The organism is Methylomonas stagni (assembly GCF_050154735.1).
GTDB lineage: Bacteria > Pseudomonadota > Gammaproteobacteria > Methylococcales > Methylomonadaceae > Methylomonas > Methylomonas koyamae_A.
In genome coordinates this window covers 3148457-3203777 of the sequence record NZ_CP189557.1, presented here as the reverse complement: position 1 = coordinate 3203777, position 55321 = coordinate 3148457, and the positions used below count along the sequence as shown (strand labels likewise).

The 55321-nt window shown below is 56.7% G+C and carries 59 protein-coding genes and 1 pseudogene (2 of these 60 cut by a window edge); 44 read left to right on the top strand and 16 right to left on the bottom strand.

Translation table 11 applies throughout. The features are described from left to right. Nucleotides 1–547, top strand: the 3' portion of a protein-coding gene (gene cmoB, locus ACP4CD_RS14830) for a tRNA 5-methoxyuridine(34)/uridine 5-oxyacetic acid(34) synthase CmoB (protein WP_426994689.1). The gene continues 422 nt to the left of window position 1, outside the view; only the last 547 of its 969 coding nucleotides appear in the window; its start codon lies beyond the left edge, outside the window; it ends in the stop codon at nucleotides 545–547. A 130-nt stretch (nucleotides 548–677) separates the two neighbouring features. Further along, nucleotides 678–1034: a ComEA family DNA-binding protein gene (locus ACP4CD_RS14825; RefSeq protein WP_071156151.1), complete on the top strand. Its 357-nt coding sequence runs from the start codon at nucleotides 678–680 to the stop codon at nucleotides 1032–1034. A gap of 41 nt (nucleotides 1035–1075) precedes the next feature. On the opposite strand, the gene ACP4CD_RS14820 is transcribed toward ACP4CD_RS14825, so the two are convergent. Both ACP4CD_RS14820 and thpR read right to left on the bottom strand, forming a co-directional pair. After that, nucleotides 1076–1417 (bottom strand): phenylpyruvate tautomerase MIF-related protein, encoded by a 342-nt coding sequence (locus tag ACP4CD_RS14820; RefSeq protein ID WP_426991469.1) that lies wholly within the window; start codon nucleotides 1415–1417, stop codon nucleotides 1076–1078. A 37-nt stretch (nucleotides 1418–1454) separates the two neighbouring features. Then, the gene (thpR, locus tag ACP4CD_RS14815) at nucleotides 1455–1964 is read right to left on the bottom strand and encodes an RNA 2',3'-cyclic phosphodiesterase (protein WP_426991468.1); all 510 of its coding nucleotides are present in this window, start codon (nucleotides 1962–1964) and stop codon (nucleotides 1455–1457) included. 287 nt (nucleotides 1965–2251) lie between these two features. Here thpR and hxlA point away from each other — a divergent pair, with 287 nt between their 5' ends. The 30 genes and pseudogenes from hxlA to ACP4CD_RS14665 all read left to right on the top strand — a co-directional run bounded on the left by hxlA (nucleotide 2252) and on the right by ACP4CD_RS14665 (nucleotide 28440). Next, entirely contained in the window at nucleotides 2252–2899 is a 648-nt protein-coding gene (gene hxlA / locus ACP4CD_RS14810) for a 3-hexulose-6-phosphate synthase (RefSeq protein ID WP_064029921.1), read from the top strand. A gap of 3 nt (nucleotides 2900–2902) precedes the next feature. Next, entirely contained in the window at nucleotides 2903–3436 is a 534-nt protein-coding gene (hxlB, locus tag ACP4CD_RS14805; RefSeq protein WP_071156145.1) for a 6-phospho-3-hexuloisomerase, read from the top strand. Nucleotides 3437–3618: 182 nt separating this feature from the next. Next, nucleotides 3619–5646 carry a transketolase gene (tkt, locus tag ACP4CD_RS14800; protein ID WP_426994688.1) on the top strand — a complete coding sequence of 676 codons (2028 nt, stop codon included), beginning with the start codon at nucleotides 3619–3621 and terminating at the stop codon, nucleotides 5644–5646. Between the two features lie 83 nt (nucleotides 5647–5729). Next, entirely contained in the window at nucleotides 5730–6407 is a 678-nt protein-coding gene (locus ACP4CD_RS14795; protein WP_231883547.1) for a hypothetical protein, read from the top strand. Between the two features lie 254 nt (nucleotides 6408–6661). Beyond that, nucleotides 6662–7651, top strand: a complete 990-nt coding sequence (locus ACP4CD_RS14790) for a transaldolase (protein ID WP_064025095.1) — start codon at nucleotides 6662–6664, stop codon at nucleotides 7649–7651. Between the two features lie 107 nt (nucleotides 7652–7758). Further along, on the top strand, nucleotides 7759–8835 hold the full coding sequence (gene fbaA, locus ACP4CD_RS14785) for a class II fructose-bisphosphate aldolase (RefSeq protein ID WP_064025093.1): 1077 nt from the start codon (nucleotides 7759–7761) through the stop codon (nucleotides 8833–8835). A gap of 264 nt (nucleotides 8836–9099) precedes the next feature. Beyond that, nucleotides 9100–9624: a flagellar basal body-associated FliL family protein gene (locus ACP4CD_RS14780; protein WP_071154989.1), complete on the top strand. Its 525-nt coding sequence runs from the start codon at nucleotides 9100–9102 to the stop codon at nucleotides 9622–9624. Continuing rightward, nucleotides 9625–10607: pseudogene (gene fliM, locus ACP4CD_RS14775) on the top strand (flagellar motor switch protein FliM). It begins immediately after the preceding gene. A gap of 19 nt (nucleotides 10608–10626) precedes the next feature. After that, nucleotides 10627–11076, top strand: a complete 450-nt coding sequence (gene fliN, locus ACP4CD_RS14770) for a flagellar motor switch protein FliN (protein WP_064025086.1) — start codon at nucleotides 10627–10629, stop codon at nucleotides 11074–11076. A 160-nt stretch (nucleotides 11077–11236) separates the two neighbouring features. Next, nucleotides 11237–11512, top strand: a complete 276-nt coding sequence (gene fliO, locus ACP4CD_RS14765) for a flagellar biosynthetic protein FliO (RefSeq protein WP_426991464.1) — start codon at nucleotides 11237–11239, stop codon at nucleotides 11510–11512. 44 nt (nucleotides 11513–11556) lie between these two features. Next, the gene (gene fliP / locus ACP4CD_RS14760; RefSeq protein ID WP_426994687.1) at nucleotides 11557–12261 is read left to right on the top strand and encodes a flagellar type III secretion system pore protein FliP; all 705 of its coding nucleotides are present in this window, start codon (nucleotides 11557–11559) and stop codon (nucleotides 12259–12261) included. Between the two features lie 13 nt (nucleotides 12262–12274). Beyond that, nucleotides 12275–12544, top strand: coding sequence for a flagellar biosynthesis protein FliQ (gene fliQ, locus ACP4CD_RS14755; protein ID WP_064025080.1), 270 nt, complete (start codon nucleotides 12275–12277; stop codon nucleotides 12542–12544). Beyond that, nucleotides 12541–13317, top strand: a complete 777-nt coding sequence (gene fliR / locus ACP4CD_RS14750; protein ID WP_064025078.1) for a flagellar biosynthetic protein FliR — start codon at nucleotides 12541–12543, stop codon at nucleotides 13315–13317. Before fliQ ends, fliR begins: the two co-directional genes overlap by 4 nt. Then, nucleotides 13317–14444, top strand: a complete 1128-nt coding sequence (gene flhB, locus ACP4CD_RS14745) for a flagellar biosynthesis protein FlhB (RefSeq protein ID WP_281022104.1) — start codon at nucleotides 13317–13319, stop codon at nucleotides 14442–14444. Before fliR ends, flhB begins: the two co-directional genes overlap by 1 nt. Before the next feature lie 9 nt (nucleotides 14445–14453). Then, the gene (gene flhA, locus ACP4CD_RS14740; protein ID WP_064025074.1) at nucleotides 14454–16559 is read left to right on the top strand and encodes a flagellar biosynthesis protein FlhA; all 2106 of its coding nucleotides are present in this window, start codon (nucleotides 14454–14456) and stop codon (nucleotides 16557–16559) included. A gap of 14 nt (nucleotides 16560–16573) precedes the next feature. Continuing rightward, complete coding sequence (gene flhF / locus ACP4CD_RS14735) at nucleotides 16574–17998, top strand: flagellar biosynthesis protein FlhF (RefSeq protein ID WP_064025072.1); 1425 nt, start codon at nucleotides 16574–16576, stop codon at nucleotides 17996–17998. A 31-nt stretch (nucleotides 17999–18029) separates the two neighbouring features. Beyond that, nucleotides 18030–18863, top strand: coding sequence for a MinD/ParA family protein (locus ACP4CD_RS14730; RefSeq protein WP_064025070.1), 834 nt, complete (start codon nucleotides 18030–18032; stop codon nucleotides 18861–18863). Continuing rightward, entirely contained in the window at nucleotides 18860–19606 is a 747-nt protein-coding gene (locus ACP4CD_RS14725; protein ID WP_071154984.1) for an RNA polymerase sigma factor FliA, read from the top strand. Before ACP4CD_RS14730 ends, ACP4CD_RS14725 begins: the two co-directional genes overlap by 4 nt. A gap of 100 nt (nucleotides 19607–19706) precedes the next feature. Further along, the gene (locus ACP4CD_RS14720; RefSeq protein ID WP_064025066.1) at nucleotides 19707–20081 is read left to right on the top strand and encodes a chemotaxis response regulator CheY; all 375 of its coding nucleotides are present in this window, start codon (nucleotides 19707–19709) and stop codon (nucleotides 20079–20081) included. 18 nt (nucleotides 20082–20099) lie between these two features. Continuing rightward, nucleotides 20100–20828, top strand: a complete 729-nt coding sequence (locus ACP4CD_RS14715) for a protein phosphatase CheZ (RefSeq protein WP_064025064.1) — start codon at nucleotides 20100–20102, stop codon at nucleotides 20826–20828. A gap of 9 nt (nucleotides 20829–20837) precedes the next feature. After that, nucleotides 20838–23072 (top strand): chemotaxis protein CheA, encoded by a 2235-nt coding sequence (locus tag ACP4CD_RS14710; RefSeq protein ID WP_426991460.1) that lies wholly within the window; start codon nucleotides 20838–20840, stop codon nucleotides 23070–23072. Between the two features lie 8 nt (nucleotides 23073–23080). Next, nucleotides 23081–24172: a protein-glutamate methylesterase/protein-glutamine glutaminase gene (locus ACP4CD_RS14705; RefSeq protein ID WP_071154982.1), complete on the top strand. Its 1092-nt coding sequence runs from the start codon at nucleotides 23081–23083 to the stop codon at nucleotides 24170–24172. After that, a complete protein-coding gene (locus tag ACP4CD_RS14700) occupies nucleotides 24172–24393 on the top strand; it encodes a hypothetical protein (protein ID WP_426991458.1) in 222 nt (73 codons plus the stop codon). The genes ACP4CD_RS14705 and ACP4CD_RS14700 overlap by 1 nt, the downstream gene beginning before the upstream one ends. Beyond that, complete coding sequence (locus tag ACP4CD_RS14695; RefSeq protein ID WP_426991456.1) at nucleotides 24348–24917, top strand: flagellar motor protein; 570 nt, start codon at nucleotides 24348–24350, stop codon at nucleotides 24915–24917. The genes ACP4CD_RS14700 and ACP4CD_RS14695 overlap by 46 nt, the downstream gene beginning before the upstream one ends. 2 nt (nucleotides 24918–24919) lie before the next feature. Continuing rightward, nucleotides 24920–25783: a flagellar motor protein MotD gene (gene motD, locus ACP4CD_RS14690; RefSeq protein ID WP_064025055.1), complete on the top strand. Its 864-nt coding sequence runs from the start codon at nucleotides 24920–24922 to the stop codon at nucleotides 25781–25783. Nucleotides 25784–25794: 11 nt separating this feature from the next. Next, nucleotides 25795–26598: a ParA family protein gene (locus ACP4CD_RS14685; protein ID WP_064025053.1), complete on the top strand. Its 804-nt coding sequence runs from the start codon at nucleotides 25795–25797 to the stop codon at nucleotides 26596–26598. Beyond that, nucleotides 26595–27296, top strand: coding sequence for a chemotaxis protein CheW (locus ACP4CD_RS14680; protein ID WP_426991454.1), 702 nt, complete (start codon nucleotides 26595–26597; stop codon nucleotides 27294–27296). The genes ACP4CD_RS14685 and ACP4CD_RS14680 overlap by 4 nt, the downstream gene beginning before the upstream one ends. Nucleotides 27297–27315: 19 nt before the next feature. Then, complete coding sequence (locus ACP4CD_RS14675) at nucleotides 27316–27789, top strand: chemotaxis protein CheW (RefSeq protein WP_064025049.1); 474 nt, start codon at nucleotides 27316–27318, stop codon at nucleotides 27787–27789. Nucleotides 27790–27856: 67 nt separating this feature from the next. Next, nucleotides 27857–28018, top strand: coding sequence for a hypothetical protein (locus ACP4CD_RS14670; protein ID WP_168033604.1), 162 nt, complete (start codon nucleotides 27857–27859; stop codon nucleotides 28016–28018). Further along, nucleotides 28018–28440, top strand: a complete 423-nt coding sequence (locus ACP4CD_RS14665) for a DUF2802 domain-containing protein (RefSeq protein WP_071154979.1) — start codon at nucleotides 28018–28020, stop codon at nucleotides 28438–28440. The genes ACP4CD_RS14670 and ACP4CD_RS14665 overlap by 1 nt, the downstream gene beginning before the upstream one ends. On the opposite strand, the gene ACP4CD_RS14660 is transcribed toward ACP4CD_RS14665, so the two are convergent. From ACP4CD_RS14660 to ACP4CD_RS14635, 6 genes are all read right to left on the bottom strand, one after another. After that, the gene (locus tag ACP4CD_RS14660; protein WP_426991452.1) at nucleotides 28402–28719 is read right to left on the bottom strand and encodes a galactosyltransferase-related protein; all 318 of its coding nucleotides are present in this window, start codon (nucleotides 28717–28719) and stop codon (nucleotides 28402–28404) included. The two genes, ACP4CD_RS14665 and ACP4CD_RS14660, sit on opposite strands and share 39 nt — an antisense overlap. Further along, nucleotides 28716–29258, bottom strand: coding sequence for a glycosyltransferase (locus ACP4CD_RS14655; RefSeq protein ID WP_426991450.1), 543 nt, complete (start codon nucleotides 29256–29258; stop codon nucleotides 28716–28718). Before ACP4CD_RS14655 ends, ACP4CD_RS14660 begins: the two co-directional genes overlap by 4 nt. Before the next feature lie 73 nt (nucleotides 29259–29331). Continuing rightward, complete coding sequence (locus tag ACP4CD_RS14650; protein WP_426991448.1) at nucleotides 29332–29997, bottom strand: glycosyltransferase family 2 protein; 666 nt, start codon at nucleotides 29995–29997, stop codon at nucleotides 29332–29334. After that, the gene (locus ACP4CD_RS14645) at nucleotides 29990–31192 is read right to left on the bottom strand and encodes an O-antigen ligase family protein (protein ID WP_426991447.1); all 1203 of its coding nucleotides are present in this window, start codon (nucleotides 31190–31192) and stop codon (nucleotides 29990–29992) included. Before ACP4CD_RS14645 ends, ACP4CD_RS14650 begins: the two co-directional genes overlap by 8 nt. Nucleotides 31193–31196: 4 nt before the next feature. Next, on the bottom strand, nucleotides 31197–31919 hold the full coding sequence (locus tag ACP4CD_RS14640; RefSeq protein ID WP_426991445.1) for a glycosyltransferase family 25 protein: 723 nt from the start codon (nucleotides 31917–31919) through the stop codon (nucleotides 31197–31199). A gap of 48 nt (nucleotides 31920–31967) precedes the next feature. Beyond that, nucleotides 31968–33110 (bottom strand): glycosyltransferase family 9 protein, encoded by a 1143-nt coding sequence (locus ACP4CD_RS14635; RefSeq protein ID WP_426991444.1) that lies wholly within the window; start codon nucleotides 33108–33110, stop codon nucleotides 31968–31970. Nucleotides 33111–33187: 77 nt separating this feature from the next. Between ACP4CD_RS14635 and msbA the strand changes: the two genes are divergently transcribed. Next, nucleotides 33188–34930, top strand: a complete 1743-nt coding sequence (msbA, locus tag ACP4CD_RS14630; protein ID WP_426991443.1) for a lipid A export permease/ATP-binding protein MsbA — start codon at nucleotides 33188–33190, stop codon at nucleotides 34928–34930. Nucleotides 34931–35246: 316 nt separating this feature from the next. Further along, entirely contained in the window at nucleotides 35247–37460 is a 2214-nt protein-coding gene (locus ACP4CD_RS14625) for a hypothetical protein (protein WP_426991442.1), read from the top strand. A 58-nt stretch (nucleotides 37461–37518) separates the two neighbouring features. Here ACP4CD_RS14625 and ACP4CD_RS14620 read toward each other — a convergent pair whose 3' ends face one another. After that, nucleotides 37519–38358: a cupin domain-containing protein gene (locus tag ACP4CD_RS14620; RefSeq protein ID WP_426991441.1), complete on the bottom strand. Its 840-nt coding sequence runs from the start codon at nucleotides 38356–38358 to the stop codon at nucleotides 37519–37521. Further along, nucleotides 38355–39005, bottom strand: coding sequence for a sigma-70 family RNA polymerase sigma factor (locus ACP4CD_RS14615; RefSeq protein ID WP_426991440.1), 651 nt, complete (start codon nucleotides 39003–39005; stop codon nucleotides 38355–38357). The genes ACP4CD_RS14620 and ACP4CD_RS14615 overlap by 4 nt, the downstream gene beginning before the upstream one ends. Before the next feature lie 278 nt (nucleotides 39006–39283). Between ACP4CD_RS14615 and ACP4CD_RS14610 the strand changes: the two genes are divergently transcribed. The 4 genes from ACP4CD_RS14610 to ACP4CD_RS14595 all read left to right on the top strand — a co-directional run bounded on the left by ACP4CD_RS14610 (nucleotide 39284) and on the right by ACP4CD_RS14595 (nucleotide 44148). Continuing rightward, the gene (locus tag ACP4CD_RS14610) at nucleotides 39284–39952 is read left to right on the top strand and encodes a DVUA0089 family protein (RefSeq protein WP_426991439.1); all 669 of its coding nucleotides are present in this window, start codon (nucleotides 39284–39286) and stop codon (nucleotides 39950–39952) included. Nucleotides 39953–39970: 18 nt separating this feature from the next. Then, nucleotides 39971–41596 carry a DUF4331 domain-containing protein gene (locus ACP4CD_RS14605; RefSeq protein ID WP_426991438.1) on the top strand — a complete coding sequence of 542 codons (1626 nt, stop codon included), beginning with the start codon at nucleotides 39971–39973 and terminating at the stop codon, nucleotides 41594–41596. A 267-nt stretch (nucleotides 41597–41863) separates the two neighbouring features. Further along, on the top strand, nucleotides 41864–43024 hold the full coding sequence (locus tag ACP4CD_RS14600; RefSeq protein WP_426991437.1) for a hypothetical protein: 1161 nt from the start codon (nucleotides 41864–41866) through the stop codon (nucleotides 43022–43024). Beyond that, entirely contained in the window at nucleotides 43021–44148 is a 1128-nt protein-coding gene (locus ACP4CD_RS14595; protein ID WP_426991435.1) for a HupE/UreJ family protein, read from the top strand. Before ACP4CD_RS14600 ends, ACP4CD_RS14595 begins: the two co-directional genes overlap by 4 nt. 103 nt (nucleotides 44149–44251) lie before the next feature. Here ACP4CD_RS14595 and ACP4CD_RS14590 read toward each other — a convergent pair whose 3' ends face one another. Together ACP4CD_RS14590 and ACP4CD_RS14585 are read right to left on the bottom strand one after the other, a co-directional pair. After that, the gene (locus ACP4CD_RS14590; protein WP_254786656.1) at nucleotides 44252–45103 is read right to left on the bottom strand and encodes a transglycosylase SLT domain-containing protein; all 852 of its coding nucleotides are present in this window, start codon (nucleotides 45101–45103) and stop codon (nucleotides 44252–44254) included. A 569-nt stretch (nucleotides 45104–45672) separates the two neighbouring features. After that, on the bottom strand, nucleotides 45673–45870 hold the full coding sequence (locus ACP4CD_RS14585; protein WP_064023921.1) for a hypothetical protein: 198 nt from the start codon (nucleotides 45868–45870) through the stop codon (nucleotides 45673–45675). Between the two features lie 188 nt (nucleotides 45871–46058). Here ACP4CD_RS14585 and ACP4CD_RS14580 point away from each other — a divergent pair, with 188 nt between their 5' ends. Next, entirely contained in the window at nucleotides 46059–46433 is a 375-nt protein-coding gene (locus ACP4CD_RS14580) for a DUF167 domain-containing protein (protein ID WP_426991434.1), read from the top strand. 117 nt (nucleotides 46434–46550) lie between these two features. On the opposite strand, the gene gatB is transcribed toward ACP4CD_RS14580, so the two are convergent. The 4 genes from gatB to gatC are packed head-to-tail and all read right to left on the bottom strand — an operon-like array spanning nucleotide 46551 to nucleotide 50367. After that, a complete protein-coding gene (gene gatB / locus ACP4CD_RS14575) occupies nucleotides 46551–47987 on the bottom strand; it encodes an Asp-tRNA(Asn)/Glu-tRNA(Gln) amidotransferase subunit GatB (protein ID WP_426991433.1) in 1437 nt (478 codons plus the stop codon). Between the two features lie 17 nt (nucleotides 47988–48004). Beyond that, a complete protein-coding gene (locus ACP4CD_RS14570; RefSeq protein ID WP_064023923.1) occupies nucleotides 48005–48607 on the bottom strand; it encodes a Uma2 family endonuclease in 603 nt (200 codons plus the stop codon). A gap of 11 nt (nucleotides 48608–48618) precedes the next feature. Beyond that, a complete protein-coding gene (gene gatA / locus ACP4CD_RS14565; protein ID WP_426991432.1) occupies nucleotides 48619–50070 on the bottom strand; it encodes an Asp-tRNA(Asn)/Glu-tRNA(Gln) amidotransferase subunit GatA in 1452 nt (483 codons plus the stop codon). Nucleotides 50071–50079: 9 nt separating this feature from the next. Then, nucleotides 50080–50367, bottom strand: a complete 288-nt coding sequence (gene gatC / locus ACP4CD_RS14560; RefSeq protein WP_064023925.1) for an Asp-tRNA(Asn)/Glu-tRNA(Gln) amidotransferase subunit GatC — start codon at nucleotides 50365–50367, stop codon at nucleotides 50080–50082. 111 nt (nucleotides 50368–50478) lie between these two features. On the opposite strand from gatC, the gene ACP4CD_RS14555 reads away from it, so the two are divergent. The 5 genes from ACP4CD_RS14555 to rodA form a co-directional block, all read left to right on the top strand. Then, a complete protein-coding gene (locus tag ACP4CD_RS14555; protein ID WP_064023926.1) occupies nucleotides 50479–51522 on the top strand; it encodes a rod shape-determining protein in 1044 nt (347 codons plus the stop codon). Between the two features lie 173 nt (nucleotides 51523–51695). Beyond that, complete coding sequence (mreC, locus tag ACP4CD_RS14550; protein WP_426994686.1) at nucleotides 51696–52613, top strand: rod shape-determining protein MreC; 918 nt, start codon at nucleotides 51696–51698, stop codon at nucleotides 52611–52613. Beyond that, nucleotides 52600–53088 carry a rod shape-determining protein MreD gene (gene mreD, locus ACP4CD_RS14545; protein WP_064023927.1) on the top strand — a complete coding sequence of 163 codons (489 nt, stop codon included), beginning with the start codon at nucleotides 52600–52602 and terminating at the stop codon, nucleotides 53086–53088. The genes mreC and mreD overlap by 14 nt, the downstream gene beginning before the upstream one ends. A 6-nt stretch (nucleotides 53089–53094) precedes the next feature. After that, nucleotides 53095–54945 carry a penicillin-binding protein 2 gene (mrdA, locus tag ACP4CD_RS14540; RefSeq protein WP_071154966.1) on the top strand — a complete coding sequence of 617 codons (1851 nt, stop codon included), beginning with the start codon at nucleotides 53095–53097 and terminating at the stop codon, nucleotides 54943–54945. After that, on the top strand, nucleotides 54942–55321 hold the beginning of the coding sequence (gene rodA, locus ACP4CD_RS14535; RefSeq protein WP_064023929.1) for a rod shape-determining protein RodA. Its footprint extends 751 nt past the window's final position; 380 of the gene's 1131 nt are visible here — the first part of the coding sequence; its start codon is at nucleotides 54942–54944; its stop codon lies beyond the right edge, outside the window. The genes mrdA and rodA overlap by 4 nt, the downstream gene beginning before the upstream one ends.

The window sequence follows — 55321 nt, the reverse complement described above, 5'->3', positions numbered from 1 at the left end:
CGCCGGCGCCAGAATGGTGATCGGTATCGATCCGACTCTGTTGAGCGTGATGCAATTTCAGGCGGTTCGTCGTCTGCACGGCGGCGATGCGCCAGTCTTCGTTTTGCCGCTGGGTATAGAGGATGTGCCGGCGGACTTGGGAATTTTCGATACGGTATTTTCGATGGGGGTTTTATATCACCGGCGTTCGCCGATCGATCATTTGCTGGAATTGAAAGGTTGCCTGAGGTCGGGTGGCGAGTTGGTGTTGGAAACCTTGGTGATCGACGGCGGGCCGGACCGCGTACTGTTGCCGGAACGACGTTATGCCAGCATGCGCAATGTTTGGTTTTTGCCGAGTTGTGAAGCAATGTTGGTTTGGTTGCGTCGTTGCGGTTTTCGAGACGTGCGATTAACGAGCGTTGAAAAAACGCGTGTGGAAGAGCAGCGTTCGACAGATTGGATGCGCTTTCAGTCGCTGACGGACTTTTTGGATCCTAACGACTCGGATAAGACTATCGAAGGCCTGCCGGCTCCTGTCAGAGCTGTGTTTGTCGCCACGGCGTAGGGGTTAGTTATTTTCGGAATTTCGTATTGAAAAAATAGGTTTAGCTTCTACAATCGACTAGCTTTTCAAGTCATTCTTAACGGAATGAGCCGATTAAGCCTAATCTCTAACTAAATTACGAGGTCGAATTATGAAAAAGCTATTTCTGGTTCTATTGCTTTGTTCGTTTTGGGTGAATGCTGAACCCATCAATATCAATCAGGCAGACGCGGAAGCAATTTCCACTGCCTTAACCGGAGTCGGCCCGAAAAAAGCCGAGGCCATCGTGCAGTATCGCAAGGAGCATGGTGATTTTAAAAGTTTGAAGGATTTAGAGGCGGTCAAAGGCATTGGCGAAAAAACCGCTATGGCGAACGAGAAAAATATTTTGTTTGGCGATGGTGTGCCAGTTCCATCTGATACTAAAACGGAAAAAACGGAAAAAGCCGGTAAGGCAGCAAGCGCCGAGAAGCCGGACAAGGGTAAATCCGAAGTTAAGCCTAAATAACGCGACTGAACCGGCGCGCTTGCGCGCCGGATTTTGCGCTGTCAGCCGAACGTCGAGCTGTTCCAGCCCCAAAACTCAGCCGGACAATTACTGAACTCAATGTAAATTCGGTCGCCAGCGATGCCGAGTTCCTCGGACAATATTTGGCAGAGGGACGCTGAAAGCTTTGTGGCTTGGCTGGCGCTGAGCCCTATGCTTTTGCACTCCAAATAAGCTAAAGGAGAATCGCTGCCGGCAAACAGCATGAAGTGATTTCCGGAAATGTCGATCATGACATAGCGTTCCGGTTTTCCGGTCTCCTGGGCTAGCAAGCGCGAGAAGGCTTTCAGCAGGTTAGGAGATTGTTCGGCGGTAATAGGGATGTTAGTGCGCAGTTTCAGCATGGGCATGGTCGGTTCTCCTCAGATTTGTATCGGCTGCTTATGACAATGATGGCCACTCCTCAAGAACCCGATATTGGCGGCGTCCGGAGTTTGATACCGACTCGGCCAGGCAAAAGCCGGTGGCGCGCCAAGTTATCGGTTCGAATTCGGTATCGAGTGGGCGTTTGATTTTACGACATAGCGTGATGTGTGGAGTGAAGGGGCGGTTGTCGATTGGTATGTCCAGCCCCTTGCTGATTCTGGTCAATTGTTCGGAAAGTTCGCTCACGGCAGTTAATCCGTCGGTGGACGTCAGGCAAAGTATGCTGGGTTTTTGCCAAAAATCGAGCCGGTCGAACGTCAGTTCGGCGCCGTGAAATTTGAGGGTGTTGGCTCGTCTGCGCAGTTCCCGTTCTTGTTTGCGATTTACAGTGCCTAAAAACACCAACGTAACGTGCAAGTTGGAGATAGCCAGAGGAGTTATTGGGCGATCAAGGTGTTGAATTAGCTGCTGGAGTTTGGCTAGGGCGTCAAGTGGTGGCCAGAGCGCGAAAAATAAGCGTTTCATAGACAGTGCTAGGGTGAGCGAGTTGGTGTTTTAGAGTCAACTATCGTCCTGAAAAGGCGATTTCCCATCGGGAAATTTCGCGGTTTGCGATGTTGGGTTTTTCGGTCGATAAAATCTTGGTCCGAGTGCCCTGAAGCTTTGTATTTGGCGGCAGTCAAGCATTGACAGCCGTGCTATTTCTATCTTACAGTTACAGATGCATCACACGTACGTGACTAGCCTAGCGGGTTGTGGCAATTTGCGAGAATCAGCTATCAATAAAATTAAAACTTTTCGGAGCACATCACATGGCAAGACCATTAATTCAAATGGCGTTGGACTCACTGGATTTCAACCAAACCGTCGCGCTGGCCGACCAAGTAGCCCCTTACGTCGACATTTTCGAAATTGGCACCCCTTGCATCAAATACAACGGTGTCAATTTGGTCAAAGAACTGAGACAACGTTACCCCGATAAATTGTTGTTGGTTGACCTGAAAACCATGGATGCCGGCGAATACGAAGCTGGTGCTTTCTACGCTGCCGGCGCGGACATCTGCACCGTATTGGGCGTTTCCGGTCTGGCTACTATTGGCGGCGTGATCAAGGCGGCTAAAAAATATGCGGCCGAAGTGCAAGTCGACTTGATTAACGTGCCTAACAAAGGCGAGTGCGCTCGCGAATCCGCGAAGCTGGGCGCCCAAATCATGGGTGTACACACCGGTCTGGACGCACAAGCGGCCGGTCAAACGCCTTTCACCGACTTGGCCGAAGTCGCCAACCTGGGCTTGAACGTTCGCGTTTCCGTTGCCGGCGGTATCAAACCAGCCACTATCGATCAAACCGTTAAAGCTGGAGCCAACATTATCGTGGTCGGCGCGGCTATCTACGGCGCTCCGTCACCTGCCGAAGCGGCTCGTGAAATCCGTGAATTGGTCGACGTGGCGGCGGTGTAAGTCATGCATCAAGAGTTAGTCTTAAGCAAAATTTCCAGCATTCTGGAAGCGACACCCGATTCGCACGACAAAACTTTGGTCGACATGTTGGACCAGGCCAAGCGCGTGTTCATTTCTGGTGCTGGTCGCTCCAAATTGGTCGGTAATTTTTTCGCGATGCGGCTGATGCATGGTGGCTATGATGTCAGCGTTGTCGGTGAAATCGTCACGCCTAGTATTAAAGCCGGCGACTTGTTGATCATTATTTCCGGCTCCGGAGAAACTGAGCAGCTGGTGGCCTTCACCAAGAAAGCTAAAGAAGTGGGTGCGAAAATCGCGCTGATTTCGGCCAAAGACGATTCGACTATCGGCGATTTGGCCGACGTTACGTTGCAAATCGGTCGTGCCGAACAATACGGTAAAGTCAGAGGCATGCCTATGGGTACCGTATTTGAATTGTCTACTCTGCTTTTCCTCGAGGCTACGATTTCCCATGTCATTCATGAGAAGGGTATCCCGGAAGAAGAAATGAGATCGAGACACGCCAACTTGGAATAAGGACGGCGTCAAAGCCGCGGGCGTCACTTGTCGGTCGCGGCTTTGGACATTTACAAGGTATCAAGGTGATGCCAATTCCGGCAGTCTGTTAAACAGTAGCGTCGTGTTGGTTTTCCTTGCAATTACCAAGCCCCAGCCAGAGCGATGTTCTAGTTTACGGGCATCGTACCTAAAATAACAAAATAAAGGAGACCAACATGCCTTCGCGCCGAGACTTAGCGAACGCCATACGCGCACTCAGCATGGACGCCGTCCAAAAAGCCAACTCCGGCCACCCTGGTGCGCCGATGGGCATGGCCGACATCGCTGAAGTATTGTGGAACGATTTTCTGAGCCACAACCCCACCAACCCCAAATGGCCGAATCGCGACCGCTTTGTCCTGTCCAACGGTCACGGCTCCATGCTGATTTACTCGCTGTTGCACCTGAGCGGCTATAACCTGCCGATCGACCAGTTGAAACAGTTCCGGCAACTGCACTCCAAAACGCCAGGTCACCCGGAATACGGCTACACCGACGGCGTCGAAACCACCACCGGCCCGCTCGGCCAAGGCATCACCAATGCCGTCGGTTTCGCCATCGCCGAACGCGCACTGGCCGGTCAATTCAACCGTCCCGGTCACGACATCGTCGACCACCACACCTACGTGTTCCTGGGCGACGGCTGCTTGATGGAAGGCATTTCCCACGAAGCCTGCTCGCTGGCCGGCTCCATGGGCCTGGGTAAACTGATCGCCATCTACGACGACAACAACATCTCCATCGACGGCGAAGTGCGCGGCCACGGCGACGTCCACGGCTGGTTCCTGGACGATACCCCGAAACGCTTCGAAGCCTACGGCTGGCACGTCATCCCCAAAGTCGACGGCCACGACCCCGACGCCGTGAAAAAAGCCATCGAAGCGGCTAAAGCCGTCACCGACAAGCCATCGATCATCTGCTGCCAAACCATCATCGGTTTCGGCTCGCCGAACAAACAAGGCAAGGAAGAATGCCACGGTGCGGCTTTAGGTGAAGCCGAAGTCGCCGCCACCCGCGAACAACTCGGCTGGCCGCACGCCCCGTTCGAAATCCCCGCCGACATCTACGCCGGATGGGATGCGAAAGCCAAGGGCGCCGAACGCGAAGCCGCCTGGAATGCCCAATTCGCCGCCTACCAAGCCGCGCATCCGGCCCTGGCCGCCGAATTCGAACGCCGCGTCGTCAAAGGCCAACTGCCCGGCGACTGGAGCGAAAAAGCCAACGCCTTCATCGCCGACGTCAACGCCAAAGCCGAAACCATCGCCAGCCGCAAAGCCTCGCAAAACACCCTGAACGGCTTCGGCCCACTGTTGCCCGAACTCTTGGGCGGCTCCGCCGACCTGGCCGGTTCCAACCTGACCCTGTGGAAAGGCTGCAAAGACATCAACGCTGCGGGCCACGACGGCAACTACGCCTACTACGGCGTCCGCGAATTCGGCATGAGCGCCATCATGAACGGCATCGCCCTGCACGGCGGCTTCAAGCCCTACGGCGCCACCTTCCTGATGTTCAGCGAATACGCCCGCAACGCGTTGCGGATGGCCGCACTGATGAAAGCGCCGACCATCTTCGTCTACACCCACGACTCCATCGGTCTGGGCGAAGACGGCCCGACCCACCAACCGATCGAACAAACCGCCACGTTGCGCATGATCCCCAACATGCAAGTCTGGCGTCCGTGCGACGCGGTGGAATCGGCGGTCAGCTGGAAAGCCGCGATCGAACGCACCGACGGCCCGAGCACCCTGATCTTCTCCCGGCAAAACCTGCCGCACATGCCGCGCAGCCAAGCCCAGATCGACGCGATCGCCAAAGGCGGCTACATCCTGAGCGGCGAAGGCAATCCGGACGCCATCATCATCGCCACCGGCTCCGAAGTCGAACTGGCGGCGAAAGCGGCCGAGGCGCTGACAGCCAAAGGCAAAAACATCCGCGTGGTGTCCATGCCGTCGACCAACGTGTTCGAAGCGCAAGATCAGGCGTACAAAGACAGCGTACTGCCGCCGAGCGTGACCGCGCGCGTGGTAGTCGAAGCCGGCGTGACCGACAGCTGGTGGAAATACGCGGGCAGCCAAGGCCGAGTGGTTGGCCTGGACCGCTTCGGCGAATCGGCCCCGGCCGGCCAACTCTTCAAAGAGTTCGGCTTTACCGTGGATAATGTCGTCGCTAATGTGGAAGCCGTACTTTAATTTTTATAAACAGTAGCAGGGGTTTAAATTGTTGGTTCGTCAATGATTTAAACCCTGTGTTTCTAACAGCATAGGTGAAAGACGTGAAAACAAGTGAATTGACGAAAGGTGTGATGGCAGCCCTGCTGCTGAGCAGCTCCATGGTCGTGGCTCAGGATTATCCCGCCGCCGACTATCAGCCTAAGGTACTATACAGCAACCCGGACTACGCCAACAGTAGCTCGGCTAGCAATGTTGCCGCGCCGGCTGCTAAAGTGGTGGAAACTGTGGAGGCGGATCCTAATTATCCCGCTACCAATTTCCAGCCGAAAGTGTTGTATTCCGATTCGGCTTACAAGCATGACAAAACGGCTCCTTCGATAGGAGGAGCCGCGACAAGTGTTAGCAGTGCGAGTTCGGATGCTGTGGTCGAATCGGCCAGTGCCGAACCAGCCAAGGAATCGTCTAACAACGCCTTGTTGGGCTTGGTTGGGTTGGCTGCGGTTGGTTTTTTCTTGTACAGCAGGAAGTCAGGGTCCTCTTCGTCCGGAGCCGGTTCTTCATCCGATAGTTCGGCTACCTCCGGTGAGGCCACCGGTGTTGAAAAATACATCGATCGCCTGGGTATGAATAAAACCGGGGTTGCTAAATACTTGGAAAAACAAGGTTCCAACCAAACTACCGGTGTGGCCAGATACATGGCTAAGCAAATCGTGAAAGACCGGGAAGCGGCGGCAGCCAAAGCTACCGGCGTGGAAAAATATCTGCGCGACCGCGGCTAATATAATCTGCGATAGCCGATAGATGTTGGCGAGTTAGTTTTCGCGCCCGCGAAATCGATCGTCGGCTTTCTCCGAGTCGCCACTTCTCAAGGATGGACGCAAGCTATTTGCGTTGAACCTTGTGGAGTGGCGATTTGGTCTTTACCGGTCTTATTAATCAACCATCCTTTCGCGAGTTCGATGCGCCCGCTTTTCCGAGCTTGGGGCTTTCCGATAGCGAAAGACGAGTTTCATTTCAATCTGAGGATATTTTCATGGCAAAAAATTTATTGGAACAATTGCGCGAAATGACCGTCGTGGTCGCGGATACCGGCGACATTCAAGCGATCGAAACCTTCAAACCGCGCGACGCGACTACCAACCCGTCGTTGATTACCGCCGCCGCGCAAATGCCGCAATACCAAGGCATCGTTGACGATACGCTGAAGGGTGCTCGCGTAACCTTGGGTGCCGGCGCGTCTGCTGCTGAAGTAGCTTCACTGGCCTTCGATCGCTTGGCGGTTTCGTTCGGTTTGAAAATTCTGGAAATCATCGAGGGCCGCGTTTCAACCGAAGTGGACGCTCGCTTGTCCTACGATGTCGAAGGAACGATTGCCAAAGGCCGTGACATCATCGCTCAGTACAAAGCCGCCGGCATCGACACCGAAAAACGCATTTTGATCAAGATCGCCGCGACTTGGGAAGGTATTCAAGCTGCCGCCGTACTGGAAAAAGAAAACATTCATACCAATCTGACACTGTTGTTCGGCATCCACCAAGCAATTGCGTGCGCCGAAAATGGTATCCAACTGATCTCGCCATTCGTTGGCCGTATCCTGGATTGGTACAAAAAAGATACTGGCCGTGACTCGTACGCACCTTCCGAAGACCCTGGTGTATTGTCGGTCACCGAAATCTATAACTACTACAAAAAATTTGGTTATAAGACCGAAGTTATGGGCGCCAGCTTCCGTAACATTGGCGAAATCACCGAATTGGCGGGCTGCGATTTGTTGACGATTGCCCCTTCTCTGTTGGCCGAATTGCAATCAGTTGAAGGCGAATTACCACGTAAACTGGACGCAGCTAAAGCGGCGAGCGCGAATATCGAAAAGATTAGCGTGGACAAAGCGACTTTCGAACGTATGCATGAAGAAAACCGCATGGCGAACGATAAACTGAAGGAAGGTATTGACGGTTTTGCCAAGGCTCTGGAAGCTTTGGAGAAACTGCTGGCCGATCGTTTGGCCGTGCTGGAAGCTTAATTCCAGACATCGGATTTGCGCGTCGTAATTTGCGCGCGATCTTTTTCCGATACGAAAGGCCGCCGAATCGAGTAAGCGGCCTTTGTTCATTAATATAGGTAAGTTAAATGGCAAAAATTTTTGATGTAGTAAAACCCGGTGTCGTAACCGGAGAAGATGTGCAAAAAGTCTTCGCGATTTGCAAGGAAAACAAATTTGCGTTGCCAGCGGTCAATGTTATTAGTACGGATACCATCAACTCTGTGCTGGAAGCCGCCGCGAAAGCCAAGTCTCCGGTTATTGTGCAATTTTCTAATGGCGGAGCCGCGTTTGTTGCCGGTAAAGGCCTGAAGTTGGAAGGCCAAGGTTGCTCCATCGCCGGCGCTATTTCCGGTGCGCGCCACGTTCACGCGATGGCCGAGTTGTACGGCGTACCCGTCATCCTGCACACCGACCACGCGGCGAAAAAACTGCTGCCTTGGGTTGACGGCATGCTGGACGAGGGCGAGAAACATTTTGCGGCAACCGGTAAACCGTTGTTTAGCTCGCATATGCTGGATCTTTCAGAAGAGAGTTTGGCGGAAAACATCGAGATCTGCGGCAAATACTTGGAGCGGATGTCTAAAATGGGCATGACGCTGGAGATCGAACTGGGCTGCACCGGCGGCGAGGAAGACGGGGTTGACAATTCCGGAATGGACCACTCCGCGCTGTATACCCAACCGGAAGACGTGGCTTATGCTTACGAGCATTTGAGCAAAATCAGCCACCGTTTCACGATTGCCGCATCATTCGGGAACGTGCACGGCGTCTACTCGCCAGGTAACGTTAAACTGACCCCGAAAATTTTGGACAACTCGCAAAAATATGTGTCCGAAAAATTCGGTTTGCCGAACAACGCACTGACCTTCGTTTTCCACGGCGGATCGGGTTCTTCTCCGGAAGAAATTAAAGAATCCATCAGCTACGGCGTCGTCAAAATGAACATCGACACCGATACCCAATGGGCGTCTTGGGAAGGGGTGATGAATTATTACAAGAAAAACGAAGGCTATTTGCAAGGCCAAATCGGTAATCCGGAAGGCGCTGACAAACCGAACAAAAAATACTATGATCCGCGTGTGTGGCAACGTGCAGGCCAAGAAGGCATGGTGACCCGTTTGTTGCAAGCATTCCGCGAATTGAACGCGGTCGACTCGTTGTAATCCGTTCGTCCGGCTGCAAAGGTACTCGCGACCTTTGCAGTCTCGTCGCTTCACCTCCGTCAACTAATTGACGGCAAATCCCCGCAAAATCTATTTACGGCCATTCTTTAGGCTCGGCTGACGACATCCGCAGGCTATACTATCTTTTCGCGAACCCGGTGTTTCTTATATTATCCGGTGCCTCGACAGCGGTCCGGCGAGCTACGTTAGGACTTGAAGCAGTTCTTGGCACGACCGGTGCTTATTCAATTCAACAGGTGGAATATGGCAGAAGAGCAAGGTAAATCGGAAGGAAAAAAGTCGCCTTTAAAGTTGATTTTAATCATCGTGGTAGTGTTGTTGGCGATGGTGGCTGGCGCTGCCGGTGGCTATTTTTACATGGCGAAAAAAGCAGAATCCGAGCACGGTAAACCGGATAACGAAGTAAAGCACGAAGAGGAAAAACACGACGAGGAACACGCCGAAGCGGTTCCGGAGGTTTATTATGAATTACCCAGCCCCCTGTTGGTCAATTTCCCGGCGGGGGCTAGCGCTAAGGTCATCAAGATTTCCTTGACGATTTTGACCAAGGGCGAGGCTAGTATCGAAGCGATGAAAAAGCACGAGCCGATGATACGCAACAATTTGTTGATGGCGATCAGCACGATTGGCGCCGATAAGGCCAAAACCACCGAGGGTAAGCAGGAGTTGCGGGCGATGATGCTGGCGGAAATCGGCAAGGTATTGGAAAAAATGGCCGGCAAGAATACGGTCAAAGATGTCTATTTCACTGAATTTGTAATGCAATAAATGTCTACCGCCGATCTGTTATCGCAAGACGAAATCGATGCGCTGTTGCACGGCGTCGACGATGGCGACGTTGAAACCGGGCCCGATGACGACGACTTAAGCCGAGGTGCGGCCAGACCTTACGACTTTAACAGTCAGGAACGCATCGTTCGGGGGCGGATGCCGACCCTGGAAATGGTTAATGAGCGTTTCGCGCGGCATTTTAGGATTGCATTGTTTAATTTCTTACGGCGGGCTGCGGAAATTTCGGTATCGGGCATTCAAGTACAAAAGTTTTCGGAGTTTATCCAGGGCTTGTTCGTACCGACCAATCTGAATGTTATCCGCATGTCGCCATTGCGGGGCCGAGCCTTGATTGTCATGGAGCCGAGGTTGGTATTTACCGCGGTGGACAACTTCTTTGGGGGGGCGGGCAGTTTTACAACAAGGTTGAAGGCCGCGAGTTTACCCCGACCGAAATGCGGATTATTCGTCTGATCATCGATATGATCTTCAAGGATCTGGCTGAGGCCTGGAGACCGGTGATGGACATCGATTTCGAATACATCAATTCAGAGGTCAACCCGCAGTTCGCCAACATTGTCAGTCCTTCGGAAATCGTTGTGATTTCGACGATACACGTTGAACTGGAAGGCGGCGGAGGGGATATTAATATCGCGATGCCGTATTCGATGATAGAGCCTATCCGCGAATTGTTGGATGCGGTGACCAGTGATCGCGGCGAAGTGGACGGTCGTTGGCAAGAGTCTTTGCGTATCGAGGTGATGCGTAGCGAAGTGACCTTGAACAGCAATCTGATCGAAAAGGAAATGTTGATCAGCGATGTGATCGAATTAAAGAAGGGCGACGTGATACCGATCGATATGCCCGAAACCGTGGTCCTAGAAGTGGAGAGGGTGCCGGTTTTTCGCGGAAAGTTGGGTTTGTCCGATGGCAATTACGCGATCGAAATTACCGAAAAAATGAATTTAGACAACATTTAAACGATTGTAGGTTGTGGTCATGAGCGAAAACGACGAATTGGGCGACGACTGGGCGGCCGCGCTGAACGAGCAATCGGAAGCAGAGGCCGAAGCCGACTGGGGCGATGCGCTCAAGGAGCAAGCTGCCTCGGGGGCCGGAGGGTATACGGCTGCGGAGTTCCCGGAATTAGACGGAAAAGCCGGCCCGAAGGACGGCGCGCGCGGGGATGAAGTTAAACTGGATGTGATTCTGGATGTGCCGGTTACGGTTTCGTTGGAGATTGGCCGGACCAAGATCAACATCCGCAATTTGTTACAGCTTAACCAGGGGTCCGTGGTCGAACTGGACCGTTTCGCCGGCGAGCCGATGGACGTTTTGGTCAACGGAACCTTGGTCGCTCACGGCGAAGTAGTAGTGGTTAACGATAAGTTCGGTATACGTCTGACCGATATTATCAGTCCGTCCGAACGAGTTAGAAAGCTAGGCTGAGTGCCGTGCGGATTGCTTGCATGATCGGGTTGACGCTATCGGCGGGAGCGGCCGGCGCCGACGACGCCGCATCGCTGGCCCGAGCCGGCGGGCGCGTGGTTTCCCCGGCCGATGTCGGGCAGTGGTTGTTGGCATTATTGATTGTATTGGCGGTATTTTTTTGGCGGCTTGGCTGTTGCGCAAGACCGGCGGTTTCGGAATATCCGCGAAGGGGCCGTTGGCTGTAGTCGCCGGCTTGCCGCTAGGTGTGCGCGAAAAGTTGGTGTTGGTCAGGGTCGGCGAAAAACAACTATTGTTGGGCGTCAGTAACGGCCGCATCGACAAATTATTGGAACTGGAAGGCGATCAGCGCTTGTTTCTGGGGGGCGCCGATACGGCAGATACCTCGCCCTTCGCGAAGAAATTGCTGGAAGTGCTACAAGGTAGGGTGGGCTGATGCGGTGGCGGCTGTGGGTCGGGCTGGTTGGCGCTGCCTTGCTGATGCTGGGGCCGGTCGCCGCGGACGCGGCGGGTATCGACGCGGTGACGGTGACGACCAATCCCAAGGGCGGCGAAACCTATTCGGTGACGATCCAAATCCTGGCGCTGATGACGATGCTGACCGTGTTGCCGGCATTGTTGCTGTCGATGACGGCATTTACCCGGATCATGATCGTGCTCGGTCTGTTAAGGCAAGCCATCGGCGCCGCCCAGGCGCCGAGCAATCAAGTGTTGCTGGGGCTGTCATTGTTTCTGACGATATTCATCATGATGCCGGTGTTCGAAAAGGTTAACGAAACCGCGGTACAGCCCTACCTGGAAGAAAAAATCGATACGCTGACCGCGTTGCAAAAAGCCTCCGAACCGTTCAAGCAGTTCATGCTCAAGCAGACGCGCGAGGCCGATCTGGACACCTTCGTGCGGATTTCCGGCCGGCAACAGATCGATAAGCCCGAGGATGTGCCGTTTTCGTTGCTGGTGCCGGCTTACCTGACCAGCGAGTTGAAGACCGCATTTCAAATCGGTTTCCTGATCTTTCTACCGTTTCTGGTGATCGATTTGGTGGTTGCCAGCGTGCTAATGTCGATGGGGATGATGATGCTGTCGCCGATGATCGTGGCTTTGCCGTTCAAGATCATGTTGTTCGTGTTGGCGGACGGTTGGACGATGGTGTTGGAAATGCTGGCTGCCAGTTTTTACGTTTAATGCGGGGGCGGCAATGACTAACGAGACTATTTCAATCATTGCCCAGGAAACCGTCTGGGTTTCTTTAAAATTGATGGGGCCGGTGTTGCTGACGTCGTTGTGCGTCGGCTTGTTGATTTCGATGTTTCAGGCCGCGACGTCGATACAGGAGCAAACCCTGACTTTTATCCCTAAATTGGCCTCCATCATTGTTGTGTTGATGATCGCCGGCCCCGGCATGTTGCAGACCCTGATCGATTACTTTCAGGATTTGATGCGAGACATTCCAACGCTGATAGGATGAATGTTCGCGAAGACGAATTGCTGGCTTATTTGACGACCTTTATTTGGCCGTTTTTTCGGATCAGTTCGATGTTCGTGACGATACCGGTATTCAGCGTTCGCGCCTTGCCGGCCAGAATTCGTGTGCTGGCCAGCTTATTGATTACCTTCACTTTATTACCGGCGTTGCCGGCGATGCCCGATGTCGAACTGTTCGGGTACGATGGCTTGGTCGTCGCGGTGCAACAGGTGGCATTAGGTATGACGACCGGTTTCATTCTGCAAATGGTCTTCTCGGTGATGTTGTTTGCCGGGCAAACCATCGCCTACAGCATGGGCTTGGGCTTTGCGTCGATGGTTGACCCTGCCACCGGTGTGCAAGTACCGGTTATCGCGCAGCTGTTTGTCATTGCCGGCAGCTTCAGTTTTTTGGCGGTGGACGGGCATTTATTGTTGATCGAGATGCTGGCGCGTAGCTTCCATGCCCTGCCGGTTTCGACCGAGGGCTTACGTAAGGAAGATCTGTGGTTGATCGTGATGTGGAGCGGTCAAATCTTTGCCGAGGGCTTGTTGTTGGCACTGCCGGTGATGGCCGCGTTGCTGTTCGTCAATATTAGCTTCGGCGTTGCCTCCAAGGCGGCTCCGCAATTGCAAGTGTTCGGCGTGGGTTTTCCAATCACGATATTGTTGGGCATGATCCTGGTCTGGATCGGTTTGCCGGTGTTGCTGGAAGGCTTTGGCGAAAGTTTGCGGGACGGCTTTGCTCTGGTCGGGCAAATCTTGAGGCTGGGCTGATGGCTGAAGATTCCGGCCAAGACAAAACCGAAGACCCTACCGGCAAGCGGCTCTCCGAGTCGCGTAAAAAAGGCCAGCTACCGCGGTCCAAGGAGCTTAACACCTTTGTCACGTTAATCGTGGCATCGGCGCTGTTCGTTTACATCGGCCGACATATGGCGGAGGGCCTGTTGGCGATGATGAAGCAACAATTCCGACTTAGCCGCGATCAGGTGTTCGATCCGGCAACACCGGTCGCCCACCTTAAGCTGGCCTTGGTCGACGGCTTCACGGTCGTGGCTCCGTTTATGCTGATTCTTCTGGTCGCCGATTTTTTGGCATCGCTACTCCTCGGCGGCTGGAATTTCGCCAGCGAAGCCTATCACCCCAAGTTTTCCAAGTTGAATCCGCTCGCCGGCATGAAACGTTTGGTCGGCATTCAGGGCGTTGTCGAATTGATCAAAGCCGTCATTAAAACGCTGCTGGTGGCGATCGTGGCGTGGAATTTATTCAAACTGCATTTCGACGACTTCATGGGTATTAGCCGGATACCGGTCGATCAAGCCATCTACCGGGTCGGCGATATTATCGTGGTCGGCTTGTTGATCATGAGCTCGACGCTAGCCTTGGTGGTGATGCTGGACGTGCCTTACCAGCTGTGGAACAACCAGCGCCATTTGAAAATGACTAAGCAGGAAGTGCGCGAGGAAGCCAAGGATCAGGAGGGCAGTCCAGAGGTTAAGGGCAAGATCCGGCGCATGCAAATGGAAGCGGCGCGGCGGCGCATGATGGACGCGGTGCCTAGCGCCGACGTCATCGTCACCAATCCGACGCATTTCGCGGTGGCGCTGAAATACGATCCCAGCGGGGCCGGCGCGCCGATTTTGGTCGCAAAAGGGACGGACTTGATTGCCAGCCAAATCCGCGAATTGGCGCTGGCGGCCAAAGTGCCGCTGGTGGCAGCCCCCGCGCTCGCGCGCGCCTTGTACTACTCTACCGAACTGAACCAAGAGGTGCCGCGCGGCCTGTTTTTGGCGGTCGCGCAAGTGCTGGCCTACGTGTTTCAATTGCGGGCCTCCACTCAACAAGGCTGGGGACGGCCGACGCCGCCGACCGACGTATATGTCCCAGACGATTTCAAGCAATAACCGATTCCGATGGATTTCAGCAAAATTCTTGCTACGCTAAAGTCGCTGACCGGCCTGGGGCTGGGCGCGCCGCTATTGATTGTCATGTTGTTGGCGCTGCTGATATTGCCGCTGCCGCCGTTTTTGCTGGATCTGTTCTTTACCTTTAACATCGCCTTTTCGCTGATTATCCTGCTGGTTGTCATTTATACGCTGAAACCGCTGGAATTCGCGTCGTTTCCGACCGTGATTCTGATCGCCACTTTGTTACGGCTGGCCTTGAACGTCGCATCGACTCGTGTGGTGTTGATCCGCGGTCACGAGGGTGGCGATGCGGCGGGCAAGGTCATCGAAGCCTTCGGCTCGTTCGTGATCGGCGGCAATTTCGCGGTCGGTATCGTCGTGTTCGTGATTTTGGTCGTCATCAATTTTGTCGTCGTGACCAAGGGCGCCGGCCGGGTCGCCGAGGTGAGCGCCCGCTTTACGTTGGATGCGATGCCCGGCAAACAAATGGCGATCGACGCCGATTTGAATTCGGGTTTGATCAATCAGGACGAGGCTCGCGCTCGCCGTGAGGAAGTCGCCGCCGAGGCGGATTTTTACGGGTCGATGGACGGTGCCAGCAAGTTCGTACGCGGCGACGCGGTCGCGGGCATCATCATCTTGTTCGTCAACATGATCGGCGGTTTGGCGATCGGCGTCGGCCAGCACGACATGAGCTTCGCCAACGCGGCCAATGTTTACGTGTTGCTGACGATAGGCGACGGTTTGGTGGCGCAGATTCCGTCGTTGCTGTTGTCGGTGGCCTCGGCGATGGTAGTGACGCGGGTGCGCGGCTCCAAACAGGACATAGGCAAGCAGGTCACCTCGCAGTTGTTCGAGGACCCGCGTACCTTGCTGGTGACGGCGGCGGTGATGGGTTTGTTGGGCATTATCCCCGGCATGCCCAATCTGGTGTTCATACTGCTGGCCTTGTCCCTGGTGGGAGCCGCTTATTTGATCGATCGGCGCCGCAAGCTCGAGGAAGAAAAAGCGCTGGAAATGGAGCGGATGGTCTCGCCGCAGCAATTGGCCAAAACCGAAATCAAGGAGTTGGGTTGGGATGATGTGATGCCGGTCGATGCGATCGGCCTGGAAGTCGGTTATCGGTTGATTCCGTTGGTGGATCGCAACCAAGGCGGTCAATTGATGATGCGCATCAAGGGCGTGCGCAAGAAGCTGTCTCAGGAGCTGGGCTTTTTGATTCCGTCGGTGCATATTCGCGACAACTTGGATTTGTCGCCGACCGAATACCGGATTTCGTTGATGGGGGTGACGGTCGGCGAAGCCAGCATCATGCCGGAGAAAGAAATGGCGATCAATCCAGGGCGGGTGTTTGGCACGGTGCAAGGCACGGCCTGCAAGGACCCGGCGTTCGGTTTGGATGCTGTCTGGATCGACGCCGGCCAAAAGGATCAGGCGCAAACGCTGGGATACACTGTCGTCGATCCCAGCACCGTGGTCGCGACCCATTTAAGCCATATTCTGCAAAGCAACGCGCACGAACTGTTCGGGTACGAAGAAGCGCAGCAACTGCTCGACAATCTAAGCAAGTTGGCGCCGAAACTGGTCGAGGATTTGGTGCCTAAGACCCTGCCACTGGGAATCCTGGTTAAAGTGCTGCAAAACCTGCTGCAAGAGCGGGTGTCGATCCGGGATATGCGGACGATCGCCGAAACTTTGGCGGAGTACGGGGTCAAGAGTCAAGATCCGGACATCTTGACCTCCGCGGTTCGGGTGGCCTTGGGCCGATCTATTGTCCATGAAATCAATGGTGCGCAGGCCGAGATCCCGGTGATTACTCTCGATCCTGGCTTGGAACAGATATTGCATAAGTCATTGCAGACGGCGGGCGATGGCGGCGCGGGTTTGGAACCGGGCTTGGCCGAGCAGATGCACAGGTCGTTGGAGGAAAGTGCCCAGCACATGGAATTGGAAGGCCAAGTGCCGATATTGCTGGTGTCCTCCTTCATCAGGCCTTGGCTGGCGCGCTTCGTCCGTCATTCGATATCCGGCTTACATGTGCTGGCCTATAATGAAATTCCTCAAGATCGGCAGATCAGAGTGGTTTCCACGGTTGGGCAGCGTGCAAAATGAATTGAGGTTGCGCGATGAAAATTAAACGCTTTTTTGCGGCAGATATACGTCAGGCCATGCGTATGGTCAAAGAAGAGCTGGGAGCCGACGCGGTGATTATGTCGAACCGCTCAGTGGATGGTGGTGTCGAAATTGTGGCGGCCCGCGATTTTGATGAACAAGTCATTCATAAAAATCTGAAGCAGCGGGAACAAGAGAAACAGGCGGTCGCCGAACCCAAGAAGTTGGAGTTGCCGGATTTCGACGCTGAACAAAAGCCCGTCCACTTAGTCAGCAGCGCCAGAAAGCGCGGCGCCGAAAATTCGACACCAGTCAATCCGATCCGCCGCCATCTCGATCAATATATCGGCTACGCTGAAAAGCTGCAGGTTGCCAACGTTAATGCCCAAAAAATCGGCGAAAAACTGAAAGCCGCCGACAAACCAGCCGAGAAACCGGCTTGGGCGGGCGGTGACCCGAAAATCCGAACCGTCGCGGAAGCCAAGCCGGCCGCCCCCGCCAAACCAGCGGTCGCCGACCAGTTCATGGCCGAGATGCGGGGCGAGATGAAAGAGCTGAGGGCCATGCTGGATGCCAAATTGTCCGGTTTAGTCACGCAGTTGCCGCAATCGGCGGCGCCGGTTCGGCAAGCCTTGCAGGATCGGCTGATGGATAGCGGTTTTTCCCGGACGCTGGCCGGCAAGATCGCCAATCGATTGGGCAGTCACCAACAATTGGATACCGCCTTCGCTAAGTCGCGGGACATGTTGGCCGGCTTGCTGCCGATCGCCGACGACGATTTGCTGGAGCGCGGCGGTATCGCCGCCCTGGTCGGTTCCACCGGCGTCGGCAAGACCACGACGATCGCTAAACTGGCCGCCCAGTTTATTTTGAAACACGGTACCCGGCAGATCGCGCTGATTACCACCGACAACTTCCGAATCGGCGCCCACGAGCAGATCAACACCTATGGCCGTATTCTGGACGTGCCGGTGCGCGTCGCCAACGACGCCAACGAATTGCGGCGGCATATCGACAGTTTTTCAGACAAGCGTCTGATTTTGATCGATACCGCCGGCATGAGCCAGCGCGACATGCGCCTAGCCGAGCAACTGAAAACCCTCCAGCACGGCGATTTGCCGATACGCACGTATTTGGTGATGTCGGCGACAACCCAATACAAATCGATGTTGGAAATTATCGAGGCGTTCCGGATACTGGAACCGCAAGCGACTATACTTACCAAATTGGATGAGGCGGTCAGTAAGGCGACGGCGTTGTCGGCGATAATCGAGCGACGCATGCCGTTATCGTTCGTCACCGACGGTCAGCAAGTGCCGGAAGATATATTTCTGCCCGATGCCGGCGCTTTGATCCGGCAATGTCTGGCCGACGCCGAAGAGGCGCCGGCGTACGAGGGCGAGAACCAAGACGATTGGATGGCGGAAAGCCATGCATAAGCCACTCGATCAGGCAGCCGGAATTAGACAAATGAGACAGATGAAACCAGTACGAGTAATCGCCGTGACTAGCGGCAAGGGTGGCGTCGGCAAAACCAACTTGTCCGTCAACATTGGTGTGGCCCTGGCCAAAATGGGACGGCGGGTGGCCATACTCGACGCCGACATGGGCTTGGCGAACGTCGATATTTTGTTGGGGATGTTTCCCGAATACAACCTGTCGCATGTTCTAAACGGCGAAAAGACGTTGCGGGAAATCATGATGACCGGACCCGCCGGCCTGAAGATTATCCCGGCGTCGTCGGGCATCCAGCGCATGTCCGATCTGTCGAATGTCGAACAGGCTGGCGTGATTAGGGCTTTTAGCGACATCGACAAGGATCTCGATGTGCTGATCGTCGATACGGCGGCCGGTATTTCGTCGAGCGTGGTCAATTTCGCTCGTGCCTGCCAGGAAGTGATCGTAGTGGTCTGCGACGAACCGACTTCGTTGGCCGATGCGTATGCCTATATCAAGTTGTTGAACCGTGACTACGGCTTGAACAGTTTTCATATCGTCACGAATATGGTGCAGTCCGCCGAACACGGGCAGGCCCTATTTACCAAACTGAGCAAGGTTACCGATCGCTATCTGGACGTGGCGCTACAATTTGTCGGCGCGGTTCCGCAAGACGAATATCTGCGGAAATCGGTACAGAAACAGCAGCCAGTCGTCGAAGCCTTTCCGCAGAGCAAGGCGGCCTTGGCGATTAAAAATCTAGCGAGAAAAATCGACAGTTGGCCGATCAAGCCGAAGGCTGGCGGCTATTTGGAGTTCTTTGTCGAGCGGATGATTCAATATAGTGCCAAAGAGGATGTTGCATGAGTGGAGCGGCAATGTACGCTGCCGTGCAGGCCGGAAATCTGGATAACTTGGTTATCCAGCACGCGCCGCTCGTCAAACGCATTGCCTACCATTTAATGGGTCGTTTGCCAGACACTGTACAAATCGATGACATGATTCAGTCCGGCATGCTCGGACTGTTGGAAGCGCTAAAGCATTACGACGCTGCTCAGGGTGCCAGTTTCGAAACCTACGCCGGCATCCGAATCCGCGGGGCGATGCTTGACGAATTACGCCGCTCCGATTGGACGCCGCGCTCGGTCCATAAAAAAGCCAGGGCGGCGGCCGAAGCGATTCGCGATGTGGAGAGCCGCCTGGGTCGAGATGCCAAGGATAGCGAAGTCGCCCGGCAGATGGGCATCAGCCTGGAGGAATACGGACGGATTTTGCAGGACGCGATGTCTTGCAAAACCTTTAGCGTCGAAGAATTGGTGCAGGGCGAAGACGGCGTCATAGATGCGGTACACGATGGATTTCAGCCGGAAGAAGCGTTAATCCGGCAAAGTTTTCAACAAGCGCTGGCCAAGGCGATTGCCGAGTTGCCGGAGCGTGAACGGTTGGTTATATCGTTGTATTACGACGACGAACTGAATTTGCGCGAGATTGGCAAGGTATTGGATGTCAGCGAATCCCGGGTCAGTCAAATATGCAGTCAAGCCCTGCTGCGGCTCAGGGCTAGGCTTGCAGATTGGCTGGAAGGAACAGATAATGAAAAGTCGGGTTAATTTGTGGTTATTGCCGAACGTTGGTTCGGTTTTTTCAGCGAATCGCCTCTTTCTCAAATGAATTAAGTAGTCAGGGTGGAGATTTTCCTTGGATAAGAATATGCGCATTCTGGTTGTCGACGACTTTTCGACAATGCGGAGAATTGTAAAAAACCTTTTGAAAGATCTGGGGTTTACGAACACTGTGGAAGCCGACGATGGCCGAACGGCGTTGCCGATACTCGAGAAGGGCGGTATCGATTTTCTGATTACCGACTGGAATATGCCGGGGATGACCGGTATCGATCTGCTAAGAGCGGTGCGAGCCCACCCGAGCCTGGCCAATCTACCGGTGCTGATGGTGACGGCGGAAGCCAAGCGGGAGCAGATTATCACCGCGGCCCAAGCCGGTGTGAACGGTTATGTGATCAAACCGTTTACTGCGGCAACGTTGAAAGAAAAAATCGAAAAGATTTTCGAGCGTATCGAAGGCTAATTGTCCGGAACGAGGCCCATGAATAGTGATTTGCTGAATTTGACCCGGAATTTGGTCGCGGCGCTGGAAAAGCAGGATGAAAACGAGGCGGATCGCCTGTTGGATCAAGTCGCCGGGCTCCGGGAGACGCAATTGTTCAAGGAAGTCGGTCGTTTGACTCGGCAGCTTCACGACACCATGGTCAGCTTTTCCGTCGACTCGAAAATTACCGAATTGACTGCCCACGACATTCCGGATGCCAAGGAGCGCTTGCATTATGTGATCGCGATGACCGAGCAGGCCGCCGACCAGACCTTGACCGCCGTCGAAGAATTGCTGCCGGTTTCCGATGAGTTGAGCGATAGGGCCAAACAATTGGCGCAACAGTGGAACCGGTTTTTAGATAGGGAAATGCCTTTCGAAGAGTTCAAGGCCATGAGCGTGGAACTCAGCCAGTATTTCAATCAAACCCAAGGTTCGTTTGAGCGGATTCAACAAGGTTTGAACGATATTCTGATGGCTCAAGGCTTTCAGGACATCACGGGCCAAATCATTCGTCGCGTCATCGACTTGGTTCAGGAATTGGAAACCAGCATGGTCAATTTGATCAGTATTTCCAGCTCGCGGGTCGTGCCGCATGCCGCTCGCGCCGAGTCGGCATCGCACGAATTGCCGGGGCCTGTAGTGCCGGGCGTGGACGACAAGGCTGGCGATGTCGCCACCAGTCAAGTGGATGTCGATGATTTGCTCTCCAGCTTGGGTTTCTGAGGAAAGACTATGGCGATCGATTTGGACGACGAAATTTTGCAGGATTTCTTGGTCGAAGCCGGAGAAATTCTGGAGTCACTTGGCGAACAATTGGTTGAACTAGAGCAATCGCCCAGTGATTTCGAACTGCTAAACGCGATTTTTCGCGGCTTTCATACCATCAAGGGTGGCGCCGGTTTTCTGTCGATTTCCGCACTGGTCGATATTTGTCACAGTGCCGAGGATGTATTCAATGTCTTGAGGCAGGGCGATCGCCAAGTTACTCCGGATTTGATGGATGCAATTCTGCAAGTCATCGACATCGTCAATGAGATGTTCAATATTGTGCGTACCGGCAACATGCCGAAAGCCGCCGATCAGGGGTTATTGCAGCGTTTGCACGGTTTCGCGACAGCTTCTTCCTCTGAAGATACGCTCCCGGAGCCGGAGCCGGAGCCGGAGCCGGAGCCGGAGCCGGAGCCGGAGCCGGAGTCTGATGCTGAGCAGGAGTCCGACCATTTGGAAGTCGTCGACCCACAGGGTTTGACGCCGCAGGAATTGGTTGCGCAAGAATTCGAGGCGATGCTGGATCCAGAGGAAATGGACGAATCCGAGACCGGAACCAACGACTTAATTACCGAACAAGAGTTCGAAGAACTGCTCGACGCATTGCACGGGAAGGGCGGTTCACCGACGGTGCCCGCATCCGCCAAGCCGGTTGCCGACGACGAAATCACCGAAGACGAGTTCGAAAATTTACTTGATGAGTTGCACGGCAAAGGCAAGTTTTCTGCCGCTCCCGTTGAGAACCCAAGCCCGGCCACCGATTCCGGAGACATCACCGACGAAGAATTCGAGCAGGTCTTGGACTCATTGCACGGAAAAGGTAGGTTCGATGCCGCGAATTTACCGTTAGGCGACATCGAGCCTATGGTTATCGATACGGAACCGGTCGTGGAAGCCCCCAAACCGGAAACGGCAAAACCGGTCGTGCCCCGAGCCGAGGTCAGCAAACCCCTTTCGGACAACGAGCGGACCCCGGCCGCCAAGGTAGTCGGTGTTGAAAACGGCAATGCCAAGGCGACTCCTCAAGCCGATACCACGGTTAGGGTAGACACCCAGATCCTCGACGATATTATGAATATGGTGGGCGAGTTGGTCTTGGTCCGTAACCGGTTTCAGACCTTGAAGGCCACGGCTGAAGCCAACGAACAGCTTTCCAAGGCAATTTCCAATCTGGATGTCGTGACCGCCGATCTGCAACTTGCGGTGATGAAGACCCGAATGCAACCGATTAAAAAAGTGTTCGGTCGCTTTCCTCGGGTGGTACGCGATTTGGCCAGAAATTTGAAAAAGGAAATTCGCTTGGACTTGGTCGGCGAAGACACCGATCTGGATAAAAACTTGGTGGAGGCTTTGGCCGATCCGTTGGTGCATTTAGTTAGAAACGCCGTCGACCATGGCATAGAGTCACCCAGCGAGCGCGAAGCGCAAGGCAAGCCCAGAGAGGGCGTGGTCGTATTGAAAGCGTCGCAGGAGGGCGACCACATCCAACTGTCGATCACCGATGACGGTAAGGGCATGAATGCCAACGTGCTGCGAGCGAAAGCGGTCGAAAAAGGTCTGATGGATGAAGAAAGCGCGGCCAGGCTGGACGACAAGGAGTGCTACAACCTGATCTTCGTGCCCGGTTTTTCGACGAAAAGCGAAATTTCCGATGTGTCCGGTCGCGGTGTCGGCATGGACGTTGTCAAAACCCGGATCGCCCAAATGAACGGTATCGTCGAGATCGATTCGGTCGAGGGGCGCGGCAGTACCATTATTATTAAAGTTCCGCTGACGCTGGCGATCATGCCGACTCTCATGGTCAAACTGGGCGGGCAGGCCTTTGCATTACCGTTGGCCAGCGTGTTGGAAATCCTCGATCTGGATTTGAGCAAAACCAACAAAGTGGACGGGCAGTTGGTCGTCATGGTTCGTAATAAGGCCTTGCCCTTGTTTTATCTTAGCGAATGGTTGGTGCAGACGCCTTATTATCGGACGTCGGAGGCGCAGGGTACCAGTCACGTCGTCGTGGTGAACGCCGGCGGTCGTCAGGTCGGTTTCGTCGTCGACCAGCTGGTCGGCCAGGAAGAGGTGGTTATCAAGGCATTAGGTGCAAAGTTGCACGGCTTGGATGGCTTATCGGGAGCTACGATCACCGGGGACGGAAAAATCGCGTTGATACTTGACGTGCCGGGTCTGGTGAAAAAATACGCGATCTGACGACTGCCATGACCATACGGGTTTTGGTGGTGGACGACTCCGACTTTATCTGCAAACGTATCCGGGACATTTTAGAGGAAGAGCCCGACTTTAAAGTGGTTGGGATTGCCGCTAACGGCAAGGAAGCGGTTCGGATGGCGGCCCTGTTAATGCCTGATGTGATCACGATGGATGTCGACATGCCGGTCATGGACGGTATCACCGCCGTCAGGCAAATCATGGCGACCCGGCCTTGTCCGATTCTGATGTTTTCGGCAATGACGCAGGTCGGCGCGAAGGCGACGCTGGATGCGCTGGAAGCCGGGGCCCTGGATTTTCTGCCGAAGCAGCTCGAAGATATCGACGCCAATCGCAAGCTTGCCTGTCAAACCTTGCGCTTGCGTCTGCGGCTATTGGCCGCGCAAGCGCGGCGAATGCCCGCCAAACCCGTCGCCGGCCCCAGTTACAGTCCTCTGGCCGCACCCCGTCCGGCCGATGTCGAGCGCCACCCGGCGGCGGTGCTCCGCGCTGAACATGGTGGCGAATCGATCGAGCGTATCGATTTGCTGGTGATCGCGGCTTCCACCGGCGGCCCGATGGCTATCCAGGACATTTTGACGCACTTGCCGCAAGCTTGCCGTTTTCCGATTGTGTTGATTCAGCATATGCCGGCGCATTTCACCAAGAGTTACGCCGATCGCTTGAATCAACTATGCGGTGTCGGGGTCAGGGAGGCCCAGGACCACGACGAACTGCAAAACGGCGTGGCTTTATTGGCGCCGGGGGGCGTACAGACCGAGTTCGTTCGCACCGCCGGCAAATTGACGGTGGCGTTGCGAAATAAAACGCCCGGTGAACTCTACGCGCCGGGGGTGGATATCGCCTTCGCCTCGTTGGCGGCTGAATTCAAAGGGCGTATGTTGGCGGTCGTATTGACCGGCATGGGGTCGGACGGGCGCGAAGGTGCCAAGCAACTCAAACGAGCGGGCGCCGCGATTTGGGCTCAGGATGAACGCAGTTGCGTGGTTTACGGCATGCCCAGAGCGATCGCCGAAGCCGGTTTGGCCGACAAAATTTATTCGTTGAGCGAAATCGCCAATCAATTCAAAAGACTGCATTAATGGATATTCTCAGCATTTTCGGAGTTCTGATAGGGTTTGCCGCGATCATCGGTGGCAACCTGATGGGTGGCGGCGAAATCGGATCGCTGGTCAACGTCCATGCCTTCGTGATTGTGGTTGGTGGTACGCTGGGAGCGACTCTGTTGCAGTTTCCCCCAAGGTTTTTCTACGTAGCGTGCGCATCTTCGTTTGGATATTCGTGCCGCAGAACTTACAGCTGAAAAAACAAATCGACAAAATCGTGCGCTGGAGTACCTTGGCTCGAAAAGAGGGTTTGCTGGGTTTGGAGTCGGTGATAGAGTCCGAGAAGGACGGGTTCGCCAAGAAGGGTTTGCAACTGTTGGTGGATGGCAACGAGCCGGAAGTGATCCGCGATTGTCTGGATGTGGAATTAACCACTAAGGAACATCTGGACATGCAAGCCGCCAGGGTGTTCGAAGCGATGGGCGGTTACGCGCCGACGATAGGCATTATCGGCGCGGTGATCGGCTTGATCCATGTCATGCAGAATCTGGCCAAGCCCGAGCTGTTGGGCAGTGGTATCGCCACCGCCTTCGTGGCCACGATTTACGGCGTCGGCTTGGCGAACTTGTTGTTCATTCCGATTGCCAATAAGCTGAAAGCGTTGGTGTTCGAAGTCACTCAGGCCAGGGAAATGGTCATCGAAGGGATTTCGTCGATAGCCGAGGGCGAAAACCCGCGCAACATCGAGTTGAAACTCTCCGGTTTTTTGCTGGATAAATAACGATGGTACGCCGCCGCCGCAAACCGCCGCATCAGTCCGATAACCACGATCGCTGGATGGTGTCTTACGCCGATTTCGTCACGTTGCTGTTCGCGTTTTTCGTCGTGATGTACTCGATTTCGTCGGTCAACAAAGGCAAATACGAAACCTTTTCCGAATCTCTGGATCAGGCGCTGTTCCACAACGAGAAAGTCCAGCGCGACGCCGAGCCGATTCAAATCGGAGCCATTCCGACCACGGTTCAACCGATCGAGTTGCCCAACCTCGTCACGGCCGAGGAGCGTGAGCTGAGCGAGGAGATTATGCAGGAAAAGCGCCGTCTGGACGAAGTCTCCCAAGAATTTCAACGCGCGCTGCAACCCTTTGTCGAAAGCCAATTAGTCGGTATTAAAAAGCACGATTTTTGGGTTGAGCTGGAAATGAACAGCGAGTTGCTGTTTGCCAGCGGCAAGGCCGAATTGTCGGCGAAGGCGATCCCGGTGCTGCAAAAGGTCGCCGAGGCGATACGCGACGTGCCCAATGTCATCAATGTCGAGGGTTATACCGATAACGTGCCGATTTCGACCGGTTACTTTCCGTCCAACTGGGACCTGTCGTCGGCCAGGGCCACCAGCGTCGTCAAGGAATTGGTCAAGAACAACATACCGTCGACCCGTTTATCGGCGGTCGGCTATGGAGAATTTCACCCGATTGCCGATAACAATCACGAGGAAGGCCGCTTCAAAAATCGCCGCGTCGTATTGGTGTTGATGTCCCAGGCATTTGCCCGCTACGGTATGAGTGACGACGAACGCGCCAAGGCCTTGAATTTGGCGCCGCAGCCACCGGCGCCTCCCGAAGCGCCGGTCGCTCAACCGGCTCCATAAGCGGCGAATGTATGAAAATCTGGTCAGTATCCAATCAAAAAGGCGGGGTCGGTAAAACCACCACGGTCGTCACGTTGGGTGGATTGCTCAGCACTTGGGGCTTTCGCACGCTGTTAGTCGATCTGGATCCGCACGGCTCGTTGACCAGCTATTTCGGCATGAATCCCGAGGAAGTCGAACACGGCGTTTACAACCTGTTTCGGGATGCCAGCGAGAAAAAGAAGAATATCGATCCGGAGCTGTATGTCGCCCGCACCGATTTCGACGGAATCTCGGTGATGCCGGCTTCCACCGCGATTGCCACGCTGGATCGGCAGGTCGCGGCGATCGGCGGCATGGGCTTGGTGATTTCCACCGCGTTGCACAAACTTTCCGACCGTTACGATTACGTGATTATCGACAGCCCGCCAATGCTGGGTGTGTTGATGATCAACGCAATGGCGGCCTGCGAGCAACTGATCGTGCCGGTGTTGGCCGAGTTTTTGGCCCTGAAGGGGCTGGACCGTATGGTGCATACCATTCAAATGGTGTTTCATTCGCGCAAGACGCCGCCGCGTTTTACCATCGTGCCGACGATGTTCGACAAACGCACCAAGGCCGCCCGCGACGCGTTGGCGGCGCTGTATCGGCAATATCCCGACAACGTCTGGCCATCGGTGATTCCGGTCGATACTAAAGTCCGCGAAGCCAGCCGAGTCGGCGCTCCGCTGCCTTTGTTCGACAAAACCGCGCGGGCGGCCGAAGCCTACACCGAATTATTGGAATTGTTATTGCTTGAAAAAAGCGGCGACAACTCTTCGACACCGCATTCATGAAACAAGCAAAACCGCCTCCGCGCATCGTCCAGCAGCAACTTGCGCTGGACGCCTATCTGCAAACCTTATTGGAAGTCGTTCCGGAGGCGGACGAGGCCGATCTGGCTACCGTCGCGCCAGCAGAACAGCGGTCGGCGCAGACACTGGCGCCCGCTGTGGCGGTCCACGCCGAGAAAGCGCTGATCCGCTTGCCGGAGCCCGCGCTTGTCGCGCTAGAAAATCCGGCTAAACTTCAGGCATTGACGGTAATGCCCGATTGGGCACTGACCGAATTCCAGGCTTTGTTTTTCAAGGTCGATCAATTGATATTGGCAGCGCCGCTGGTCGATTTGGCCAGAACCATCCGCCTTGAACGCAAACCCGGTAAAATTCCGGGCCAGCCCTCCTGGTTTCTGGGATTGCTCGACGATCAGGATAGCCGGATCGGCGTGCTCGACACCGGGCAATTGGTGTTCGGCAAGACGCGTGGTCAGCAACGCAATTTGGAGGAACGGCCGTTCAAGTGCGTGTTGGTGACTCAAGATAAAAAATGGGGTCTGGCTTGCGACGAAATTTTGTCGATAGGCAAACTGAAACCGGAAAAAGTTCGGTGGCGAACGGTCAGGCGCAAGCGCCCTTGGCTGATAGGCACCGTGATCGAAGAATTGACCGCGATCGTCGACGTCAAACAATTGGTGCCGCACCGCAAACCTCAGTAATCAATCCGGATGGAACAACATGAGCGAAGATAGAAAACAAAGCGATCCGATCATGCAATGGGTGACTTTTTGCCTGGGCGACGAAAAATACGGCATCAACGTGATGCAGGTTCAGGAAGTGCTGCGGGTAACCGAAATTGCTCCGGTGCCCGGCGCGCCGTCCTACGTGTTGGGTATCATCAATTTGCGCGGAAATGTCGTCACGGTTATCGACACCCGAAACCGGTTCGGTCTGCCGTCCAAGGAAACCGACGACGCCTCGCGGGTCGTCATCATCGAAACCGACCGACACATCATCGGTATCTTGGTGGATAGCGTTGCCGAAGTCGTCGAGATGCGGGCCTCCGAAATCGAGACCGCGCCCAATGTCGGTAACGAAGAGAGTTCCAAATACATCCAGGGCGTCACCAGCCGCGACAACCAGTTGTTGATCTTGGTCGATTTGAACAAATTCCTCAGCGACGACGAAAAAGCCGAATTGGACATGTTCTAGTTCGCCTAGTCGGTAAGGACCGGCGGCGATCGTTACCGAATCGCATTGCAGCCTCGGGAGGCTGGCCATGACTGAAATCACTCCGATTAGTCCCAACCCGCCGGTCATTGTCGTTCCTCGGGTCGAGCGCGACGAGCGCCAGCGTCGCGAGCAACGGCAACAACCGCCGACCAAGCCCAAATTGCCGCCAAACCGACAACCGGCCGAACACATAGACGAAAGAGTGTGATGAGCGAATATCTGCTTTGGGCTTTGACCGTAGCGGTCGTCGCGATGTTGTTGCTGATGCTCCGTTTGTTGCACGACCACCGCAAGCTCAGGCAAGCCTATGGTTTGCTGGAGGCGCAGATTCAGCGTAACCACGACGATTTGGCCGGATTGTGTTCGGCGGCGGTTGCGGTAGACCGGCGCTTGGCGAATGCCGACGCCAGACTGAATAGTATCGCCGAACGGGTTGCCGAGCGGCCGCGAGCCGCCCTGGACACGCCGGCGGTGGCCGAAGCCGTTGAGCGTCCCGCCCAAGGTTACGAAGATGTGATAGCGAAAATTCGCCGGGGTGTCGGCGTCGAGGATTTGGTGCGCGATTGCGGCTTGACGCGCGACGAAGCGGTGCTATTGACCCGCTTGCACGGCGGCCGGAGTCGTTTGTAATTCAAAGGTGTCGCCTACGCCGCGTTCGGCTCGAATCACAGCGGGGTCGGCGACTCGCGCCAACAGTCGTTGGTAGTTTTGGTCGTGGCGGCTCCGGTCGTTTTGGCGATGCCATAAATGCAGCACCGGTGCCGCGAAGCGGCCTTCCTTGCGGCGAATGCCGCAGTGCAGCAAACGGATCACCAAGTCCGAATCCTCGTACCCCCAGCCTTCGTAGATTTCATCGAAGCCGTTCACCCTGAAAAAGTCATCTTTCCAGACCGCCAAATTGCAGGTCATCGCGTTTTGCCAATGTTCGGCGCGCGCGTAGCGCAAGCGGTCAATGGCAAATACAGCAAGGGCAGCCAGCGGTTGATCCGGCCGCACAGGCGTTGCACCAAGAAATACGCCTTGCTTCGACTGTGTAACGGCAAGCCTTGCCTTAACACCTGCTGGGTATAAGCCTGACTCAGCAGGCAGCGGTTGCCCGGCACGAAATAGCCGGTTTCGGCGAGTTGGCGGTGGCGGGCGACAAAGTCGGGCAAAGTCACGCAGTCGCCGTCGACGAACAGCAGATAATCGCCCCGGCTGACCGCAACGGCCCGGTTGCGTATCGTTCCGGCCCGGAAGCCGCGATCTTCGTGCCACACATGGCGGATCGGCCGGCTCGCAACGGCTTGCCATGCGGCAATCCGAGCGGCGGTTTCCGGTTGCGAGCCATCGTCGGCGACCAAGATTTCGAATTGACTGTCCGATTGCGCCAGTAAACCGGCCAAGCAGGCATCCAGTGCCTCGGGCCAGTTGTAGGTGGCGACGATGACCGAAATCAGACCGTTCATCGATGTAAGCGGTGCAGTTCCCGCAATTTCAGATATTTGTAATACGCGCCCTCGGCATTGGAAATCGCCAGCATCAAGCCTTGCGGGCCGTCGAGAAAGCCGGCCTTGAGCACGTAGCCGCGGAAAAAGTCCACAGCCCCTTGGCGATGGCCTTGCCAAGGCTGGCGCGCGCGCCGGCTTTGAACAGTTTCTCGGCACCCAGCGTCGAATAACTGTTGATTTTGTGCAGTACCTCTTCCGGATCGACGAAAGCCTCGTGTAACAACGGTTGGTTCAAACGGCCGATCGGGCCTTGCACTTCGACTCGTTCGTGAACTACCTCGTTGCTGAATCGGCCCGCGTCGCGCCGGAACAATCGCAAGACATAATCCGGCCACCAGCCGCTATGTTTAATCGGCCGGCCGCAGTAGCTGGACAGCCGGGGAATTTCGAAGCCTCGGATAGCATTTTGCCGGATGGCCTGTTGAATTTCCTCGGCCAAGGCCGGGCCGACTTCTTCGTCGGCGTCTAGCGATAACACCCAGTCGTGAGAGGCTTTATCCAAGGCCCGTTGCTTTTGCGGGCCGAAGCCGGGCCAGTCGGTCACGAACACTTGGTCGGTAAACTGGCGGGCTATCGCGACAGTGTCGTCGTTACTGCCCGAGTCGAGAACGACAATCTCGTCTGCCCAGGCCACCGAGGCCAGGCAGCGGCCGATATGGCCGGCTTCGTTCTTGGTGATGACGATGACGCTAAGCATCGTCAGGCTCGGCCGGTCGGCTCAGCAACGCGCCGAGAAAGAATGCCAACAGATAGCCTTCGGCGAAGGTCTTAAAATGCGAATTGAACAGGCTGGAAGCACTGATAGCCACCAAAAAACTCGCGGCGATCGCGCCGTAAGGTCTGTGCGCCAAACCTTCCCGCAAGCCGACGCCAATATAGGCTAAAAACAGCAGTACGCCGAAAAGGCCATTTTCGACCCAGATGAACAGATATTGATTGTGTGGGTCGCCGGTACCCATTGCGTGCCAACCCTGACCATTAAGTTTCGCCACTTGCTCGTAAGCCGGTTTGAAACCCGAGGTGCCATAGCCCAGCCAGGGATGCTCGCGGATCAATTGCCAGGTATTTCGGTAAAACACCACTCGCAGACCGATCGAGGTCTCGCTGGCGCTGGTTTGATAATGGGCTTGTTCGTCCAGCGTGACCTGTATCCGCTGTTGCACGGTGTCGGAGGTCGCGACGAACAGCGCAACCGCGACCGCCGCCGCGCCGATGAAATACGGCAATTTCCGAAAACCGTAAAGTGAGCCGAAAGCAAACACCGCCGCGACAGGCAGCGCCAGATAACCGCTACGGGCGGTGCTGACGAAGAAAATATTGAACACGAACAGCGCGGCGGCGCTCCAGACCGCGATTTTCCAACGCGGCGACAGCGGTTCGTGCAATACAAATAACGTACCGAGCAGCGCGGCCGTGAACGCCATGCTTTGTGTCGAATGATTGGTCATGAAGATGCCGGCGCCGCGGCCGCTACGCACCACCCAATCGGTCGCCCATAGTGGAATAGCGACCATAGCGGCGACGGCCATAACGCCGACGAAATAATAGACGAAGCGTTGTTGCCAGCGCCGCGATTGAAACAGGCCCAGCAGCATAAAGGCGTAAGCTAGTTTCTTCCAACTCGACAGGGTTTGCAGTTTGGCCGACCAGTCCGTGTCGGCGTAAAAGGTGCCGACGACCAGCCAGGCGTAAAACGCGACAATCATTTTGCCCAGCGGATGCCGCCACGATTGCCGCAGCGTGGCGAAGGCCTTTCCGGAAGCCAGCCAAGCCGCCAGCATGGCCACGCAAGCGATGCTGGTCGCGGCGGTGGACATCGGTACCGCGACGACCGCGAAAATCGCCAGTCCGCGGCTGACGTTCAGCGCGGTGTCGGAATAAGCGTGAGTCATGGAGTTAACGCCACAGTTGATAAATATATTTGCGTTTGAGTTTTTCCCAGCGGAATAGCCAACCTTTCAGCCACGGCGGCGGATCGCTTTCCAACGCGCTTCGAAACAAGCCGTTCTTGCTGCCTTGCTCGACGACCGGGTCTTCCAGCCAGAGCATTTGGATGTCCAGCGCTTTGTCGATGGTCTCGAACTGGTTGTCGATAGGCTGGCCGATGCGGTGTGCGGCTATCCAATCCAAGCGGCGCCGAGCGGTGTCGCAGTCGATGATGTAGGAGTCGGCAAAGCGGCCGCGATGACCCGGATACAAGTACTGGCCGGGGCGGCGCTGACTTTTCGGCGTGAAGAAATTGCCGCCGGAGCCGATGTAAATCACTTTGTGGCCCGGAAATCGTTCGCTTTGTTGCAGGGCTCGCGTGATGCCCAGCCGGAAGTCGGGGCTGAACACGGCGTCGTCTTCCAATACCAACGCCTGACGGTTGCCGGCGGCGGCGATGCGGTGCAGGGCTTCGACGTGTTTTAGCGCGCAGGACTGTTGGCCAGGCGTCAGGCCATCCGTGCCGAAGGTTAGACTCAAAATCTCGGGGGTCAATTCCTCGATATCCCAGTCCGTGACGAATTCGGCGCTTAAGCCGAATTCGGCCAATTGGCGTTCCATGAATTGGCGGCGCCCGGTAAAGGCTTTGACATTCAGTACCAGGATGCGGTCGAGCGTCGGCGATTCGGTCATGCAAAAGTCGAAAGTAATGGCTAAGGGACGATTATCGGCGGTTTTACGTCAAAACACATCCGATTGTTGTCGTGGTGCCGGACGATGGTCGTGGCTTCGCTGCTCCAGTTCGGCATCGATTGCAGCAATGACGCCTTCGGCCGGCAATTGTTCCAGGCAGTCGCTACGGCTATCCCGGCGGCGTTCGCAACCCTCCAGTTGGCAGGGCACGCAGGCGCGGGGCGCGGCGTCTTGAATCAGATGCACGTTGCCGACTCGGCCGGAACCGGATTTGGCAAACGGTGGCCTGTTTTCGGCGTAACCGGTCGGCCAGGGTGCCCATTTGCTGGGGTCGGTTGGCCCGAACAACGCGAACACAGGTGCGCCGGTCGCGGCCGCCAAATGGGTGATGCCGGTATCCGGGCCGACGAACAACGCGGCGTTGCCAATCAGCCGGCTCAGTTCGGCCAGGCTTGGACCTCCGCTCAAATCCAAGATGTCGCAGGCGAGGCCGGATTTGAATTCCGCCAGGACTTGGCGCTCGGCGGGCTGGCCGCTGCCGGTCAATACGATGCGATAGCCGCGATCGGCTAAAAATTCAGCCAGTTGCCGCCACTGCGCCAGCGGCCAGGCCTTGTAGCGCCATTGAGGCTGAATGTGCAGCACCGCATAGGCTTGGTTCGCTAGATCCGTGGGTAAGTCGAACGATGACTCGGAACAGGGCGGCGTCAGCCGGAATACCGGCGGAATGCCGAGGGGCGCGCAAAATCTCAGGTTTTCCAGCACCGCATGGCCGTAATCGTCGCCGAATACTAGCCAGCGGGTCAGCAAGCATTGCTTCCACCAAGCCTTGCCGGTTTGCTCCGGCACGAAACCCAAGCGGAGCTTGCCGGCCGCCCAGGCATACAGCGTCGGCCGGTCGCCGGTCTGAGTCGAGATCGCCAAGTCGTAGCGGCGACGCAATCGAGCCAGAATCGCCAATAATTCGAAAACCTTGGGTTTGGCCAGGACCGGAATCAGTTCACTCACATCCGGGTTGCCTTCCAACATGCCGACATTGCCGCGCGGCAGCAGCACGTCGATGGCCGCGTCCGGATATGCCTGCTTTAGCGCGCTGAGCAAGGGGGTGGTCAACAGCGTGTCGCCCAGATAGCGTAGCGTTATCACCAAAATGCGTTTAGGTTGTATATTGAGCGGTTCGGGCGCCGGCATGCATTGTTGTGTCGATAATAAAGCCGTTATTTTAAAGGTAAACCGCATTGAGCAAGTCACAGAAATCACGCCAGACCATGACCGACAGCCAAGTCTACCAGCGCTTGATGCGCTTTGTGTTGCCGTACTGGCGGATGTTTCTGGTCAGCGCGTTCGGCTTTGCGATTTACGCCGCGACCGAGCCGGCCCTGGCGATGATCGTGCAGCGCATCATCGACAGTTTCAATCGCGAAGACCGCACCGGTATCGAATACCTGCCGCTACTGTTCGTCGGCTTGTTTCTAGTGCGCGGCGTCGGCTCCTTCCTCGGCAACTATTATCTGGCGCGGATTTCCGGCAACTTGATTCATCGCTTGCGCTGCGACATCTTCGATCATTACACCGGTTTGTCGGTGCAGTATTTCGACAGCCATAACAGCGGTTACATGATTTCGCGGATCACCAACAACATTGGCGAAGTCACCCGCGCAACCTCGGACTCGATCCGCTCCTTCGTGCGGGAAGGCTTTACCGCGATAGGCTTGTTGGCCTATCTGGCGCACACCAATCTGCAATTGTCGCTGGTATTTCTGGCGATAGCGCCGGTGGTCGCGACGATGGTGCGCTACGTCGGCAAACGCTTGAAACGGCTGAGCCGCAACATGCAGGACACCGTCGGCGACATCACCCATATCACCTCGGAAGTAGTGTCCGGCAACCGCATCGTCAAGAGTTTCGGCGGCGAAGATTACGAACGCCGCCGCTTTCGCGACGCCAGCCTGGAAAATCGCCGTCAGTACCGCAAATTGATCATGACCGTGTCGTTGAACAATCCGCTGATGCAGTTGTTGATTTCGATCGCGTTGGCCGGCATGGTTTATCTGGCCTTGATTGTAATGCGCGATTCGACGCCGGGCGAATTCGCCGGCTTTTTCATGGCGGCGATTTTGTTGCCCAAGCCGATCCGCCAACTCAGCGACGCCAATTCCGAGATTCTGCGCGGCATCGCCGCCGCCGAATCGCTGTTCGAAGTGTTGGACGAACCGCTGGAGCGGGATGGCGGGGATTACCAAACCGAGCGAGTTCAAGGCCGCATCGAGTTCAAAAACTTGCGCTTCAGTTACCCCGGCGCCGAGGTGCCTGCGCTGGGCGGCATCGACCTGACCATAGAACCCGGCCAGACCGTAGCTTTGGTCGGCGCGTCCGGCGGCGGCAAGAGCACCTTGATTAATCTGCTGCCGCGCTTTTACGACTACAGCGAGGGCGAGATCTTGATCGACGGCGTGGAGTTGAAACGCTATCAACTGGGCTGTCTGCGCCGGCAAATTGCGTTGGTGACTCAACATGTCACGCTGTTCAACGCCAGCGTCGCCAACAATATCGCCTACGGCGCGTTGCAGGGTGCCGACCGCGCGGCGATCGAGCGGGCCGCCCGCGATGCCTACGCCACCGATTTCATCGAGCGGATGCCGGAAGGTCTGGATACCGAGATCGGCGAAAACGGCGTCAAATTGTCCGGCGGCCAACGCCAGCGCCTGGCCTTGGCGCGGGCGCTGCTAAAGGATGCGCCGATTTTGATTTTGGACGAAGCCACCTCGGCGTTGGATACCGAGTCCGAACGTTACATTCAAGCCGCGTTGAGCCGGGTGATGCAGGGCCGAACCACGCTGGTGGTCGCGCATCGGCTATCGACGATCGAGGCCGCCGACGTGATTTTGGTGATGGACAAGGGCCGGATCGTTGAACGCGGCAGTCACGCTGAATTGCTGGCCCGCGACGGTACCTACGCCAAACTGCACCGGATGCAGTTCCAGCACGCCGACGCCGAAGGCGCCGGATAAATCCCCAGCCGGCCGAACTCGCCGGGTTCGGCCGTTCGCCCTCAATCCGCGCTTGTGAAAATCCACCGCGCCGGCCGGGTATTAGTTAACAGCCGCGCCACTCTCCGCTCTCTATAGTCGTACCGGGTAGAATCGAGGCAGGGGTGCTCTCCGATACCGGACTTTCAGTTCGCCGCTAAACGCCAATTCGTTGGCGCGCCGGCCGCCGTCGTTGTTGGGGGCCATCGGTCATTTTCTCCGCCTCGTTCACGCCGCGTTCCGGCCGGTTCGCCCAACGAACCCGGCCGCCGACCATGTTTACGACGAGGGTACGACAATGGCTAAGTCCCATGAAAGAATGCAATTGCAGGTCAATTTCGAAAAGGCGCCGTGCCAGGAAATCCCGCTGGTCGGCTTCCTGTTCTCGCGGGGCGGACGCTTGCTGGAAAAGGCACCGGTCCAAAAAGGCCAGCTCGAACTCAAAACGCCCGACAAGAATCCTCGCGAATTGCGGCTGTTGATCGCCCCGGCGGCGGACGGTCGCATCGACGCGGTGACCACGCTGGCGGCCTTGGAAAAATTCAAGCCCTACGAGGCGAGTCTGGTTGCCAATCCGCGCGGCGGTTGGCTGGCGCTGACGATTCCCGACTTCGTCGCGTCGTTCTGGCGCTTGCGCATGTGCCGGATACGCGGCCGGGTCATTAAACAATTCAGCATCGGCGACCTGACTCAGGATCGCGGTATCTGCAACGCGCGGGTACACGTTTGCGAAGTGGACAGAGTTCGCTGGTGGATAGACCGGATTCCGGACTGGGTGATTTTGAAAATTCCGGAAATCATCGTCGAACCGCAGTGGCCTATCCCGGTGCCGGAACCCGGTCCGGACTGGAGCGCGGTTTCCTTGAATCCGCAGCCCTTGCCGCCAGCGGAAAAGCCCGCATTCGGCGCGGTATCGGAACTGCGCCGCGACTGGTCCAGCCGCATCACCTTGGCGCAATCGGAGCGTTTGGCGGCCGTCTTGGACAGTAATGTCAGCCAGCGGCTGTTGTCGGGCAACGCACAGGCAATCCGCGGCGTGCTGGTCGAGCAGTTTCCGGTCTTCCACCCTTATTTTTGCGGCATCCCCTGGTTGTGGCCGTATTTTTACCGTTGCGACGAAATTGCGCTGACCTACACCGACCTTAACGGCGGTTTCGAAACCCAATACTGGTATTGGGACGACGGCGATCAACCGGATATCTATTTGTGGGTGGAATATCTGATCGACGGCGTTTGGACTACGGTCTATAAACCGGCAATTCCGTGCCATACCTACTGGAATTACGCCTGCGGCAGCTCGCTGACGGTGCGGATCACCGACCCGCGCGTGCGTTGGGAATGCAATGACGTGGTCGACGGCGACATCGTCTGGATCAAAACCATAGGCAGCAGCGCCAGCGTGGTACATATCCAACAAACCGATCTGAATGTACCGGTACAGGGCAAAAACTTCAATCGGATCGGCTTGAGCGACGTGTCGGTGTGGGCCAGTCCGAATCCGGTCGGCGAGTTCCGGCGGCCGTTCGGCGGCGGTTTGAGTTTTGTCGTGCAGTTCGGTAGCGGCTTGCCGAGCAACGGCATGTATTACTACCGCTGGAACTATCGCAAATTGCGCAACGCCGATCTGTCGCCGGCCGCGCCGATGTTGCCGGCATCGCTGCACGGCGGTCAGGCACTTTACAAATCCTATACCTACGAATTCTTCGATGCCGCGCTGCATAAACATATCGGTGTCAATAGCTTCAAATTGGGGCCGGTGACGAAAAACGGCCACGACGATTTGTTCGTGATTCCGCCGGCCTATCCCAGCGCGGCGCCGGTCAGCGCGCCGGAATTGAATCCGCTGTGGGATCAGAACACCGTCACGGTCAGCTTCGATTCGGCCAAATTTGCCGACGGTTTGTACGAATTCACGTTGGAATTGTTCGACGTTAACGGCAACAAGCTGACCGCGATCCCTCGCCATTTATTCCAAGTGCCGGACTATGCGAGTTTCGCGCCGTCGCTGGATGCGCTCGACGCCTATGTTCAACTCAGCGCGCCGGGCAGCGCGTCCGCTTATCGGATGAACGCGCGGATCGACAATCAACGTTGCGAGGCGCAAATTTACCAAATCAAGGTCAACGGCAGCGAAGTGGCCAGCAATTGCTGCGGTTTCGTGCCGTATCCGCCGAACGCCAACATCGAAGTGGCATTCCGGGCCTACCATCCGCACAACTTTGCGACCTTCGATTTCGCCGTGCAGAAAGGGACTTGCGACGATCCGGTGCAATCGGCGTTAACCCACGCCGCCGGCCTGGTGATCGGCGATGTCGGCGTTTACGGCCGAGACGCCAGCAGCATTTACCGGCACGGTTTTACCCCGGCGCAATTGTTGGGAATCTGTAGCACGGAAGGCAAGGCCGCGTTTGCCGAGCAACTCGGCGTTTCGGTGTTGACCACCGACGGCAGTTATCGGCTGTACACGCTGGATGCCTCGGCGCTGGCGGCGTTCGCACTGGAGCCGGTGTAAGCGCTTAACCGGGCGAGTTCGTCGAATCACGCTCGGACAACGCGATGCCGGACGAGGCTTAGCTGATGTTTTGCCGTTCGCACGGCGCGCCGCGCACGTAGAGCAGCGCGCCGGACTCGGATTCGGCGTTGCCGTGCCGGCTGCCGGCGGGCGCCATCTGATAGTCGCCCGGCAGCAGCAAAATGTCGTCCAAATACAGGTCGCCGGATAGCAGGATGCACTCTTCATCGATCGGATGAGCATGACCGCTAATGCGGCTGCCGGGGGCGAAGCGGTAGTAACTGGATTCCAGTTCGCCGTCGCGATAAAGCACCCATTGTTCTATGCCGGGCGCAAGCTCGCGCCAGTCCGCCGCTGAATTCGGGTAACAGCTTTGCGAGCGGTCCGCGCCGGGCAGCAGGCCGCCCAGGATTTCTCGAATCACACCGGGCGTATCGCCGAGCGAGGTGCCGCGCAGAAAGGCTAGCGCTCCGGTTTCGGAATGGATGGCGCCGTGCCGGCTACCGGCCGGCGACACGTGGTAGTCGAATGGGCCCAATCGCAGGTCGTCCATCGTCAATTCGCCGCGCAGTACGATGCCTTCCTCCAGCCAGTTGTGGCGGTGCGGCATCAGCGAGGCTCTGGCCGCCAGTTCGATCAATACCGAGCCGCCTCGCGGTCCGTCCCACAGGGTTTTGTAGCGCACGCCCGATTTCAACTCCCGCCAGATGCCGTGGCGGGTGCGTACCGTCAACAAACCGGCGTGACTCGCCAGACTGTCGGCGACTTTGCCCAGCAAACCTTCGCGCATCGCGGCGCGGCGCGGCGCGGCGACCGGCAGCGGCGTCAGGGCGTCCAGCAGTTGCGCGGCAATCGGCTCGGCGGCGTCGGTGGGCTTGCGGGGTGGGTTGTCGGTCATTCGCGATAATCCTCGCCTAGGTTGATCGATAAAGACTGTTGCATGCCGAGCAAGGCTCGACGGATGTGCGACTTGACCGTGCCCAACGGCAAACCGCTGCACTGCGCGATTTCCTCGTGGCTCAGCCCGCGCAGAAATGCCAGCGACACCAATTGCCGGGGTATCGGGTCCAGGGCGGCGAGCGCGGCATGCACGCGATGGCCTTGTTGGGTGGCGGCCAACACGTCGATCGGTGCTTGCCCGCCTGGTCCTTCGATCGCCGCCCATGCTTCCGGTTCCAAGTCGGTCAGGTCCGAGTCGCATTGGCGCAGCAAGTCCAAGGCCCGACTGCGCGCGATGGTCAGGACCCAGGCCTTGACCGTGCCGCGTTCCGGATCGAAGCGCGGCGCTTGCCGCCAGACCTGCCAGAAGGTGTCCTGCACCACTTCTTCCGCGCTGGCCGGTTGTTTCAGAATACGCAAGGCCACACCGTACACCTGCTCGACCAGGACGTCATACAACGTCGCCAGCGCCGCCTGATCTTGATCGACGATGCCGGCCAACGCTTGCCGCAACGCGGTATCGGCGGCCATGTTGGCATCGAGGTCGGGAATCGGGTGGGTTTCGGTCATGTCGCCGTCGTGGTGGTTATAAGTGCTATACGCCATTCGTCCGAGTTTGGATGCAGCGGGGCCAAGTTGGCTTGGTTGGTTCAGCCGATTTCATTGCAACAATTTTTATCGTGGCGGTAGCAAATGCCGCCGGATTTCGGCGCTTTTGTCTCCCGTACGGCCGTAAGCCGGGCGCTATCCAAAAATTTATCACCGCTGTTGCATCCAAATCAGCGGAGTCCCCGTAGTAGTCATTGCAGGCCAGGCACCGATGCGCGTTAGCGCGGTTGGTCGCCGATGAGGCTTGCATTTTGACCCATGACGAGGACATCAACATGAAAACACAACTCTACGCGGCGATCCTGAGCGGCTGCCTGATCGGCGGGCCGGCCGGGGCCGCCGATTTCGATTTTGCCGGCAATTTCAGCCGGGACAACTCGGTGGTCCGCTTCGATTTCAGCATCGCCAATCCCGGCAACGTGACGTTGTTTACGTCATCGTGGCTGACGGGCGGTTTCGATCCGATTTTGACGCTTTGGGACGCCAGCGGTCAACTGCTGGCCGAACAGGACGACGGCAACGGCGGCGGAATCGCGTTCTCGAACGGCGTGCCGCTGAGCTACGGCGAATTCGACAGCTATCTGACGACCAATTTGGTGGCCGGCGATTACATCGCCACGTTGACGCAATACGACAACTTCGCGGTTTCCAGCGCGCTGGCCGACGGATTTTTACGCGATGCCGATCCCTGGTTCACCCAGGTGTTCGGATGCGGTAACGCTCAGTTCTGCGAGGGTTCGCTAGTCGATGGCAACGGCGATTTGGTCGATGCCAATCGCACGTCGGCCTGGGACTTTCATATCGTCGGCGTCAATGCCGCGCAAGCCGCGACGGTTCCCGAGCCGCCGACCGCGATGCTGTTGCTGGCGTCGGCGATGTTTTTTGGCTTGGGCCGCTGGGCGCAACCGCGTAACCGGGGCGGCATGACCTCGGCCATTGTTTAAACGTTTGGGAGCATGACCATGAAATCGATAAATCGCTATAGCCTAAGTCTGATCGCCGCGTTGCTCGCCTGCGGCGCATCGTCCGCGCAAGCCGCCAACCACCGCGAAGCGCCGTTGACCGCGCTGGATGCCAAGGCCGACATCACCGATTGGTTTGCGTTCGTCAGTTACGACGATCCCAGTAAGGTCACGATGATTTTGAATGTCGATCCCTTGCTGGACCCGAGCAACGGCCCGAATTATTTTCCGTTCGATCCGGAAATCCTCTACGAAATGAAAGTGGACAACGATTTCGATGCCGAAGAAGACCTAACCTTGCAATTCCGTTTTAAAACCGAATCCCGCTTGCCGGGCGTGTTCACCGGCTTCGTCGGCATTGGCGACGGTCTGAACACGCCGTTCAATTCGCCGGTACCGTTGCCGGCCGGTACGCCGCTGGTGCCGGTGGCGATTTCCGCGTTGGATGGGCCGGGCTCGGAAGGCTTGGGCTTGCGGCAGAGCTACACGGTGACGCTGATCAAGGGTAAGGGTAAAAACCGTCAGGTGCTCGAGTTGAACGGCGGGCAAAAACTCTACGCGGTGCCGTCCAACGTTGGGCCGCGCACGATGCCGGATTATCCGGCGCTGGCCAAACAAGGTATTTACGACTTGGCCGGCGGTATTAAAGTGTTTGCCGGCACCGTCGACGATCCGTTTTACATCGATTTGGGTGCGGCCTTCGATACCTTGAATTTTCGGAGCGGCGCCTCCGGAGTCGGCGTGGCCGGCGTGTTGAGCGACGCGCAAAGCGCCGACGACGCGCGTAACTTCGCGCCCGACGACGTGGCCGGTTTCAACGTCAATGCTATCGCCATCGAACTGCCGATCGCGATGTTGACCCAGGACGGCAAATTGCACGGCGCCAACGAGGCTTTCGCGGTCGTCGGCACTTATGCCACCACATCGCGGCCGCGCACCAAATCCTATGCCGAAAAACCCGGCGGCCGGCCCAAATTGGCCAACGCTTATACGCAAATTCAGCGGATGGGCAATCCGTTGGTCAACGAATTGTTGATCGGTACCGGCGACAAGGACAAGTTCAGCATGAGCGAACCCAAGCAAGACGGCGATTACGCCGCCTACGTCGTTGATCCGTTGATCGCGCGGGTCCTTAATGCCGCGACGGCCGGCGTGCTGCCGGTGCCAGTGCCGCCGCGCGTCAATCCGGACCAACCGGCGTTCGATTTGGGCCCTTTGGTGTTTTACGCGGCGCCGATTTGTCCGGCCTGCACCAGCGAACAGCGCGGGCCGATCGCCGATTTGCTGCGCTTGAACACCGGAATCGGACCGACGACAACCGCCGCGCGTAAACGAATGGGTTTTTTGGCGGGCGATAGCGCGGGCTTTCCGAACGGTCGCCGGGTATCCGACGATGTCCTAGACATCACCGCGCAAGCCGCGGTCGGCGTGCTGCGCGCCGGTTTCGGCGCTTTCCCCAACAATCGGGTCGGTGATGGGGTTAACGCCAACGACCGAAATTATCAGGAGAGTTTTCCCTACGTGGCCTTCGCCAATAGCGGCCGGCAAAGCCGGCACGTCGATCCCGGCGAAGCCGGTTGCGCCGACAGTTTGAGCTCGGCGGCGGCCAATTGCCCGGAGCAATAGCCGTTGGTCGGTGGGGCGCCGAAGCTTGGCGCCCCATGATGCTAACCAATGATCATGAATCGTTTTTGGAAGCGAAATAAGGTGTCGGCTGAGTGGAGTCGAAATAAGGTGTCGGCTGAGCGGAGCCGAAGCCAGGGATTTCGCTCGACGCCGCTCAGCGAACGGCATAGCTGACATTGAGGTGTTCATCCCCCCACTCCGTCGGGAGAGGGCGTGTTTACTTCGCGTTGAATAGTTAGCCAATTTGAATGCAAACAGGAGCTATCGATGAGACATTTACTATTGACGGCGCTACTGGCGTTCGGACCGATTGCCTTGGGTCGAGCCTTCGTACCGGTGGACGACGATCAGGTTTTGGAAGTACTGCCTGAGCGCGGCGGCGATGCGCAACTTCGCGCGTTGCGCGAACAACTGCGGGCGACGCCGGACGACCGGGCGCTGGCTTTGCAGTTAGTGGAGCGTTACATCGCGTTGGGACGGGCGGAGGCCGATCCGCGTTATTTCGGCCGTGCCGAGGCGGTGTTGGCACCGTTGGCTCGCGCTAACCCGTCTCCCGAGATCCTGACCTTGCGCGCCGTGCTGGCCCAGAATCGCCACGATTTTTCGGCGGCTCTGGCCGATTTGCGGCGAGCGCTGGCTTTAAGACCCAGGCTGATTGGGGCCTGGCTGACGCAGGCGGCAATTCATCAGGTGCAGGGACGTTATCCCGAGGCGCTGCAAAGCTGTTTGACCGTCAGCCGCCTGGCGGCCGGTTGGTCCGGGCGGGTGTGCGTCGAGTCCGTGTTGGCCGACAGCGGCCAGCTCGAACCGGCTTACCGGCGGTTGGCGGCGTTGTTGTCGGTTGCCGGCCCGGAGTCGGCCGACGAAAGGCAATGGGCCTGGACCGTGCTCGCTGAAATGGCGGAGCGGCTGGGCGATACCGGTGCGGCCGAACGCCACTACCGGCGGGCCTTGGCTATTGGCCGGCTGAGTGCGTACCCATTGGCCGGTTTTGCCGATTTTTTGCTGGATAGACAGCGCTATGCCGAAGTGCTTGAGTTGTTGACCGGCGAGCAGCGCGCCGACGGCTTGTTGTTGAGGTTGGCCTTGGCGGAGCGGCAGTTGGGGCATTCCGAAGCCGAAGGGCACCGGCGGACGCTGGCGGCGCGTTTTGCCGACAGTCGTCGCAGGGGCGATACCAGTCACCAGGGCGATGAAGCCCGGTTTGAATTGCAATTGAATAGCGAACCCGAACAGGCTTTGGCGCTGGCCGCCGCCAATTGGCAAGTGCAGCGCGAACCGCGCGATGCTCGTATCTTGCTGGAAGCGGCGATCGCGGCCGGCAAGTTCGACGCCGCTCGCGACGTATTGGCGTTTTTGGCGCGAACCGGCTTGGAAGATGTGCGTTTGCGGGACTTGGCGGCACGCGTCGCCGGGAGGCTGGCATGAGACGATGGCTCGTGTTTCTAATATTGATCGGTGCCAGTTGCGCCGCCTCGGCGCACAAGGCCAGCGATGCGTATCTGAGCTTGACCTGGGATGGGCAGCGCTGGGTCGGCCGCTGGGACATGGCGCTACGCGATTTGCAGGAAGCGGTCGGTCTGGATCAGGACGATGACGGCCGCATTACCTGGCGGGAGTTGCGCGAGCGCGGCGATGTCGTCGCGGCACATGCGCTAAGCCGTTTGGACATCAGCGGCGACGGCCGGGCCTGTCGCTTGGATGGCGAGGGTTTGCGGGTCGACGAGCACAGCGACGGCGGTTACGCGGTACTGGATTTTCGGGTGGATTGTCCGGCGACCGTGCGGCAATTGATGGTCGATTACCGCTGGTTTTTCGAGTTCGACGCGCGCCATCGCGGCTTGTTTAGTTTGGTTGGGCCTAGCGGCGCGCGTAGTGCGGTGTTTAGTCCCGAGCAACCGACGCAGACCTTGGAGATTGTGAGTGAAGGCGGCGTCTGGCCTGAGCTGGCGGCGTTTGTCCAAGAGGGGATGACGCACATCTGGGCCGGCTACGATCATCTGCTGTTTTTGTTGAGTTTGCTGTTGCCGGCGGCGTTGGCGCGCGACGGTTTGACCTGGCGGCGCAAGGCGAATCTCGCCGAAATTGGTACCGATGTGTTGGCGGTGGTGACGGCGTTTACGCTGGCCCACTCGCTGACGCTGGCGTTGACGGTTTGGCAATATTTGGCGCTGCCTAGTCGTTGGGTCGAAGCGGCGATTGCCGCTTCGGTGGCGGTCGCCGCGCTGAACAACATCTATGCCTGGTTTACCGAACGCCGGGTGTGGTTGGCCTTCGGTTTCGGTTTGGTTCACGGCATGGGCATCGCCGGCGTACTGCTGGATCTGGCGTTGCCGAAATCCGGGCAAGCGTTGGCCTTGCTGGGTTTTAATTTCGGCGTCGAGTTGGGGCAATTGGCGATTATCGCGGTCGCTTTGCCGTTGATTTATTGGGGTAGCCGGCAGCGCTATTATCCGGTCTGGGTCTTGAAATACGGCTCGACCGGTATTGCAGGGCTAGCGCTGATTTGGTTGGTCGAGCGCGGTTTGGATGTGGCGATATTGCCGAGTTGACCAAGGCGCGATTGTCGTCGGAGGAACTGGGTATGTCGTTGGGAACCGGTTGAGGTCGGAAATCGATTCGTAATCTTGGCGTAAAGCAGCCGCGCAGGTTCGATTAGGTTTTAACTTCGATGACCAGATTTTTTTGCGGCGACTGCGGTGGGATGGGGTGGGTGGCATTGGGATACCACGCCAGGATTTGCTTCACATAGTTCTGAGTTTCGGCATAAGGCGGAATGCCCTTATAGCGCTCGACGGCTTTCTCGCCGGCATTGTACGCCGCCAGAACCAGATCGACCTTGCCTTCGAAATGGCGCAACAGCCAATGCAGATAAGCCGTGCCGCCCTTGATGTTTTGCACCGGATTCCATGCATCCTTGATGCCGAAGCGCTCCGCAGTTTCGGGTATCAATTGCATCAGACCCTGGGCGTTTTTGCCGGACAGCGCGGTCGGATTGAACGCCGATTCGGCTTTGATGACCGCCATCACCAATTGCGGGTCGATGCCGTAGACTGGCGCGATTTGATTGACCCAGGCCTCGACGATTTGCCGGTTGGGGTTGTTGTCGGTTACCGTCACCGTCACGACCGGTTCCGGGTGGCAGGCTGGGTCTTCGGTGGCCGGAGCGTCGCCGAAGCGGCTCAACATGGTTTGAGCGTGATGGTCGCCGCGGTCGGCGGCTTGTTTGAACCAGTGACTGGCCAGCGGCAGATCCCGTTTGACGCCGCGACCGTTGAAATACATAAAGCCCAGACCGTAAGCCGATTCGCTGTCGCCGGCCAACGCGGCCTTGCAATACATTTCGAAAGCTAATCCGTAATCTTGTTTGATGCCACGGCCGTGCTCGAAATCGGCGGCGGTTTGGCGCAACTGCGCCAAGTTTAGCGGGGAGGCAACGTCGGCGGCGGATGGCGTGGCGGTGGCAAGCAGCAGGCCGATCAGCGGAAAATATTTCAGGTTCATCATGTTCTCGTTCTGTATTGCTGAGACTGGGCTTTCACAAACCCGGCCGGAAAAGAACGGTACCCGTTCTCCAAGCTTCCAGCTACCGTATACATGGCAAGTGCGTAATCGCCCGGAAGGCTGCATCGCCTGCAATGGCTGACTTTACTAAAAAATAAGGTCGCGCTTGAAATGGCTATTGATCCGTCTAGTATTAATCTCAGCGTGAGAACCAGTTCAAGTTTTTCGTACTATATCGAGCGGCTATCTCGCTTGACATTGCCCAGATGGGCAGGTTTACGGTCGAAACTATACCACACGGCGATTCTCGGCGGAATTGCGCGGCGATGGTCGGGACCGGTGTAAACTAGCCTCGATTAGGCTAGTCGCGGTAGGTGGCATAAGGCTTAGGCAAGTGTTCGACTGAACGTTAGGGTTAGTTCGGCAGTCGTCGATATTGTCGATCGGCCAACAGTTTTTTGGGTTTTTCAGGATGGGTCCGTGATCGGAGCGTGGGCCTTAGGAGTGTTGTTGTCGCCAACTGACCATCCCTTGCCGCTCGGCATGGAGCCTTGCGGCAAAGGATGTGATTTCTATAAGTTTTTCAACAGTCGCCGCACCAGGTTGCGAATCGGCATGTTTTGTTGGCGGTAATCCTGGAACAAGCGTTCGATGTCGACCGGATTAAGGTACACGTAAGCACCGTAACCGGTTTGAGCGATAAACTCGCCGCTCAAGTTGTCCATAAAGGTAGTCAGTGCAATGCTGTTGGGGTGGTTGACGGTGTTCATGGCGGCTCTCCCGATAGATGTTTTGTTTTTATATAAGCGGTTCGCGTGCCATAAATAAATTGTTTTTATAAAACAAAGAGTTGTTTTTATTTTGCGGGTTGCGTCATTTTGTTGTCGGAGTGTTTTGTTAGAATTCGCGACGACATGACGTACATTTACGCTATATCGTGGCGACAACGAAGGGTGACATGGCAAATCCGAAACTTAAGAATCCGCGAGGCCAGGGCGGGACTGGAGATCAGGGGCGGTCTGGACCGGTGTCGTTCTGCGCTTGGGACGGTGATGTCTTGGTGTTGAACGTGCTTGGCACGCCGAGCGCCAAACGCGATGTCATCGGCAAACCCAAGGGCGCTCAACTGAAAATCAGCGTTACCGCGACACCGGAGGACGGCAAGGCCACCGACCACATGGTCCGGTTTTTGGCCAGGGAGTTTGGCGTGACGATCAAGGATATCCAAGTCGTGTTCGGTCAGTATCACATCAACAAGCAACTGCGAATCCGGATGCCGAAGCGTTTGCCGCCGGTCGTCGAAGCGGAGTTGGCGGCTTCGGCAAGCCGCTAGTCATTCCGCTGCGAGCCGGGCTTGGAGAGCCGGCGTCATTTCGGGTCATTGCCGCCGAAAGGTCGGAAGCGCTGAGCCGGACAAAACCGCTTCGGTAAATGCCCGCTATCGACGGTTTTAATCCTTTAATTTGGCAACCAACATTTTATTCACTTCTGCGGGGTTGGCCTTGCCTTGGGTTTCTTTCATGATTTGGCCGACCAGCGCCATCAGCGCCTTGTCTTTGCCGGCCCGGTATTGTTCGACCGGTACCGGATTGGCGGCGATGACCTTGTCGACGATGGCTTCGATGGCGCCGGTATCGGTGATTTGCTTCAAGCCTTCCTGTTCGATGATTTGATCCGCCGTTGCGCTGCCGTTCCAGAGTTTGTCGAACACCTGCTTGGCGGTCTTGCCGGAGATGGTGTTGTCGGCAATGCGTTTCAGCAAGCCCGCCAAACGTTCGGCGCTGACCGGGCAGGCGTCGATTTCCAAGCCGGCTTTGTTCAATGCGCCGAGCACGTCGCCGGTTAACCAATTCGCAGCCAACTTGGCTTCCCCGGATTCGGCCGCGACTTGTTCGAAGAAGTCGGCCAATTCGCGCGATGAGGTCAGCGTGGCGGCGCTTTCCGCATCCAACGCGTATTGCTCGATGAAACGGTACTTTTTGGCGCCTGGCAATTCCGGCAACGTGGCGCGAATTTCAGCCTTCAGGGCTTCCTCGACGATCACCGGCAACAAGTCCGGGTCTGGGAAGTAACGGTAATCGTTGGCTTCTTCCTTGCTACGCATCGAGCGGGTTTCGTCTTTGTTGGCGTCGTACAAGCGGGTTTCTTGGACCACTTTGCCGCCGGCTTCGATGATGTCGATTTGTCGCTCGATTTCGTGATTGATGGCTTTTTCGACAAACTTGAACGAATTGATGTTCTTGATTTCGGCACGGGTCCCGAATTCGGCTTGGCCTTTGGGGCGAACCGAAACGTTGGCGTCGCAGCGAAACGAGCCTTCCTGCATATTACCGTCGCAGATTTCCAGATAACGTACTAGCTCGTGTAGTTTGCGCATATAGGCCACGGCTTCCTTGGCGGAACGCATGTCCGGCTCGGAGACGATTTCCAGTAGCGGCGTGCCCGCGCGGTTCAGGTCGATGCCGGTCAGGCCGTGAAAATCTTCGTGCAGCGATTTGCCGGCGTCTTCTTCCAAGTGGGCCCGGGTGATGCCGATGCGTTTGGTTTCACCGTCGACTTCGATATCCAGATGGCCGTTGCCGACAATAGGTCGTTCGAATTGGCTGATTTGATAGCCTTTCGGCAGGTCGGGGTAGAAATAGTTTTTGCGAGCGAAGATCGAGTGCGGTGCGATTTCGGCATCAATAGCCAGGCCGAAGGTTACCGCCTTGCGTACCGCGTCTTCGTTCAATACCGGCAATACGCCGGGTAGTCCCAAATCCACCGCGCAAGCCTGGGTGTTGGGTTCGGCGCCGTAGGCAGTCGCCGCGCCGGAAAAGATTTTCGATTTCGTAGAGAGTTGGGTGTGGATTTCCAAGCCGATGACGGCTTCCCATTGTGAGCTCATGTTGCTTTCCTTTAAAACTATTCGGCAAAAACGTCGTTCAGGTCGATTTGCAGGTCGGGGAATAAATAGGGGATGGCAATCTCGTCGCCGGCGTGCATGGCGTGCAGTTGGTATTTTTCGTTCTGATCGAGCACGAATTGATGGACGGCTTGCTCGTAAGGATAAACCGTCCAATATTCCGTCACGCCGTTTTCCTGATACAGCTGGTATTTCAGACGCAATTCCTTTTGGCTGTTGCCGGGCGATAAAATCTCGATGATCCAATCCGGCGCCCCATCGCAGCCTTGTTCGGTCAGTTTGTCTTTGTCGCAGATCACGCACAGGTCGGGCTGGATAACGCTGAAAACTTCGCGGTCTTGAAGCAAGGATTTACGGCGGTCGTAGAGCTTGACGTCGAACGGCGCAGGGTAGAGTTTGCAATCCTTGTGCTTAAAGTAGTTGCCAAGGCTGACGGCAAAATTTAGCGATACGCTTTGGTGCTTTCTGCTCGGCGCCGGCGACATGGCCATGATCTTGCCCTTGATCAGTTCGACCGACTCCTCGAGCTGCCAAGTCAGGTAATCGGCGTAACTATAGGTGCCGTTAGGATCCAATTGTGATAATTGCGTGATCGGCGCCATATTGCCCCCTGTTATTCGAAACCCTTTGGCACTTGATTGTGCCAGTCGGTGACCTGCTGGTAGCGGTGGCCGACGTTCAACAACTTGGCTTCGCCGAAATAGTTACCGATGATATGCAAGCCAACGGGCAGGCCGGCTATGAACCCGGCCGGAATCGACATCGCCGGCAGGCCGGCCAGGTTGATCGCTATCGTGTAAATGTCTTCCAGATACATCTGAATCGGGTCGTCGGTTTTTGAACCGATTTTGAATGCCGTGCTCGGCGTGACCGGTCCCATCAATACGTCGACTTCGCTAAGAGCGCGTTTGAAATCGTCGCTGATCAATCGGCGCACCTGTTGGGCTTTCAGATAATAGGCGTCGTAATAGCCGGCCGACAGTGCATAAGTGCCCATCAGAATCCGGCGTTTGACTTCCGCGCCGAAGGCTTCGCCGCGCGAGCGGATGTAGAGGTCGGTCAAATCGGCTGGGTTTTGGCAGCGGTAGCCGAAGCGCACGCCGTCGTAACGCGACAGGTTGGACGAGCATTCGGCCGAGGCGATCACGTAATAAGCCGGTATCGCCAGTTCCAGATTCGGCATGTCCACTTCTTGTACCGTCGCGCCGAGTTTCTGGTATTCGGCGATCGCGGACTGAATCGTCGCCGCGATTTGGCTGTCCAGTTCGGGGCTGAAAAATTGTTTCGGCAGGCCGATTTTCAAACCTTGCAGGCTGTCGTTCAGACCGGCGCTGTAATCCGGTACCGGCTGGTCGACGCTGGTGGAGTCCTTGCCGTCGAAACCGGCCATGACCTGCATCAACAAGGCCGCATCTTCGGCGCTACGCGCCATCGGTCCGCCCTGGTCAAGGCTCGAGGCGTAGGCAATCATGCCGTAGCGCGAAACCCGACCGTAGGTCGGTTTCAAGCCGGTGATGCCGCATAAGGCTGCAGGTTGCCTAATCGAGCCGCCGGTGTCGGTACCGGTCGCCGCCGGCGTCAGCCTCGCCGCAACGGCGACCGCCGAACCGCCGGACGAGCCGCCCGGCACCCGTTCGGTATCCCATGGATTGCGAGCCGGGCCGTAGAAACTGGTTTCGTTGGACGAACCCATAGCGAATTCGTCCATGTTCAACTTACCCAGCATCACCGCGCCAGCCTGATTGAAGCGTTCGACCGCCGTGGCGTCGTACGGGGCGATGAAGTTGTCCAGCATTTTCGAGCCGCAACTGGTTTTAACGCCTTGCGTGCAAAAGATGTCTTTTTGGGCGATCGGGATGCCGGTCAGCGGCGTCGGCGTGCCGGCGGCCAAGCGCCGGTCGGCGGCTTCCGCCTGCTGCAAGGCCAGTTCTTCGCTGACCGTGACGAAGGCGTTCAGGGCTTGATGTCGTCCGATGCGAGCCAAAAAGACCTGGGTCAATTCGGTGCTGGAAAATTGCTTGCCGCGCAGTCCGGCGGCTAATTCGGTTAGCGATAGCGTGTGCATGGTTCGGAATTATTCGATGACTTTCGGGACCAGATAAAGTCCGGCTTCGGTTTGCGGGGCGATGGCTTGAAAATGCGCTCGTTGGTTGGTCTCGACGGCGGTATCGGCGCGCAGGCGTTGGGTTTGGTCGAGCGGATGCGCCATCGGAGCGATGCCGGCGGTGTCGGTTTGCCCCATCCGGGTCATTAAATCCAGCATGTTGGATAGGTCTTTGGCGTAATGTTCGACCTGCGATTCCTCGATTCCCAAGCGTGCCAGATAGGCGATTTTTTTAACGTCATTAGCCGTTAACGACATCTTCTAACTCCAAGTTTTATCGGTAAATCTATGATACTTTATATCTTGCCCTATCGCCCGCTTGATTGTTAAAGTAGCGGGATTTTCTGTGTGCATTTAGGATACCGTTTAATGTTCAAAAGAATTCGTGGCCTTTTTTCCAATGATCTGTCTATCGACTTGGGAACGGCAAATACGCTGATTTATGTTCCGGGCCAGGGAATCGTATTGAATGAGCCGTCCGTCGTCGCGATTAAGGAGGACAAGATCCGCGGCCAGAAAACCATCGCCGCGATCGGCGCCGACGCTAAAAATATGTTGGGCCGCACGCCCGGTAACATCACCGCGATCCGGCCCTTGAAAGACGGTGTGATCGCCGATTTTGCCGTAACCGAACGCATGTTGCGGTTTTTCATTAAAAAGGTGCATGAAAACAAACTGCTGCGGCCCAGTCCGCGCATTCTGATTTGCGTGCCCTGCGGTTCGACTCAGGTCGAGCGGCGGGCGATTCGCGAGTCGGCGGCGATGGCTGGCGCTCGCGAAGTGTATTTGATCGAGGAACCGATGTCCGCCGCGGTCGGGGCCGGTTTGCCGGTCGATGCGGCACACGGTTCGATGGTGCTGGATATCGGCGGCGGCACTTCGGAAGTCGCGGTCATTTCATTGAACGGTATCGTCTATTCGGCGTCGGTGCGGATCGGCGGCGACCGTTTCGACGACGCGATCATCAGCTACGTGCGCCGCAACTACGGCACGCTGATCGGCGAAGCCACCGCCGAGAAAATCAAGCATGAAATCGGCGCGGCTTATCCCGGTAGCGAAGTTCGCGAAATGCAAGTCACCGGCCGCAATCTGGCCGAAGGCGTGCCGCGCAGTTTTTCATTGAACAGCAACGAAATTCTGGAAGCCTTGCAGGAGCCTTTGTCCGGTATCGTCAGTGCCGTCAAGGTCGCGCTGGAACAAACCCCGCCGGAATTGGGCGCCGATGTCGCTAGCCGAGGTATCGTCCTGACCGGCGGCGGTGCGCTGTTGAAAGACATCGATCGCTTGATTTCCGAGGAAACCGGCTTGCCGGTATACATTGCCGACGATCCACTTACCTGCGTCGCTCGCGGCGGCGGCATGGTGTTGGAGATGCTGGACGCCCGAGGCGCCTCGGCATTTTCGCTGGAATAGTCCGCTCGGCGTTCGGTCGTTCGAGGGACGGCGTTAACCGGTGATGTCGGTTCCCGCCGTCTTTTTTGTTTCAGCGGGTACCGTTCGGCGGTTGCGGATCGTTGGACTGGGCCTGTCGGCAATCCTTTATTTTCCGTCGGGATTGCCGCTTCAAAATCGCTAGAGGTTTTGCCATAAAACTGCTATTCGCCAAAGGCCCTTCGCTGAATACCCGTCTGTTGGTCGCGGTATTGCTTTCGGTTGCGCTGTTGGTGGTCGATTACCGCAGCCAACGCTTGAACATGCTGCGCTCGCTGTTGGCGATGGCGACCTACCCCTTGCAAATGCTGGCCAGCCTGCCCATCGACGCTTACCATGATTTGTCCGATTCGGTGATTTCCTATGTCGAACTACAAAAAGAGAATCGCCGGCTGAAGGAGCAGCAGTTCGTCAACGACGCCAAGTTGTTGAAACTCGCGGCCCTGGAGAAGGAAAACACCCGGCTACGCATGTTGCTTGAGAATTCGTTTCAACTTGGCGAGCAAGTGCTGGTGGCCGAATTGGTGTCGGTCAAACTGGCGCCCTACGAGCATACCGTCGTCGTCAACAAGGGCTCTCGCTTCGGCGTGCATCCCGAACAGCCGGTGCTGGATGCCAGCGGTATTGTCGGCCAAGTGGTCCGCACGATGCCGTCCAGCTCGGAAGTGATGTTGATCACCGATCCCGATCACGCGATCCCGGTGCAAGTCAATCGCAACGGCCTGAGGACGATAGCCTTCGGCACCGGGCAACCCAACCGGCTGCATCTGCCGTTTTTAGCGAATAACGCCGACATCGTACCCGGCGACCTGTTGGTCACGTCCGGTTTGGGCGGCGTGTTTCCGGCCGGTTATCCGGTCGCGGTAGTCGATAAATTCGAGGCTAGACCGGACAAATCGTTCGCCAATATCTATGCCACGCCGAAAGCGGAGCTGGATAAGAGTCGGGAGTTTTTGATCGTTTGGAGCGATTCGACGCCGGTCGTTTTGGGCGAGCCGGTCAAATCGGAAACCGCCGAGCAGCCGGCGCCGGTCGCCGCGAAACCCAAGGATGCCAAACATGTCGGGCCATAACGCGCTGGCTTTGATTTATTTTGTCGTCACGGTAGCCGGTGCGATGGTGCTGCGGGTGATGGGGCTGTTTCCGGGGATGGAAGTGTTCAATCCGGACTGGGTGGTGTTGGTTTTGATCTATTGGTCGATCGCGCTGCCGGAACGCTTCGGCGTATTCAGCGCTTGGTGGATAGGGCTGTTGACCGACGTACTGACCGGGCGCTTGCTGGGGCAGTACGCGTTGATTTATCCGTTGATTTGCTACTTCAGCATCAACGAACACCGGCGGCTGCGACAGTTTCCGATGGTTCAGCAATGCCTGTTCGTACTGTTTTGCCTGCTCGGTTCGCAAAGCGTGATTTTCGCGATCGAAAGCATCAAGGCCGGTAACCGCTTGCCGTTGTCGTTTTGGTATCCGGCGCTGAGCGGGGCGCTGGTCTGGCCGTTGGTGTTTTATCTGCTGCGCTTTATCCGGGTCATGGCGCGCCTCGACTGACCGGCGATGGACAGAAAATTCGCGATCAAGGACCCGCTGGCGGAAAGCCGTCTGTTTCTAAGTCGTATCGTCACGGCTTTTATCCTGATTATCGTGTTGATGATCGGTCTGGTGGTGCGTCTGGTTTACCTGCAAGTGGTCGGCCACGAACATTACGCGATGCTGTCCAAGGACAATCGCATCAAGATCGCGCCGTTGCCGCCGACGCGCGGCGTCATATACGATCGCAAGGGTCGGATGTTGGCCGAAAACGTGCCGACTTACAGCCTGGAGCTGATACCGGAGCAGATTGGCAACCTCGATGACACTTTGAAGCGTCTACAGCAACTGCTGAACATTCCCGACGAAAAAATCGAGGCGTTTCAAAAACTGCGTAAGCGCAACAAATCGTTTACCAGTACGGCCTTGCTGCAAAATCTGACCGACGAAGACGTCGCCAAATTCGCGGTCGTCCGACCGTATTTTCCCGGCGTCGACGTCTACGCTCGCTTGGTGCGCCACTATCCTTACGGCGACTTGACGTCCCACGTGGTTGGTTACGTCGGGCGGATCAACGAGCAGGAGTTGAAGACCCTGCCTTCCGTCATGTACCGCGGGACGGACCATATCGGCAAGACCGGCATCGAGAAGACCTACGAGGAACATCTGCTCGGTACCGCCGGTTACGAGGAAATCGAAACCAACGCTCAAGCCAGGGCGGTCAATACCGTGGCGACGGTCGAGCCGGTCGCAGGATCGAATATCTATCTGACACTGGATATCGACATACAAAAGATTGCCTACGACGCATTGGTCGAGTTCAACGGCGCGGCGGTGGCGATAGAAGTCAAAACCGGCGCGGTGTTGGCTTTTGTTAGCCGGCCGGGTTTCGATCCCAATCCCTTCGTTTCCGGCATCTCCGGCAAGGACTACAAGGCTTTGCAGGAATCGCCGGACCAGCCCTTGTACAACCGGGCGCTACGCGGACTATATCCGCCCGGTTCGACGGTCAAGCCGTTTTTAGGCTTGGCCGGGCTGGAGTACGGCGTCATCGACTTCGGCCACCGGCTGTTTTGTCCCGGCTACTACAAGTTGCCCAACGTCGATCATAAATACCGCGACTGGAAGAAGTGGGGACACGGGATGGTCGACATGAACGAAGCGATCACCCAATCCTGCGATGTGTATTTTTACGATCTGGCGCTGGCGCTGGGTATCGATAAGATGCATGAGTTCATGGACAAATTCGGTTTTGGTCGCAAGACCGGTATCGATCTGGTGGGCGAAATCGACGGCTTGATGCCGTCCAAGGCTTGGAAACGCCACTACCGCAATCAGGCCTGGTTTCCGGGCGAGACCCTGATTACCGGGATCGGTCAGGGCTACACCCAAGTTACGCCCTTGCAATTGGCTCACGCCACCGCAACTCTGGCCAACGGCGGCAAGGTCATTACGCCGCATTTGGTACATAGCATCATCAGCGCCGATTATGCCGATCGGATCGAAGGCAAGGCCGACCGGATCATTCCGCTGAAACCGCAAAATGTCGAGAACGTCATTCGGGCGATGACCAACGTGGTACATGGCGCGCGCGGTACCGCCGGGCGGCTGGCCAAGGCCATCAATTATCAGATCGCCGGCAAGACCGGTACCGCCCAGGTGTTTACCGTCAAACAGGAAGAGAAATATAACGAGGACGCGATCGACTTCAAAATGCGCGACCATGCCTTGTTCATCGCATTCGCCCCGGTGCACGATCCGCAGATCGCCGTCGCGGTGATCGCCGAACACGGTGGTCACGGCGGTTCGGTGGCGGCGCCGATCGCCGGTGAAATTATCGATGCTTATCTGAACCAGAAAAAGGACAGTTCGCCATGAGAAACGAAATGCGCAACGAACAATTTCAAGCGCCGTCCTTGCTTGGCAACCTGCTGCGCAAGCTGCATATCGACATCCCGCTGTTCATCGGTTTGTTGCTGATTCTGGCGCTCAGCTTCGTGATTTTGTACAGCGCCGGCGGGCAGGAAATGGCGATGTTGGTGCGTCATGCCAGCCGGATGGGCTTGGCCATTGTATTGATGATCGTGCTGGCTCACATCAACCCCCGGCAATTTCAGACTTTCTCGGTCGCTTTGTTTTCGGTGTGCGTGCTGTTGTTGCTGGCGGTGGCGGTGATCGGCCAAATTAGCATGGGCGCTCAGCGCTGGCTGGACTTGGGCTTTTTTCGCTTCCAGCCGTCGGAGTTTACCAAGAT

Bases quoted from the DNA above. Each gene is read 5' to 3' on its own strand.
- ACP4CD_RS14650 (WP_426991448.1), bottom strand. From the start codon at position 29,997: ATGCTTAGCGTCATCGTCATCACCAAGAACGAAGCCGGCCATATCGGC.
- ACP4CD_RS14590 (WP_254786656.1), bottom strand. From the start codon at position 45,103: ATGATGAACCTGAAATATTTTCCGCTGATCGGCCTGCTGCTTGCCACC.
- fliQ (WP_064025080.1), top strand. From the start codon at position 12,275: ATGACTAACGAGACTATTTCAATCATTGCCCAGGAAACCGTCTGGGTT.
- fliN (WP_064025086.1), top strand. From the start codon at position 10,627: ATGAGCGAAAACGACGAATTGGGCGACGACTGGGCGGCCGCGCTGAAC.
- ACP4CD_RS14640 (WP_426991445.1), bottom strand. From the start codon at position 31,919: ATGACCGAATCGCCGACGCTCGACCGCATCCTGGTACTGAATGTCAAA.
- ACP4CD_RS14670 (WP_168033604.1), top strand. From the start codon at position 27,857: ATGACTGAAATCACTCCGATTAGTCCCAACCCGCCGGTCATTGTCGTT.
- ACP4CD_RS14555 (WP_064023926.1), top strand. From the start codon at position 50,479: ATGTTCAAAAGAATTCGTGGCCTTTTTTCCAATGATCTGTCTATCGAC.
- hxlB (WP_071156145.1), top strand. From the start codon at position 2,903: ATGCATCAAGAGTTAGTCTTAAGCAAAATTTCCAGCATTCTGGAAGCG.
- ACP4CD_RS14685 (WP_064025053.1), top strand. From the start codon at position 25,795: ATGAAAATCTGGTCAGTATCCAATCAAAAAGGCGGGGTCGGTAAAACC.
- ACP4CD_RS14680 (WP_426991454.1), top strand. From the start codon at position 26,595: ATGAAACAAGCAAAACCGCCTCCGCGCATCGTCCAGCAGCAACTTGCG.
- fbaA (WP_064025093.1), top strand. From the start codon at position 7,759: ATGGCAAAAATTTTTGATGTAGTAAAACCCGGTGTCGTAACCGGAGAA.
- ACP4CD_RS14610 (WP_426991439.1), top strand. From the start codon at position 39,284: ATGAAAACACAACTCTACGCGGCGATCCTGAGCGGCTGCCTGATCGGC.
- ACP4CD_RS14710 (WP_426991460.1), top strand. From the start codon at position 20,838: ATGGCGATCGATTTGGACGACGAAATTTTGCAGGATTTCTTGGTCGAA.
- ACP4CD_RS14620 (WP_426991441.1), bottom strand. From the start codon at position 38,358: ATGACCGACAACCCACCCCGCAAGCCCACCGACGCCGCCGAGCCGATT.
- ACP4CD_RS14705 (WP_071154982.1), top strand. From the start codon at position 23,081: ATGACCATACGGGTTTTGGTGGTGGACGACTCCGACTTTATCTGCAAA.
- fliR (WP_064025078.1), top strand. From the start codon at position 12,541: ATGAATGTTCGCGAAGACGAATTGCTGGCTTATTTGACGACCTTTATT.
- ACP4CD_RS14720 (WP_064025066.1), top strand. From the start codon at position 19,707: ATGCGCATTCTGGTTGTCGACGACTTTTCGACAATGCGGAGAATTGTA.
- thpR (WP_426991468.1), bottom strand. From the start codon at position 1,964: ATGAAACGCTTATTTTTCGCGCTCTGGCCACCACTTGACGCCCTAGCC.
- flhB (WP_281022104.1), top strand. From the start codon at position 13,317: ATGGCTGAAGATTCCGGCCAAGACAAAACCGAAGACCCTACCGGCAAG.
- gatB (WP_426991433.1), bottom strand. From the start codon at position 47,987: ATGAGCTCACAATGGGAAGCCGTCATCGGCTTGGAAATCCACACCCAA.
- ACP4CD_RS14660 (WP_426991452.1), bottom strand. From the start codon at position 28,719: ATGACCTGCAATTTGGCGGTCTGGAAAGATGACTTTTTCAGGGTGAAC.
- flhA (WP_064025074.1), top strand. From the start codon at position 14,454: ATGGATTTCAGCAAAATTCTTGCTACGCTAAAGTCGCTGACCGGCCTG.
- ACP4CD_RS14825 (WP_071156151.1), top strand. From the start codon at position 678: ATGAAAAAGCTATTTCTGGTTCTATTGCTTTGTTCGTTTTGGGTGAAT.
- ACP4CD_RS14615 (WP_426991440.1), bottom strand. From the start codon at position 39,005: ATGGCGTATAGCACTTATAACCACCACGACGGCGACATGACCGAAACC.
- ACP4CD_RS14700 (WP_426991458.1), top strand. From the start codon at position 24,172: ATGGATATTCTCAGCATTTTCGGAGTTCTGATAGGGTTTGCCGCGATC.
- flhF (WP_064025072.1), top strand. From the start codon at position 16,574: ATGAAAATTAAACGCTTTTTTGCGGCAGATATACGTCAGGCCATGCGT.
- ACP4CD_RS14585 (WP_064023921.1), bottom strand. From the start codon at position 45,870: ATGAACACCGTCAACCACCCCAACAGCATTGCACTGACTACCTTTATG.
- ACP4CD_RS14635 (WP_426991444.1), bottom strand. From the start codon at position 33,110: ATGCCGGCGCCCGAACCGCTCAATATACAACCTAAACGCATTTTGGTG.
- ACP4CD_RS14645 (WP_426991447.1), bottom strand. From the start codon at position 31,192: ATGACTCACGCTTATTCCGACACCGCGCTGAACGTCAGCCGCGGACTG.
- ACP4CD_RS14600 (WP_426991437.1), top strand. From the start codon at position 41,864: ATGAGACATTTACTATTGACGGCGCTACTGGCGTTCGGACCGATTGCC.
- ACP4CD_RS14605 (WP_426991438.1), top strand. From the start codon at position 39,971: ATGAAATCGATAAATCGCTATAGCCTAAGTCTGATCGCCGCGTTGCTC.
- motD (WP_064025055.1), top strand. From the start codon at position 24,920: ATGGTACGCCGCCGCCGCAAACCGCCGCATCAGTCCGATAACCACGAT.
- hxlA (WP_064029921.1), top strand. From the start codon at position 2,252: ATGGCAAGACCATTAATTCAAATGGCGTTGGACTCACTGGATTTCAAC.
- gatC (WP_064023925.1), bottom strand. From the start codon at position 50,367: ATGTCGTTAACGGCTAATGACGTTAAAAAAATCGCCTATCTGGCACGC.
- ACP4CD_RS14730 (WP_064025070.1), top strand. From the start codon at position 18,030: ATGAGACAGATGAAACCAGTACGAGTAATCGCCGTGACTAGCGGCAAG.
- mreD (WP_064023927.1), top strand. From the start codon at position 52,600: ATGTCGGGCCATAACGCGCTGGCTTTGATTTATTTTGTCGTCACGGTA.
- ACP4CD_RS14780 (WP_071154989.1), top strand. From the start codon at position 9,100: ATGGCAGAAGAGCAAGGTAAATCGGAAGGAAAAAAGTCGCCTTTAAAG.
- ACP4CD_RS14655 (WP_426991450.1), bottom strand. From the start codon at position 29,258: ATGAACGGTCTGATTTCGGTCATCGTCGCCACCTACAACTGGCCCGAG.
- ACP4CD_RS14675 (WP_064025049.1), top strand. From the start codon at position 27,316: ATGAGCGAAGATAGAAAACAAAGCGATCCGATCATGCAATGGGTGACT.
- ACP4CD_RS14570 (WP_064023923.1), bottom strand. From the start codon at position 48,607: ATGGCGCCGATCACGCAATTATCACAATTGGATCCTAACGGCACCTAT.
- ACP4CD_RS14580 (WP_426991434.1), top strand. From the start codon at position 46,059: ATGGCAAATCCGAAACTTAAGAATCCGCGAGGCCAGGGCGGGACTGGA.
- fliP (WP_426994687.1), top strand. From the start codon at position 11,557: ATGCTGGGGCCGGTCGCCGCGGACGCGGCGGGTATCGACGCGGTGACG.
- mrdA (WP_071154966.1), top strand. From the start codon at position 53,095: ATGGACAGAAAATTCGCGATCAAGGACCCGCTGGCGGAAAGCCGTCTG.
- ACP4CD_RS14595 (WP_426991435.1), top strand. From the start codon at position 43,021: ATGAGACGATGGCTCGTGTTTCTAATATTGATCGGTGCCAGTTGCGCC.
- gatA (WP_426991432.1), bottom strand. From the start codon at position 50,070: ATGCACACGCTATCGCTAACCGAATTAGCCGCCGGACTGCGCGGCAAG.
- ACP4CD_RS14820 (WP_426991469.1), bottom strand. From the start codon at position 1,417: ATGCTGAAACTGCGCACTAACATCCCTATTACCGCCGAACAATCTCCT.
- ACP4CD_RS14665 (WP_071154979.1), top strand. From the start codon at position 28,018: ATGAGCGAATATCTGCTTTGGGCTTTGACCGTAGCGGTCGTCGCGATG.
- ACP4CD_RS14715 (WP_064025064.1), top strand. From the start codon at position 20,100: ATGAATAGTGATTTGCTGAATTTGACCCGGAATTTGGTCGCGGCGCTG.
- ACP4CD_RS14725 (WP_071154984.1), top strand. From the start codon at position 18,860: ATGAGTGGAGCGGCAATGTACGCTGCCGTGCAGGCCGGAAATCTGGAT.
- ACP4CD_RS14790 (WP_064025095.1), top strand. From the start codon at position 6,662: ATGGCAAAAAATTTATTGGAACAATTGCGCGAAATGACCGTCGTGGTC.
- msbA (WP_426991443.1), top strand. From the start codon at position 33,188: ATGACCGACAGCCAAGTCTACCAGCGCTTGATGCGCTTTGTGTTGCCG.
- ACP4CD_RS14625 (WP_426991442.1), top strand. From the start codon at position 35,247: ATGGCTAAGTCCCATGAAAGAATGCAATTGCAGGTCAATTTCGAAAAG.